Source organism: Pedobacter nanyangensis, assembly GCF_003313505.1.
GTDB lineage: Bacteria > Bacteroidota > Bacteroidia > Sphingobacteriales > Sphingobacteriaceae > Pedobacter > Pedobacter nanyangensis.
The window spans coordinates 187647-245317 of sequence record NZ_QMHO01000002.1; the positions used below are offsets into that span (position 1 = coordinate 187647).

General features: G+C 40.5%; 49 protein-coding genes (2 of these 49 cut by a window edge). 24 read left to right on the forward strand and 25 right to left on the reverse strand.

All coding sequences use genetic code 11. The annotated features are described in order from the left end of the window. Nucleotides 1–1729, reverse strand: partial view of a T9SS type A sorting domain-containing protein gene (locus tag DUT71_RS03925; RefSeq protein ID WP_113661232.1) — the 5' portion only. The gene continues 509 nt to the left of window position 1, outside the view; the window shows 1729 of its 2238 coding nt (coding positions 1–1729); it begins with the start codon at nt 1727–1729; its stop codon lies off the left edge, out of view. A gap of 364 nt (nt 1730–2093) precedes the next feature. Continuing rightward, nucleotides 2094–5345 (reverse strand): amidohydrolase family protein, encoded by a 3252-nt coding sequence (locus DUT71_RS03930; protein WP_113661233.1) that lies wholly within the window; start codon nt 5343–5345, stop codon nt 2094–2096. Between the two features lie 292 nt (nt 5346–5637). Between DUT71_RS03930 and DUT71_RS03935 the strand changes: the two genes are divergently transcribed. The 10 genes from DUT71_RS03935 (at nt 5638) to trxA (ending at nt 15508) form a co-directional block, all read left to right on the forward strand. After that, nucleotides 5638–7530, forward strand: a complete 1893-nt coding sequence (locus tag DUT71_RS03935; protein WP_113661234.1) for a RecQ family ATP-dependent DNA helicase — start codon at nt 5638–5640, stop codon at nt 7528–7530. A 150-nt stretch (nt 7531–7680) separates the two neighbouring features. After that, nucleotides 7681–8310 carry a putative polyvalent protein kinase domain-containing protein gene (locus tag DUT71_RS03940; RefSeq protein ID WP_113661235.1) on the forward strand — a complete coding sequence of 210 codons (630 nt, stop codon included), beginning with the start codon at nt 7681–7683 and terminating at the stop codon, nt 8308–8310. A gap of 50 nt (nt 8311–8360) precedes the next feature. Then, nucleotides 8361–9695 carry an MFS transporter gene (locus DUT71_RS03945; protein WP_113661236.1) on the forward strand — a complete coding sequence of 445 codons (1335 nt, stop codon included), beginning with the start codon at nt 8361–8363 and terminating at the stop codon, nt 9693–9695. Between the two features lie 21 nt (nt 9696–9716). Next, entirely contained in the window at nt 9717–10454 is a 738-nt protein-coding gene (locus DUT71_RS03950) for a (Fe-S)-binding protein (protein WP_113661237.1), read from the forward strand. A gap of 117 nt (nt 10455–10571) precedes the next feature. Further along, nucleotides 10572–11453: a hypothetical protein gene (locus tag DUT71_RS03955; RefSeq protein ID WP_113661238.1), complete on the forward strand. Its 882-nt coding sequence runs from the start codon at nt 10572–10574 to the stop codon at nt 11451–11453. 325 nt (nt 11454–11778) lie between these two features. Beyond that, complete coding sequence (thrS, locus tag DUT71_RS03960) at nt 11779–13704, forward strand: threonine--tRNA ligase (protein WP_113661239.1); 1926 nt, start codon at nt 11779–11781, stop codon at nt 13702–13704. A 12-nt stretch (nt 13705–13716) separates the two neighbouring features. Beyond that, the gene (infC, locus tag DUT71_RS03965; protein ID WP_113661240.1) at nt 13717–14289 is read left to right on the forward strand and encodes a translation initiation factor IF-3; all 573 of its coding nucleotides are present in this window, start codon (nt 13717–13719) and stop codon (nt 14287–14289) included. A gap of 25 nt (nt 14290–14314) precedes the next feature. Beyond that, nucleotides 14315–14515 carry a 50S ribosomal protein L35 gene (rpmI, locus tag DUT71_RS03970; RefSeq protein WP_113645868.1) on the forward strand — a complete coding sequence of 67 codons (201 nt, stop codon included), beginning with the start codon at nt 14315–14317 and terminating at the stop codon, nt 14513–14515. A gap of 74 nt (nt 14516–14589) precedes the next feature. Further along, nucleotides 14590–14934: a 50S ribosomal protein L20 gene (gene rplT, locus DUT71_RS03975; RefSeq protein ID WP_113661241.1), complete on the forward strand. Its 345-nt coding sequence runs from the start codon at nt 14590–14592 to the stop codon at nt 14932–14934. A gap of 277 nt (nt 14935–15211) precedes the next feature. Next, nucleotides 15212–15508: a thioredoxin gene (gene trxA / locus DUT71_RS03980; protein ID WP_113661242.1), complete on the forward strand. Its 297-nt coding sequence runs from the start codon at nt 15212–15214 to the stop codon at nt 15506–15508. A 2-nt stretch (nt 15509–15510) separates the two neighbouring features. On the opposite strand, the gene pdeM is transcribed toward trxA, so the two are convergent. The 4 genes from pdeM to DUT71_RS04000 form a co-directional block, all read right to left on the reverse strand. Beyond that, nucleotides 15511–16146 (reverse strand): ligase-associated DNA damage response endonuclease PdeM, encoded by a 636-nt coding sequence (gene pdeM / locus DUT71_RS03985; RefSeq protein ID WP_113661243.1) that lies wholly within the window; start codon nt 16144–16146, stop codon nt 15511–15513. A 78-nt stretch (nt 16147–16224) separates the two neighbouring features. Then, a complete protein-coding gene (locus DUT71_RS03990) occupies nt 16225–18675 on the reverse strand; it encodes a ligase-associated DNA damage response DEXH box helicase (RefSeq protein ID WP_113661244.1) in 2451 nt (816 codons plus the stop codon). A gap of 98 nt (nt 18676–18773) precedes the next feature. Next, on the reverse strand, nt 18774–20366 hold the full coding sequence (locus DUT71_RS03995; protein WP_113661245.1) for an ATP-dependent DNA ligase: 1593 nt from the start codon (nt 20364–20366) through the stop codon (nt 18774–18776). Further along, complete coding sequence (locus DUT71_RS04000; protein WP_317048846.1) at nt 20363–21403, reverse strand: ligase-associated DNA damage response exonuclease; 1041 nt, start codon at nt 21401–21403, stop codon at nt 20363–20365. Before DUT71_RS04000 ends, DUT71_RS03995 begins: the two co-directional genes overlap by 4 nt. A 153-nt stretch (nt 21404–21556) precedes the next feature. Between DUT71_RS04000 and DUT71_RS04005 the strand changes: the two genes are divergently transcribed. The 3 genes from DUT71_RS04005 to mgtE are packed head-to-tail and all read left to right on the forward strand — an operon-like array spanning nt 21557 to nt 24252. After that, nucleotides 21557–22174: a transcriptional regulator gene (locus tag DUT71_RS04005; RefSeq protein ID WP_113661246.1), complete on the forward strand. Its 618-nt coding sequence runs from the start codon at nt 21557–21559 to the stop codon at nt 22172–22174. Beyond that, the gene (locus DUT71_RS04010; protein WP_113661247.1) at nt 22165–22869 is read left to right on the forward strand and encodes a DUF3307 domain-containing protein; all 705 of its coding nucleotides are present in this window, start codon (nt 22165–22167) and stop codon (nt 22867–22869) included. Before DUT71_RS04005 ends, DUT71_RS04010 begins: the two co-directional genes overlap by 10 nt. Nucleotides 22870–22902: 33 nt before the next feature. Further along, nucleotides 22903–24252, forward strand: a complete 1350-nt coding sequence (gene mgtE / locus DUT71_RS04015) for a magnesium transporter (protein ID WP_113661248.1) — start codon at nt 22903–22905, stop codon at nt 24250–24252. A 126-nt stretch (nt 24253–24378) separates the two neighbouring features. Here the strand turns inward: mgtE and DUT71_RS04020 are convergent, their stop codons facing one another. Further along, nucleotides 24379–24792 carry an organic hydroperoxide resistance protein gene (locus DUT71_RS04020; protein ID WP_317048847.1) on the reverse strand — a complete coding sequence of 138 codons (414 nt, stop codon included), beginning with the start codon at nt 24790–24792 and terminating at the stop codon, nt 24379–24381. 60 nt (nt 24793–24852) lie between these two features. Continuing rightward, a complete protein-coding gene (locus DUT71_RS04025) occupies nt 24853–27075 on the reverse strand; it encodes an FUSC family protein (RefSeq protein WP_240186846.1) in 2223 nt (740 codons plus the stop codon). A 58-nt stretch (nt 27076–27133) separates the two neighbouring features. On the opposite strand from DUT71_RS04025, the gene DUT71_RS04030 reads away from it, so the two are divergent. Together DUT71_RS04030 and DUT71_RS04035 are read left to right on the forward strand one after the other, a co-directional pair. Beyond that, nucleotides 27134–28306, forward strand: coding sequence for a DmpA family aminopeptidase (locus tag DUT71_RS04030; RefSeq protein ID WP_113661249.1), 1173 nt, complete (start codon nt 27134–27136; stop codon nt 28304–28306). A gap of 679 nt (nt 28307–28985) precedes the next feature. Further along, nucleotides 28986–30332, forward strand: a complete 1347-nt coding sequence (locus DUT71_RS04035; protein ID WP_113661250.1) for a PhoH family protein — start codon at nt 28986–28988, stop codon at nt 30330–30332. Between the two features lie 387 nt (nt 30333–30719). Here DUT71_RS04035 and DUT71_RS04040 read toward each other — a convergent pair whose 3' ends face one another. The 3 genes from DUT71_RS04040 to DUT71_RS04050 form a co-directional block, all read right to left on the reverse strand. After that, complete coding sequence (locus tag DUT71_RS04040) at nt 30720–31931, reverse strand: TCR/Tet family MFS transporter (protein WP_113661251.1); 1212 nt, start codon at nt 31929–31931, stop codon at nt 30720–30722. 328 nt (nt 31932–32259) lie between these two features. Further along, nucleotides 32260–32508 carry a hypothetical protein gene (locus tag DUT71_RS04045; protein ID WP_113661252.1) on the reverse strand — a complete coding sequence of 83 codons (249 nt, stop codon included), beginning with the start codon at nt 32506–32508 and terminating at the stop codon, nt 32260–32262. 102 nt (nt 32509–32610) lie between these two features. Beyond that, nucleotides 32611–34779 (reverse strand): S46 family peptidase, encoded by a 2169-nt coding sequence (locus DUT71_RS04050; RefSeq protein ID WP_113661253.1) that lies wholly within the window; start codon nt 34777–34779, stop codon nt 32611–32613. Between the two features lie 107 nt (nt 34780–34886). Between DUT71_RS04050 and DUT71_RS04055 the strand changes: the two genes are divergently transcribed. The 3 genes from DUT71_RS04055 to DUT71_RS04065 all read left to right on the forward strand — a co-directional run bounded on the left by DUT71_RS04055 (nt 34887) and on the right by DUT71_RS04065 (nt 36228). Then, the gene (locus DUT71_RS04055; protein WP_113661254.1) at nt 34887–35087 is read left to right on the forward strand and encodes a PLDc N-terminal domain-containing protein; all 201 of its coding nucleotides are present in this window, start codon (nt 34887–34889) and stop codon (nt 35085–35087) included. A gap of 66 nt (nt 35088–35153) precedes the next feature. Next, entirely contained in the window at nt 35154–35630 is a 477-nt protein-coding gene (locus tag DUT71_RS04060) for a GAF domain-containing protein (RefSeq protein WP_113661255.1), read from the forward strand. Next, nucleotides 35623–36228, forward strand: a complete 606-nt coding sequence (locus DUT71_RS04065) for a DNA-3-methyladenine glycosylase (RefSeq protein WP_113661256.1) — start codon at nt 35623–35625, stop codon at nt 36226–36228. Before DUT71_RS04060 ends, DUT71_RS04065 begins: the two co-directional genes overlap by 8 nt. Before the next feature lie 16 nt (nt 36229–36244). Here the strand turns inward: DUT71_RS04065 and DUT71_RS04070 are convergent, their stop codons facing one another. Together DUT71_RS04070 and queG are read right to left on the reverse strand one after the other, a co-directional pair. Beyond that, on the reverse strand, nt 36245–37081 hold the full coding sequence (locus DUT71_RS04070) for a hypothetical protein (RefSeq protein WP_113661257.1): 837 nt from the start codon (nt 37079–37081) through the stop codon (nt 36245–36247). Beyond that, nucleotides 37078–38013 carry a tRNA epoxyqueuosine(34) reductase QueG gene (gene queG / locus DUT71_RS04075; protein ID WP_113661258.1) on the reverse strand — a complete coding sequence of 312 codons (936 nt, stop codon included), beginning with the start codon at nt 38011–38013 and terminating at the stop codon, nt 37078–37080. The genes DUT71_RS04070 and queG overlap by 4 nt, the downstream gene beginning before the upstream one ends. Before the next feature lie 110 nt (nt 38014–38123). Between queG and DUT71_RS04080 the strand changes: the two genes are divergently transcribed. After that, on the forward strand, nt 38124–38345 hold the full coding sequence (locus DUT71_RS04080; protein ID WP_113661614.1) for a hypothetical protein: 222 nt from the start codon (nt 38124–38126) through the stop codon (nt 38343–38345). A 35-nt stretch (nt 38346–38380) separates the two neighbouring features. Here the strand turns inward: DUT71_RS04080 and DUT71_RS04085 are convergent, their stop codons facing one another. From DUT71_RS04085 to gyrA, 6 genes are all read right to left on the reverse strand, one after another. Further along, nucleotides 38381–39886, reverse strand: a complete 1506-nt coding sequence (locus DUT71_RS04085) for a carbon-nitrogen hydrolase family protein (RefSeq protein ID WP_113661259.1) — start codon at nt 39884–39886, stop codon at nt 38381–38383. A 280-nt stretch (nt 39887–40166) separates the two neighbouring features. After that, nucleotides 40167–41189 (reverse strand): Holliday junction branch migration DNA helicase RuvB, encoded by a 1023-nt coding sequence (ruvB, locus tag DUT71_RS04090; RefSeq protein ID WP_113661260.1) that lies wholly within the window; start codon nt 41187–41189, stop codon nt 40167–40169. Nucleotides 41190–41364: 175 nt separating this feature from the next. Continuing rightward, nucleotides 41365–42252: a 3-hydroxyacyl-CoA dehydrogenase family protein gene (locus tag DUT71_RS04095; protein WP_113661261.1), complete on the reverse strand. Its 888-nt coding sequence runs from the start codon at nt 42250–42252 to the stop codon at nt 41365–41367. Nucleotides 42253–42410: 158 nt separating this feature from the next. Then, nucleotides 42411–43547 carry a tetratricopeptide repeat protein gene (locus DUT71_RS04100; protein ID WP_113661262.1) on the reverse strand — a complete coding sequence of 379 codons (1137 nt, stop codon included), beginning with the start codon at nt 43545–43547 and terminating at the stop codon, nt 42411–42413. A gap of 90 nt (nt 43548–43637) precedes the next feature. Next, a complete protein-coding gene (locus DUT71_RS04105; RefSeq protein WP_113661263.1) occupies nt 43638–44720 on the reverse strand; it encodes a tetratricopeptide repeat protein in 1083 nt (360 codons plus the stop codon). Nucleotides 44721–44817: 97 nt separating this feature from the next. Then, nucleotides 44818–47376 (reverse strand): DNA gyrase subunit A, encoded by a 2559-nt coding sequence (gyrA, locus tag DUT71_RS04110; protein ID WP_113661264.1) that lies wholly within the window; start codon nt 47374–47376, stop codon nt 44818–44820. Between the two features lie 339 nt (nt 47377–47715). Between gyrA and DUT71_RS04115 the strand changes: the two genes are divergently transcribed. The 4 genes from DUT71_RS04115 to DUT71_RS04130 all read left to right on the forward strand — a co-directional run bounded on the left by DUT71_RS04115 (nt 47716) and on the right by DUT71_RS04130 (nt 51564). Beyond that, a complete protein-coding gene (locus DUT71_RS04115; RefSeq protein ID WP_113661265.1) occupies nt 47716–48201 on the forward strand; it encodes a DUF4442 domain-containing protein in 486 nt (161 codons plus the stop codon). Between the two features lie 70 nt (nt 48202–48271). Further along, on the forward strand, nt 48272–48922 hold the full coding sequence (locus DUT71_RS04120) for an AlbA family DNA-binding domain-containing protein (protein WP_113661266.1): 651 nt from the start codon (nt 48272–48274) through the stop codon (nt 48920–48922). An 82-nt stretch (nt 48923–49004) separates the two neighbouring features. Then, entirely contained in the window at nt 49005–50393 is a 1389-nt protein-coding gene (locus DUT71_RS04125) for an MATE family efflux transporter (protein WP_113661267.1), read from the forward strand. A 31-nt stretch (nt 50394–50424) separates the two neighbouring features. After that, nucleotides 50425–51564 carry a cytochrome-c peroxidase gene (locus tag DUT71_RS04130; RefSeq protein ID WP_113661268.1) on the forward strand — a complete coding sequence of 380 codons (1140 nt, stop codon included), beginning with the start codon at nt 50425–50427 and terminating at the stop codon, nt 51562–51564. 1 nt (nt 51565) lies between these two features. Here DUT71_RS04130 and DUT71_RS20165 read toward each other — a convergent pair whose 3' ends face one another. The 5 genes from DUT71_RS20165 to DUT71_RS04150 form a co-directional block, all read right to left on the reverse strand. Then, nucleotides 51566–51724, reverse strand: a complete 159-nt coding sequence (locus DUT71_RS20165) for a hypothetical protein (protein WP_162795934.1) — start codon at nt 51722–51724, stop codon at nt 51566–51568. A gap of 160 nt (nt 51725–51884) precedes the next feature. Further along, entirely contained in the window at nt 51885–52976 is a 1092-nt protein-coding gene (gene dinB / locus DUT71_RS04135; protein ID WP_240186847.1) for a DNA polymerase IV, read from the reverse strand. Further along, a complete protein-coding gene (locus DUT71_RS04140; RefSeq protein WP_113661269.1) occupies nt 52976–53917 on the reverse strand; it encodes a hypothetical protein in 942 nt (313 codons plus the stop codon). Before DUT71_RS04140 ends, dinB begins: the two co-directional genes overlap by 1 nt. Nucleotides 53918–53933: 16 nt before the next feature. Next, the gene (locus tag DUT71_RS04145; RefSeq protein ID WP_240186848.1) at nt 53934–54587 is read right to left on the reverse strand and encodes a hypothetical protein; all 654 of its coding nucleotides are present in this window, start codon (nt 54585–54587) and stop codon (nt 53934–53936) included. Between the two features lie 134 nt (nt 54588–54721). Continuing rightward, nucleotides 54722–55405 carry a pseudouridine synthase gene (locus DUT71_RS04150; RefSeq protein WP_113661271.1) on the reverse strand — a complete coding sequence of 228 codons (684 nt, stop codon included), beginning with the start codon at nt 55403–55405 and terminating at the stop codon, nt 54722–54724. Between the two features lie 133 nt (nt 55406–55538). Here DUT71_RS04150 and DUT71_RS04155 point away from each other — a divergent pair, with 133 nt between their 5' ends. Further along, nucleotides 55539–57092, forward strand: a complete 1554-nt coding sequence (locus tag DUT71_RS04155) for a Na+/H+ antiporter (protein ID WP_240186849.1) — start codon at nt 55539–55541, stop codon at nt 57090–57092. Nucleotides 57093–57104: 12 nt separating this feature from the next. Here DUT71_RS04155 and DUT71_RS04160 read toward each other — a convergent pair whose 3' ends face one another. Further along, nucleotides 57105–57671, reverse strand: the 3' portion of a protein-coding gene (locus DUT71_RS04160; RefSeq protein WP_113661273.1) for a histone deacetylase family protein. It continues 342 nt past the right edge of the window; only the last 567 of its 909 coding nucleotides appear in the window; its start codon lies off the right edge, out of view; it ends in the stop codon at nt 57105–57107.

Consider the following 57671-nt stretch of genomic DNA (forward strand, 5'->3'; position numbering starts at 1 on the left):
TACCAGTTAGTTTTCCTTCAAAAGAAATCAAAGTGATAGGCAGCGTACATGTGGTAGTTACGTTGAAGGTAGCTGTCCTAGTAATGTTAGCGGCATCTTTTACGGTTAGTATGTGTGTTTGAGTGCCAGTGGTAGTTGGGGTAATTGTTTTGGTTGCACTGCTACCACCTGTGTTCCATGAATAGGTAAAAGGCGCCACGCCATATTTAATAAGTGGGTCCATGGTATAATTACTGCCACAAGGTACCGTTACGTTTAAAGTGCCATTTCCTGTGGTAGTTTCATTTAAAGTTTCCAAATTTCTGCCTGTTAAGGTAACTGACCAGTTATCTAATGTTTGACAATAGCTCCTGCTTACCGGGCTACAGCCATCGTAATTGCTGTAAGGGCTGCATGCTGTACGGCTGAAATTGATATTAAAAGAAATAGTTTGGTCAGTGGCCGAAGGCACAAAACATTGTATCAATGAAGACATTCCACTTGAATTACTCGGAATAGAGGCGTTCCAGTTCCCTGTTGAATTACAGCCATTGCAATTCCAAAAGGTGGTGCCTGCTGGTGAACGACCACTTCCACAAGAACTGCTGAGCCATATTTGCGCTTCTGATTGCCAACAATCATCTCCTAGTGCCCCATGGCCTGTATAATATCCAAAGCACCAATTGCTATGAATAGACCAGTTGGCAGAAACATCAGTAGGGGTAGTTCCCGCTGGAACGGTTAAAGTGATCGAATGGATGCATGATGAAGGTGCCAGGGCGCTTCCACTTAGATAAGTTGCTCCTGCTTTTATGGGCCCTACAGTTACTAGCGGGTCTACAATTACTGGGTAAACCGTGTTTTTATCATTAAGTATTGTAGAATCACAAATTATGGTTAGCTCGTTTTGGGATAAGCCATAAGGGTTTATCCATGATTGTTTGGAATTGGAACTGTCGTGGATCCTTGCGGGATTTATTTCTAATGCTGTTTCTTCTGTGCTTTTGTCGTAAACAATCAAGCGGCCTTTGTTTTTATCTTTCAAGATACTTTCTTCCAGTTTTATGGCGTATGAGGGACTTACATTTAGCTCATCAATAAAATAAAGGTGTTTTACATTTAGGTTTTTCTTGATGATAAAATCAGATTTTACAGAAGCTTCCAAGTACTTCATTTCCATATCTATTCCAGGGAAAATATCTGTAATGTAGCATTTCCCGTCGGCAACGGATATCTTATCCCAATTGGCTTTAAGAACTTCAGTTTTGTTGTTGTTACTTACCACTTTTAGCTTAAAATGGTTGAATTTTAAAAATTTAGATCCTACGTAAATGACAGACCGTTTCTCTGCTAAATTCAGTTCTGTTGGAAATGGCTGGTTTTTGGCTTGATAAAGTTTTGGGTCTATTTGATTTAACTTAGCATTGATGGCCACCAAATTACCGTCTTTTAGGTAATTGATTGGCACTGCGGATTTCTGTAAATAAAAAATCTGTGGATTGTCAAGGTCGATGAATTGTCTTTGGTCAACTTTTCGTTGACTAAGGTCCTCTACTAAATTTTTGCCCTTTGGTGCGCTTTCTGGTAATGAACCAAAATCAGGGTGATTGTAAAAACGCGAATGGTTGTATTTGGCACCTATTTCTTTGGAATAAGATCTTTTTTGCGAGAGATTAAGTGGTTCGGGTGTTTTTTCTTGGGCTGATACTGAAAAATACAGGAAACTGGCGAGAACTAAAAGCTTTTTCATTAAATGCGCTAAATTATAGAATGATTTTTGTGTAATTATATGAATAAAAATGTTTTATGTGAAATTTATACTCCTTAATTGTTTTAATTAAAAGATGGTTTGAAGAGAAGCAGGATTGAATGTCCTTTCAAAAAGAATCCATCATTTCTACGGCACTCGGATCATTCGAAGAAGAATGGCAAGAACCGAAACTCTACGAAGTAGGTTGAAAATCAGTGAAGTAAAATCTGTATTAACTTCCGCTTGGTTCGCCAGCCTCTTTCATCATTCGTCATTGCGAGGTGCGAAGCAATCTCACAAATTGCCCTAAGATTGCTTCGAACCTCGCAACGACGTTTTTAGTAGCTGCTTGTGTTAGCTATTTCTAATCACAATTTGGAACCGTAAATGTCCACGTTTCAGCGGTTTTATAAGGTAAGGAAAAAGCTACCCCTTTATCCATTTCAAACCACAATTTTGGGCGCATTTTTTCTCGGCTAATGGTTTCGTTCATGGTCATGCTGTCATAAATACGGCCATTAATCATCACATATTTAATCTTTTCTGAATTTTTAATTTCATCCAAAGGATTATCTTCCATGATAATTAAATCAGCAAGTTTGCCAGGTTCCAGAGAACCTAATTCTTTGCCCATCCCTAAATATTCGGCGCCGTTAAGTGTAGCACATCTGATGGCTTTTAATGGATCCATTCCCCCTTGTACCAACATCCAAAGTTCCCAATGCGCACCTAATCCTTGGATTTGTCCGTGAGCACCTAAATTCACTTTGGTGCCGCCATCGGCAATTTGCCTGGTTGCATTAGCCACTTCAATATGTCCATAATCTCCATATTCGGAAGTAGTTCTGCGTCGGGCACGAGAATCGATAATCGCTCTTGGTGTAAAATTCAACAAACGTTCATTTTCCCAAACATTGGTACGGTCATACCAATAGTTTTCGCCCCACTGGCCACCGTAGGCCACAATTAAAGTTGGCGTATAGGCCACATTGGTGTTGTTCCAAAAGCTCACTACATCCTTATAGGCAGGGGCTACTGGAATACTGTGTTCAATGCCCGTATGTCCGTCGGCCACCTGTGTCATGTTATGGAAAAAGGTTGAACCGCCTTCGGGCACCACTTCCATTTTTAACTGACGGGCCGCTTCTAAAATCTGCTGACGTTGGTCCCTGCGTGGTTGGTTGTACGATTTTACTGAAAATGCACCTACGGCTTTCAATCTGCGTAAGTGCGATAAAGCATCGTCCAAGCTGTTGATGGTTACTTTAAAATCACCATCCGCACCGTAAAGGATAGAACCTGTGGAATACACCCTTGGCCCAACCATTCTCCCTGCTTTCAGCATCTCGCTTTGGCTAAACACCATTTCGGTATTGCTCGAAGGATCGTGGGAGGTGGTTACTCCAAAACTCAAATTGGCTAAATAAGACCAGTCCTGTTGCGGACTAATGCCATCTGGGCTTGTTCTCAAGTGAGCGTGAACATCTACAATGCCAGGCATAATGGTTTTACCCGTTACATCAAGCACTTTAATGTCTGCGGGAATAGGTACTTCTTCTACTTTACCAATGGCTTTAATTTTATTGTTTTCTACCAAAATAGTGCCTTCCTCAATTACTTGGTCGCCTTTCATAGAGATGATCCTGGCGCCTTTTAAGGCCACTAATCCAGTTGGGGCGTCAGCTTTTAATTTCAAGCCAATAGAAAGGCCAACGGTATCTGGTTCTGGTAGTACTTGTGGAGCACCTTCAATAAATGAAAAGGTGTTTTTAATTTCTCTGTTGTAGTATTTTTCACCCAAAGTCCAAAGTAGCTTTTTGCTATCGGCACTCCAATGCAAATAGGTTCCAGCATCTTTGGTTACCCTAGCCAAAGGAATGGATTTGTTGCCCGCAGAAAGGTCCAAAGCAGTTCCCGCAGTAACCATTGGCGTAATGTAGGCATTAAACAGCTCGGTAAAAGCCATCCATTTACCATCTGGGCTTGGGCAAAATTGCGTAGCGTATTGAGAGGTGTAATGGGTGCGTTCGTTACCGCCATTTAAATCCACACTTTTAAAAGCTTTCTTGCCAGCTTCGTAACCTTGATAAAAAATACGGCTATCATCGGCGTTAAATTGTGGTTTAATACCATTGTCCAGTACTAAAGTTTTGGCACCGCCGTTAGCAGGCATTACAAAAATACCGGTGTTTTTGCCATAGGTTAAACCCAAAACTTCATTGCCAACACCTTTTCTGAAAACAATTTTATCCCCCTTATTGGAATAGCTGGGAGAGTAGTAGTAGCCTTTCTCATCAGTTAAGCTAACGGTTTTTCCGGTTTTTAAATCGGTGCGTTTAACGGCTCCTTTAAACTCGTCGCTCCAAGTCGTATAAACTACAAATTTCCCATCAGGGCTAAATTTAGGCTCAAACTCAAAGTCTAAGCCGTTGGTTAGTCTTTCTGGTGCTCCGTTGGGTAATTCCTTTTTATATAAGTAACCAGCGGCATTAAATACAACCGTTTTGCCATCGGGCGAAGTGGCCAGTTGCCTAATCATTTTAGCGGTAAACTCATCAGTATACACTTTTTGGTCAAAATGTAAAGCCTCCTGCACCGTTTGGTTAGTGGTTACCTCAAACGGAATATCGCTTACGTACAAATTGCTAAGCTCCACTTGTCTTATTTTCCCTTTAGCATAGAAAATGATTTTCCTGGCATCTGGAGTCCAGGCGAAATTTGGATACACGCCAAAAATGGCCCAGGTTTCCTGTTGGTCCTTCGTAAGGTCGTCGTAAATCGGATATTCTTCCCCTGTTTTCAGGTTTTGGATGTAAAGCACTGATTTTAACCTCACTCGTTTTACAAAGGCCATGAACTTGCCATCAGGTGATATTTGCGGGCGTACTGAACCACCCTGATCGGCAATGAGATTGCTTAGTTTTCCAGTGGTTAAATCTAATTGACGGATGGCGTAAATCAAGCCATTTGGGTCTTTGCTGTATTGAAAAAATGGGCCTGGCGAAACATCCTCGCTAAAATACAGGTATTTACCATCTGGCGACACATTAGGTTCGCCCGCATCTTGTTGGTCGTTTTTGCGTTTGGTCAGCTGTACACCATCGCCACCATAAATGCTGTACATCCACATTTCGCCCGCACCTAATGAACGCGAGCCAGTAAAATGCTTTCGAGCAATGATGTAATCGCTATTTGGCATCCAGGTGGCATTGTTCAACAACCTAAAAGATTCTTTGGTGATTTGTTTTTTATTGACTCCCTGTCTATCCATGATCCAAATGTTGTCGGCGCCGTTTCTATCGCTCGTAAACGAAATATATTTGCCATTTGGACTAAAGCGGGGTTGCACTTCATAAGCAATGCCACCGCTTAAAAGTTTGGCGGTGCCACCGGTAATAGGCATTACATAAATATCACCCAATAGGTCGAAAACAATTTCCTTACCATCGGGGCTCACGTCAAGGTTCATCCAAGTACCTTCGTTAGTGGTAATGCTGAAATTTTTGGTAGGGCCTTTATATTTTTCAACGTCCCATTTCGGTGTTTCTTTTTTCTCTTGGGCATGCGTTGAACCCAAGGCGCATAATAATGCAGCTGCTAATAAATACTTCCTCATTCTTACTTAGTACTAACAAATATTTAACCCTCGCAATTTAGCTATTTCTTGCCACAGATACACAGATTTCATCGCTTTGATTTGTTGATGATGATTTTAAAGTATTGATAATGATTTGTTTAGATGAACTGTTGAAGCTTGGTGTGACGAGGTGTTGAAGCATATCTTTAAATGTTCCAAAATGTAGTATGAAATCTGTTAAGATAACTAGCGAATTGACATTTGTGCATCTACGGCCAAATCTCTTTTTTGAAAAGCGATGATGGTTTCATAGTTTTGAATTTGCCAATCTATGACTGCAACTGAAATTTTAAAGAAATATTGGGGCTTTGATGTTTTTCGTCCATTGCAGGAAGAAATTATCCAATCAGTCATTAAAAAGCAAGATACTTTAGCCCTACTACCCACAGGAGGAGGAAAGTCAATTTGTTTTCAGGTGCCCGCAATGATGATGGAGGGCATTTGCATTGTGGTATCGCCTTTGGTAGCTTTAATGAAAGACCAAGTAGAAAACTTGAAGGCCAAGGGAATTGAAGCTATTGCCATTTATGCCGGAATGGGCAAACGGGAAATCGATATTTTGCTGGATAACTGCATTTATGGGAACATCAAGTTTTTGTATCTCTCTCCAGAACGTTTGCTATCGGAACTGGTGCGTGTACGTATCTCCTACATGAATGTAAACCTGATCGCCATTGACGAAGCACACTGTATTTCGCAATGGGGTTATGATTTTCGCCCGCCTTATTTGAAAGTTAAGGAACTGCGGGAAATATTACCTGATACCCCTGTTTTGGCACTTACAGCTACTGCTACGCCAGAAGTAAAGACAGATATCATTGAAAAATTGGAGATGAAGGATGCACAGGTTTTTGTGAAGAGCTTCTCTCGTAAAAACCTCAGTTACGTAGTATTTAATTTAGATGATAAGCATAAGAAGCTGATAGAGATTTGCAAAAATGTTAAAGGTTGTGGCTTAATCTATGTGAGAAATAGACGAGAAACCGCCGAAGTGGCAAATTTCCTTCAACGAAATCATATCTCCGCCGATTTTTACCATGCTGGTTTGGAAAAGGATGCGAGATTTCAGAAGCAGGAAGATTGGAAGAAGGATAAAATTAGGGTGATGGTAGCTACCAATGCTTTTGGCATGGGAATCGATAAACCGAATGTGCGTTTTGTTATCCATTTGGATTTGCCGGAAAGCTTGGAAGCCTATTATCAGGAAGCCGGTAGGGCAGGAAGGGACGAAAAAAGAGCTTTTGCGGTGCTGTTAACCAACAAGGCTGACCAAATGATACTGGAAGCTAAATACACGGATAGCTTTCCCTCTGTGGATGAAATTAAAAAGGTGTACCATTACCTTGGTAATTACTATCAATTGGCCTATGGCGCAGGGCAGGGGCTATATTTTGATTTTGACTTAGCTGCTTTTTGTAAGCGCTTTGGCATTGGCGTGATTAAAACCATGGCCGCATTGAAGTTTTTAGAAAGAGATGGTTACCTGGTTTTATCGGAAAATATCTTTATCCCATCAAGATTGATGTTTGTGGCAGGGCACGAAGATGTTTATCGATTCCAAATTGAAAACGCTGCTTTTGATCCCATTGTTAAAACCATACAGCGCTCGTACGGAGGGGCATTTGATGGTTATGTAAAGATTAGTGAAAGCGATTTATCCAATAGGCTGAGGATTTCCTATAACGACGTAGTTGCATATTTGAAGAAACTGCAAGAGTATCAGGTGATTTCCTATTTGCCACAAACCGACCAGCCGCAATTACAGTTTGTAACCCCACGTTTGGATATGCTGCACTTAGACGTAGATGCTAAATTCATCCAGCTGCGCAAGCAAATACAGAGCACGCAAATTGAAGCGGTGTTGGCGTATGCCTCTAACAACATTTGTAGAAGCGTACAGTTGCTGACTTATTTTGGAGAAAGCGGTGCCGAAAAATGTGGTGTTTGTGATGTTTGTTTGGCTGAAAAAAAACAGGAAGACCTCTCTGCCTATAATGATACCATTGACTTTGAGATTTGTACCGTATTGCAAGGCCAGCATCTCGATTTGGATGAATTGGTAAAAAGCATTCAAACGGGTACAGATAATGACAAAATAGAACGAATTAGAGAACTTTTGGACGCAGGTAAAATTAAAACCGATGGAAAGAAGTATTATTTGTAGATTTTCAATAACCAATTAGCCAATTTTCCTATCTTAGTTGTAAATCAACACGTAAATCTAAATAAGCTTTTTCTAAGCTTTATTTACTAAGGATTAACAAATTAGGAATTACCAACTTTTAGTTATCTTTGTATTTGTTAGTAAAATCAAGTGAAAGATGAGTTACGCAATGTCCTTTCAGGAAAGAGCAAAGTTAGGTTTGGAGAAATTATCCAAACAATATCCAGTTACCTTAGAGAAAGCACGCAAACAAGCACAACGCCTAAAGACTCAAAGCTCTTCAAAAAACAAGAGACAGAGGTTTTAGAAAAATTCATTACTGAGAAAAATCTTTGGATAGATGATATAGATTTCTCTAAGTATGTGAGTGAGGGAGCGGAACAAAAAGTTTATCTCAAAGACGATAAGCACGTTATTAAACTTAATGACACTATCTATTACTTATCTTGGGTAGATTATTTTCACAATCCTCTACTGCATAATTACTTTTTTTCCGATACCGCATACGAATTACTAGGGTTTACAAAAGACCACAACAATGTGTTGTACGCTGTGGTTCAACAAACTTTTGTGACACTTACAACCATGACAGACTTAAAAGAAGTAAAAGACTTTTTAACGAGAAATGGTTTTTCTAATACTAGGAATCACGATTATTTCAACGCTGAATTAGGGATTATTTTGGAAGATTTACATGATGAAAATGTACTTACCAATAACGGTATTCCTTTCTTTATAGATACTGTTTTTTATCTAACAGATGAATTTTGGAAAGATTGATAATTGCAATTAACCAATTTTCCTATCTTAGCCGCTACCATTCAAACTACATGCAAACTAAAAACGACAAAAAAACAATCCGCTCTTGGGCCTTTTTCGATTGGGCCAATTCAGCTTATAATCTTGTAATTACTTCTACCATATTTCCAGCCTATTACACTGCAATTACATCAGATAAGGATGATAGTACCATTGACTATGTTTATTTCTTTGGGTATAAAATCGTCAATTCGGCCCTGTATAGCTACGCCATGGCTTTTGCCTTTTTAGTGATTGCTTTGCTGTCGCCCATATTGTCGTCCATAGCCGATACACGTGGCAATAAAAAGATCTTCATGAAGATGTTCACCTATATTGGCGCCATTGCCTGTAGTGCACTTTTCTTCTTCGAAATCAATGCAGAAAAAGGGGTAGACACCTTGAATTTTAGCATCATCATGTTTGTTTTGGCTGCTATTGGTTTTTGGGGCAGCTTGGTATTCTATAATTCTTATCTGCCAGAAATCGCTACGGTAGAAAAACAAGATGATGTAAGCGCCAAAGGCTATATGTATGGTTATATTGGCAGTATCATTTTACAGATCATCTGCTTTGTATTTGTATTTAAACCTGAATGGTTTGGTATTGTTGATGCGTCCATTCCGGCACGTTTGTCATTTTTATTAGTGGGCATTTGGTGGATAGGTTTTGCTCAAATTCCATTTAAAAACTTGCCTAAGGGAAGCCCTGATTATAAAACCGAGAAGAAAAACATCATGACCAGCGGCTTTCAAGAGCTCAACAAAGTTTGGAAACAGGTAAAACAAATGAAATACTTAAAAAGGTTTCTGTTTGCGTTCTTTTTCTATTCCATGGGCGTACAAACCGTAATGTTGGTGGCAGCACTTTTTGGAGAGAAGATATTGCATCTGCCTACCTCAAAACTCATTGCAACCATCCTGATTTTGCAGTTGGTGGCCATTCCAGGAGCCATGTTGATGTCGTACCTTTCTTCCAAAAAATTTGGTAACGTAAATGTATTAATAGGAGTAGTTACCATTTGGATTGGATGCTGTATTGCAGCTTACTATATTCATACCGAGTTCCAATTTTATGCGCTAGCAGCAGTAATTGGTCTGATCATGGGTGGTATTCAATCTTTATCACGTTCTACGTATTCTAAATTTCTACCGCAGCATAGTCCAGATCATACTTCATTTTTTAGCTTTTACGATGTAACAGAGAAAGTTGCGTTGGTTTTCGGAATGTTCAGCTTCGGTTATATCGAAGTATTGAGTGGAAGTATGCGTAATTCTGTGATCGCATTGGCCCTGTTTTTTGTTTTAGGTTTAGTATTTTTGCTGCTGCTCAAAAAAGTACAGCCCAAAGCAGTGGTTGTTGATTAAAAGTGGAGACCGAAGAATAGCATGAAGATAGAACTGTTTATCCCTTGTTTTGTAGACCAATTATATCCAGAGACGGCATTTAATACGATTAAAATCCTTGAAAAAGCTGGATGCGAAATAGTTTATAATCCAAAACAGACTTGCTGCGGACAGCCCGCGTACAACGCAGGGTACTGGGAACAAGCCAAGGAGATAGGTACAAAATTTCTAGCCGATTTTTCGGAAACGCAATACATCGTAGCCCCATCGGCTTCTTGTGTAGGTATGGTTAAAACAGGTTATAACGATTTGTTTACCAATACTATGGTACATAATAAATGCAGAAGCTTACAGGCTAATATTTTCGAATTGTCCGATTTTTTAATCAACGTACTTAAGAAAGATTACTTTGGTGCCGAGCTGGAAGGAAAGGCCGTTTATCATGATTCGTGCAGTGGGTTGCGGGAGTGTAAAATAAAGGCAGAACCACGTCAGCTCTTGTCGCGGGTAATTGGCTTGGAAATGCTGGAGATGAAAGATACCGACATGTGCTGTGGCTTTGGCGGTACCTTTGCCGTAAAATTTGATGCTATATCTTCGGCCATGGCTGAGCAAAAGGTAAATAACGCCTTGGAAATGGATGCCGATTATATCATTTCCACGGACCTTTCCTGTTTAATGCATTTGGATGGCTATATCCAAAAAAACAACCTTTCTATCAAAACCATGCACCTGGCCGATGTATTGGCAAATGGCTGGTTAGAAAGCACTGAATACTAATTGTTTCCATGTTTTGTAAAACTCTGGTTATAATCTAAAGAAATTAACCTTTTTTAACATTGCTTTACTTCAAAGTGCTTTATTTTTGTTTTGCTGATTTAATATCGACAACCAATCATGAAAAAAATATTTATTGCCTTTTTAGGCCTTTTAGCATTTACCATAAATGCCCAAGCACAAAAGAAATCTGGTGCAATCCAGTTTGAAAGTGTGATTGATCCTGTTGCTGTAGCGGAAGCTAGCGGCAGACAAATTCCAGAGGAGATGAAAGCTCGTATGCCAAAATCTATCAAAGCCAATTACGAATTGCTTTATAATGCTACAAACGCCAGTTTTATGCCTGTAACAGAAACAGAAGATAGCAACAGCGGAGGCGGGGGCAGACCAGGTGGCGGCTTTAGGTTTGGTGGTTTTGGTGGCGGAGCCAATAGAGAATATTATTACACTTTCGCTGATCAAAAGGTAGTAGAGGTTTTTGACATGATGGACACTACTTACATCATGCCAACCAAACTTGCCGTAACTGCAAACAACCCAATGAATAACATGGGAGGAAGAAACAACAACCAAAATAACAGTGCAGTACAGTTTTTAAATGTTCCTCCAACAGTAGAAGTGATTAAAACTGAGGAAACGAAGAAAATCGTAAATCTTGATTGCAAGAAAGTAATCATTAGAACTACCCGTAAGGCCAAAGTGTTGGATATGGAGAAAGATGTGGTTGAAGAGACTGTTTTATGGTACACTAACGATTTAGGCTTTAACTTTTCTCCAATGCCAAATTTGTGGACAGAAGGAGCTGTTTTGGCTATCGAAATTAAAGGCGGTGGTACCACTGCAAAAAGTATCGAATACAGAGGTGTAAGTACTAAAGATGTAACCGCTCCCAAAAAGGCTGTTGCCATTACACCTGAACAATACCAAGCCAAAATGGAAGCCATGATGGCCAGGTTCAGAAATAACAACAACCGCCAAGGCGCTACTGGAAGGGTAAACTAAGAAATTCCATTTTATATTTTTTCTGAATGTCTCGGCTATCGTCGGGACATTTTTTGTTTGTATGTACACCACGTCATTGCGAGGCACGAAGCAATCTCAGTGGCCGACCCTGAAATAAATTCAGGGTGACGTATAATTGGCGCTCCGTCATGCTGACCACGAAGTAGCTGCGAAGCAAATTTATTTCAGCATCAGTTTTGTAAGTGCTAATAAATGCAACTTGGGCATGAAATACAATCTAAAAACCCTATCTTTGCAGAAAATAAATCACACACGTAGGTGATTTGCAAAACAATTTATTTTAAACTTTAAATCATAGTTGTAGATGATTAACATTACTTTACCTGATGGTTCTGTCCGTCAGTATGAAAAGGGTACAAATGCCCATCAAATTGCCCTCTCAATCTCAGAAGGTTTAGCACGAAATGTTTTAGCGGCAGAAGTGAACGGAGAAGTTTGGGATAGTTCACGCCCAATTGAAGCAGATTCTGCGGTAAAATTGCTGACCTGGAATGATAGTGAAGGAAAATCGACTTTCTGGCACTCCTCAGCGCACTTAATGGCCGAAGCTTTAGAAGCACTTTATCCTGGCACAAAATTCGGCATTGGTCCAGCCATCGAAACGGGCTTTTACTACGATGTAGATTTTGGCGATAGAGAGTTTTCTTCTGATGACTTCAAGGCAATTGAGGATAAAATGCTGGAATTGGCCAAGCAAAAGGAAGTTTTCGAACGTAAAAGTGTAAGCAAAGCTGATGCTATCGAGTATTTCACTGAAAAAGGTGATGAATACAAATTAGATTTGATTGATGGCCTGGAAGACGGAAAAATTACTTTCTATACCCAAGGCAACTTTACCGATTTGTGCCGTGGACCTCATATTCCAAATACCAGCTTTATCAAAGCAATTAAGTTGATGAACGTGGCTGGTGCTTATTGGAGAGGTGATGAAACCAAAAAACAGTTAACCCGTATTTACGGAGTTACGTTTCCTAAAGCAAGTGAATTGACCGAATATCTTCACATGATTGAAGAGGCCAAAAAACGTGATCACCGTAAATTGGGTAAGGAATTGGAATTGTTCACTTTCTCAGAAAAAGTGGGGATGGGCCTGCCAATGTGGTTGCCAAAAGGTACTGCTTTGCGTGAACGTTTAGTTCAGTTTTTAACTAAAGCACAACAAAAATCAGGTTACGAACAGGTAATTACGCCTCATATTGGCCATAAGAATTTGTATATCACTTCTGGTCACTATGAAAAATACGGAAAAGATAGTTTCCAGCCGATTAAAACACCACAAGAAGGAGAGGAGTTTTTCTTAAAACCAATGAACTGCCCTCACCACTGTGAGTTGTATAAATTCAAACCTCGTTCTTACAAGGATTTGCCAGTTCGTTTTGCCGAATTTGGTACCGTATATCGTTACGAGCAAAGTGGAGAGTTACATGGTTTAACCCGTGTACGTGGCTTTACGCAGGATGATGCGCACTTGTTCTGTCGCCCAGACCAAGTGAAAGAAGAATTTAAAAAAGTAATTGACCTCGTACTTTATGTATTTAAATCTTTAGGTTTTGATAACTATGTGGCTCAGGTTTCGTTACGTGACCCAGAGAACAAAGCTAAATACATTGGTTCTGATGAGAATTGGAAACTAGCCGAATCTGCGATTATTGAAGCAGCAGAAGAGAAAGGCTTGCCTACCGTGGTAGAATATGGTGAAGCCGCTTTTTACGGGCCTAAGCTGGATTTTATGGTTCGTGATGCGCTGGGCAGGAAATGGCAATTGGGTACCATTCAGGTTGATTATAACCTTCCAGAGCGTTTTGAGCTAGAATATACAGGAAGCGATAATCAAAAACATCGTCCTGTAATGATCCACCGAGCGCCATTTGGTTCAATGGAACGTTTCGTGGCGGTATTGATTGAGCACTGCGGAGGGAACTTCCCATTGTGGCTTTCGCCAGAGCAATACATCATTCTTCCTATCTCAGAAAAGTATGAAGAATATGCAAAAAAAGTTTCAGAAGAATTAAATAATTCCGATATTCGCGGTCTGATTGACTTTCGTGATGAAAAGATTGGAAGAAAAATCAGAGACGCTGAGGTTAAAAAACTGCCTTATATGCTCATTATAGGCGAAAAAGAGATGGAAGAAGGTAGGGTTTCGGTTCGCAAGCACGGTGAGGGAGATTTAGGAAGCATGACCTTAGCAGAATTTAGTGCATTAATTAACAAAGAAATAACAGTTTAACAAGGAAAGCATTTGGCATTAGGAAGACCAGGATTTAACAGGGGACCACGTCCACCTTTTAAGAAAAAAGAAGCAGAACATAATATTAACGAGCATATTCGCGCTCAAGAGGTTAGGCTGGCTGGGGATAATGTAGAGCAGGGGATTTATCCTTTGTCAAAAGCATTGGCAATTGCCGATGAGCTAGAGCTTGACTTGGTAGAGATTTCTCCAAACGCAAACCCTCCTGTTTGCCGCATTATGGACTACAGCAAGTTCATGTATGAGCAAAAGAAGAAGCAAAAGGAAATCAAAGCCAATGCTAAGCAAACCGTTATCAAGGAAATCCGTTTCGGACCTAACACTTCTGACCACGATTTCCAGTTCAAGTTAAAACATGCGATCAGCTTTTTAGAAGCCGGCGAAAAAGTTAGGGCTTACGTACACTTCAAAGGAAGAGCAATTGTTTACAAAGAGCAGGGAGAAATCTTGTTGCTTAAGTTTGCACAAGCGCTAGAAGAAGTAGGTAAAGTTGAATTATTGCCAAAATTGGAGGGTAAACGTATGTTTTTAACCGTAGCTCCAAAAGCAACAGCAAAGAAGTAATAAATTATATAAACAAAATCAGGTTATGCCAAAAATGAAAACCAATTCCAGTGCCAAAAAGCGTTTCTCGCTTACTGGAACAGGTAAAATTGCAAGAAAGAACGCCTACAAAAGTCACATCTTGACTAAAAAGAGTACTAAACGTAAGCGTAACTTAACCAACACTAGTTTGGTAAACGATGCAGATATGGGCAACGTTAAACGTATGCTTTGCATCGGTAAGTAATTAATTTTTAACCAGGTGAACGGTAGTAAGCTTGTTGAAATACACAGCGCCGCTTATCAAAAACACAACACATTATGCCTCGTTCGGTAAACGTAGTAGCTGCAAGACGCAGAAGAAAAAAAGTCCTAAACATGGCCAAAGGCTATTGGGGCTCAAGAAGCAAGGTTTTTACCATTGCTAAAAACACGGTAGAAAAAGGTTTGCAATATGCATACCGCGACCGTAAAGCTAAGAAAAGAGAATTCCGTGCATTATGGATTCAACGTATCAATGCCGGTGCTCGTGAGCACGGTATTTCTTACTCGCAATTGATTGGTAAATTAGCTGCAAAAAACATCGGTTTAAACCGTAAAGTTTTAGCTGATTTGGCCATGAACAATAAAGAAGCTTTTAAAGCGGTTATTGATGCAGTAAAATAAGATACTAAGATATCAAGAAAAGGGAGCGATGAAAATTGCTCCCTTTTTTTATATACGTTCTCGTCATTGCGAGGAGGAACAACGAAGTAATCTATTATTAGATTACAGAATAATCACATTCGTCATGCTTAATTTATTTCAGCATCTGTTAGCATATTTTCTAAATTACCGGCATGTAAGATTGCTTGGTAAACTCGCAATGGCGAAAAATCTAATAATGTTAAAGTTTCAAAACCATTCTTTTTTACTCTTGTTCATCTTGTAAAGAAATAATATTATGTCTAAGTTTTCTGAATTAATTAATGGCGATAAGCCTGTGTTGGTAGATTTTTTTGCAGAATGGTGTGCGCCATGCAAAGCAATGGGGCCCATATTGACGGAGTTGAAAAGCCAAATAGGAGATAAAGCCACCATTATAAAAGTTGATGTAGATAAAAACCAGGCTGCTGCAAGTGCATTTAATGTACAGGGCGTGCCAACTTTTATTCTATTCAAAAAAGGAAAAGCTATTTGGCGACAAAGTGGTGCCGTTCCTGCTCCTGAATTGAAACGATTGATTGAAATGCATGGGTAAGTTTACACTTTCACGATTTTAGTTGGTGTAATCGCAAACACCATATCGGTTTCTTTAGCTTTTACCAATTGCAAACCTGTGAAATTACTAAATGCCGGAAGAACCGCATGATCTTCTCCAAAATAAAAGCAAGGAAACTTTAATCGCTGTTTTGCTTTGTTGTAGATGCTAATTCCGGGGTGAATGTGCCCACTAATGGCGTATAAATTGGATCTGCAATGTGCCACATCATGAATAAAGCAGAATTGATCAGTTTGGTAATTGGGTTCATAAACTTCAACAGCCAAGTTTTTATATACTTCTTCTGCCTGCTGATCGTGATTTCCCTTCACCAATATAAAATTGATTTCATTGAAGTTCTCTTTCCATTTCGCGAATTCATCAATTTCAGTGTTGTAGTCGCTATGGAACATGTCTCCGTTAATGAGTAGTTGCTTAGGAAGGTATTTCTCTAATAATTCCGACAGTCTGTCAAGGTCGTTTTTGGATACAATGTTGGGCACGGCTAAACCAGCTTTACGGAAATGGGCTGCCTTGCCTAAATGTAAATCGCTAATGGCTAATAATTGCTCTTTAGGCAGATAGATGGCTCTTTCTTTATCTAATATGATTTCTTCTTCTCTAACCGAAATTTTCACCTAGCAAAATTAAGTAATTCTCTAAACTTAGATAACCAACAAGAAGTTAAGTGCATTAAATTCTTACCATGCAGTTTATTATTTAAATACTTCTTTCTTCATTCTTTCAATACGCTGCTCCAATTCCTCAGAACTCATATTTGCCCTTAGGCTATCTACTTTGATTGGGAACGACAGTGGTGTAAATCTTTTGGGATAGGTTATCACGATGTTGCTATTTTGAATACGATTTAATGCTGCTGCTAATCGAGGTTCCTCTAGTTGCTGGTAAAATACTTCTTCGTAAGCCTGCCGCAATAGCAGATTATGTTTGTCAAAATCATTAAAAACGTTGAAAAATAATCCCGCACTGCTTTGCAGATGTTTATTGGTGATATATTTACCAGGATAGCCTTGAAAAACTAGGCCGGCAATGCAGGCGATATCTCGAAACTTTCTTCTTGCCATTTCAGTAGAATTAATGCTCAAAGTGATATCTTCCGCAAGATTTTTTGGCGAAAAAACTTCGTAGGCAATACCATCGTCCATCGGTATTTCGATATCGCTCAGTAATTCAAAACCGTAATCGTTCATCGCTATTGAGAAGGTAATGGGTATTAATTTGCTCAATCGATAGGCCACAAGTGCACCTAAAATTTCGTGTACCAATCTGCCTTCGAAAGGATAAGCAAACAGGTGGAATCCTTCACGGTTATTAATCATCTCGATCAGCAGTTCATCACTTTTAGGTACATGAGACCTCTCTTCCTGGATTTTAAAAAGTGGCTGTACAATATCCAACTCCTCGTCCTGATGCGCCTGATCCAACACCTCGTTGTATTTTTTACGAAGTACGGCGCCTAAATTAGAAGAAAGGGGCAAGCGCCCACCCAACCAGCTTGGCGAAATGGCTTTCTTTTGTTTACTGCGACGAACCATAACGGTCATTTCCTTAATTTGTACAAATTCCAAGATTCGCCCAGCCAGTACAAAGCTGTCACCTGCTTTAAGCTTTGAAACAAAATATTCTTCCACCATCCCAATATAACCACCACTGAGGAATTTAACTTTTAACATGGCATCGCTAACGATAGTGCCAATATGCAGTCGATGTCGCATGGCAATCTGCCTACTTTTAACTTTCCACAGGCCATCCTCGTCTTTTACTACTTTTTTGAATTCGTTGTAAGCTGTGAGACTTTCGCCTCCAGAAGTTATAAATTGCATCACCCAGGCCCATTCGTTAGGTAAGAGTTCTTTAAAGGCATTAGTTTGTTTAATTTCCTTATAAGTCTGCTTATCGTCAAAACCATCACCCACGGCCAGAGTAACCAAATATTGGATGAGGGTGTCAAAAATCATCACAAAAGGTTCTCTACTTTCGATATTGTTTTCCCTGGCTGCTTCTTTGATTGCGGCTGCTTCCACCAGTTCAAGGGCATGGGTAGGCAGGAAATATATTTTAGAAGTCTCAAATGGTGAATGCCCCGAACGTCCGGCACGTTGTAAAAACCTAGCCACTCCCTTTGGAGAACCGATTTGGACCACGGTATCCACGGGTTTAAAATCTACCCCTAAATCTAAGGAAGAAGTAGCAATCACGGCTTTCAGTAGGCCGCTGTGCAAACTCTCTTCAATCCAGTTTCTTAACTCAAAATCAATGGAGCCGTGGTGGATGGCTATTCTGCCTGCTAAGTCGGGTTCAATATCTAACAGGTGTTGATACCAAATTTCGGACTGTCCACGGGTATTGATGAAAATAAGAGTGGTTTTGCTTTTATAGATGATTGGAATGAGCTTATGGGCCAATTTTAGCCCTAGATGCCCAGCCCAAGGCAAGGTTTCTATCTTGTCGGGTAGGATGGATTTGATTTGTATCTTCTTTTCTAATTGTGCCCTAACGATTATTTTTTTGGCAGATTCCTCGGGAACTATTACATCTAGCGCTTCTTGTATATTGCCTATCGTTGCTGAAATGCCCCACACACGTAACATCTCGTTCCCCTGAGTTTTTTGGATGCCTTTTATTCGGGAAACAGCTAATTCCACCAATACGCCACGTTTACTGCCCAATAATTCATGCCATTCATCGGCCACAATACATTTTAGGTTTTTAAATAGGCTGGAGGAACCTTTTTGGGCCAATAACAAATGCAAACTTTCTGGAGTGATCAGCAATATCTCGGGCATTGTTTTTTTCTGTTGAAGTTTCTCTGCCTGTGAAGTATCTCCATTACGAACACCTACTACCCAATCAAGTCCTATAGCTAAAAGTACTTCCCTCATTGCCCTGGCGATATCTTTGGCTAACGACCTTAAGGGGGTAATCCAAACGAGTTGTACACCTTTCGCTGGCCGATCTTGGTTTAAGGCTTCTATCACTACGCCTAAAAAAACGGAGAAGGTTTTCCCAAATCCTGTTGGCGCATTAACTAAGCCGCTATAGCCTTCTAAATAATATTGCCAGGTATCCTTTTGGAAATCAAAAGGTTTCCTTTTATCGGTTTTAAGCCAAGAAATAATTTGTTGATAGCCTTTGGTTTTTTGCATGTCTTAGGTTTTTCCGTCATTGCGAGGTACAAAGCAATCTCACTAAGTTTTATATAATCGCCTTAGCATTGCTTCGTACCTCGCGATGAAGATGGTGTTCAGTCTTTAGTCATCAACAACTGTCTCAAATCATCCAAGGTGTTGATTTCACTAGCATTTTTGTCTTTTCGCCAACGTGCGATCCGGGGAAAGCGTAAGGCTAAACCTGCTTTGTGGCGTTTGCTTTCGGCAATGCCTTCAAAAGCAATTTCAAATACCAGCTCTGGTTTAACGGTACGTACAGGTCCAAATTTTTCAATGGCATTTTTATTGACAAAGCTGTTTACTTCCTTAATTTCTTTGTCGGTTAAGCCTGAATAAGCTTTGGCAATGGTAATGAGCTTTTCGCCATCACGTACTGCAAACGTGTAGTCGGTATAGAAATTTGCCCGGCGACCACTACCTTTTTGTGCGTAAATCATCACGGTATCAACGGTATAGGGGTTGATTTTCCATTTCCACCAGTCGCCACGTTTTCTGCCTGAGTGAAAAATGGAATGAAGATTCTTCAACATAATTCCTTCACTGTTGATTTCACGGGCGGTCTCCCTTATTTCGGCCAATTGTTGCCAGCTGCTGAAATTAATGATGGGCGATAGTAATACCTGGTTTTTTTGGCTGAGTTGATTGATGATTTTTTCCAACCAATTCCTTCGTTGCGATAAGGTTGAGGTTCTAATATCTTTTGCTTCATGTTCCAGTAAATCATAGGTGAAAAACCCTATAGGGGCGTTTTCTAGTTGGCTTTTATTGATGGTTTTACGATTTAGGCGCTGTTGTAAGGTGCTAAAGGGCAAAACCTTTCCATCTTTCACGGCAAGGATTTCTCCATCTAGCACGCTTCCATCTGGCAGCTCATCTTTAAGGAAATGTAGTTCAGGAAACTGCTCGGTGACCAATTCTTCACCGCGGCTCCAGATAAACAATTCACCGTTTCGTTTTACGATTTGTCCACGTATGCCATCCCATTTCCATTCGGCCTGCCAAGCTGTAGGATCGCCCAGGTTTTCAGGTTCGGTATCTAAAGCATAGGCAAGGCAAAAGGGGTAGGGCCATGAATTATCGGTGTTTACGTGGCTGCCAGAAGTTAGTTCTATATAGCTAATGCTTTTGGGTTGCCATTTGCCCATAATGCTGTGCATTATTTTGTTGGGATCTTGTTGACTTTGTTTGGCAATGGCATTGACCAGCATTTTATTGGAAACGCCAATTCTGAAATTGCCAGAAATGAGTTTATTAAAAATAAACCTTTCTGCCGTAGTTAGGCTGTTCCAGGCAGTAAGCACATAGTTTTTCTTTTCGTCATCGGTTTTAGCTTGGAGTTCGGCCAGTTCGGCAATCCATTGATGTAGCGGTTTCTCGATGGTATGTTCAGCAGTTGGTAATACTAAAGCTACGGTTTCACTAAGATCGCCCACATTGTGGTAGCTTTCGGTAAACAGCCATTCGGGAATATCGCTAAGGGCTATTGCCCATTGTTTAATCAAATTGGTGGCTACTGGTCGTTTAGGCTTTTTGCCCGTAAATAGCGCTATCACATAAGGTTTATCACGCTCATCGGCTTGGCTAAAATAATTTACCAAGGCCTCTAATTTGTCATTGGTTTTATTGCTTAGTTCCAGTTCCTGTATCAGTTGGGCAAAGCGTTTCATATTTTGGTGCCTTCCTCTTTAATTTCATTTTCATCCGCCTTTTCTTCTGCCTCTTCTTCGTCGCCGTATTGCGTTTTAACCTCTTGGGCACTAATGCCAATTTCATTTAAATACCGACTGAAAATAGCGGTGCTTCCGTGGGTCACCATCACTTTTTCGGCTTCGGTGGCTTTAATTGCCGCTAACAAGCCAGGCCAATCCGCATGGTCGCTAAGTGCAAAACCAGCATCGGCACTGCGCCATCTTCGACCAGCTCTTACGGCCATCCATCCACTGCAGATACCAATGGCAGGATTGATAAGGCTTTTGATCCATCTGCTATCAGCTAATGCAGGAGGCACAATCACTATTCCTTTTTGCAGTTCGTCTTTTTTGATTTCTGGAGAAATTTTGATGGTTGATGGGATGGTTACGCCTGCATCAACAAATGCTTGGTTAAGGTTGGCGATGGTTTGATGTACGTAAATGGGATGATGACCGGCCAGGTGCTTAACTAATCTTTGCGCTTTCCCTAAACTATAAGCAATTAATACGCTGGTTTTGCCTTTTTGATGGTTGCCTGCTACCCAGGCTTTAATGCGGTCAAAAATTTGTTGCTGTGGCTGCCATTTATAGATGGGCAGGCCAAAAGTACTTTCGGTAACGAAGGTATGGCATTTCACAGGCTCAAAAGCGGTACTAATGCCATCATGTTCTGTTTTGTAATCGCCAGAAACCACCACAATTTCCCCTTTGTATTCGAGTTTAACTTGGGCAGAGCCAATCACATGGCCTGCAGGAAACAAGGTGAGCTTTACACCATGAATGTCAATGGTATTTTGGTAGGCTAAGGTTGCTACATTATCCGATAAACCATATCTTTCGGTTAGGATGGGTTTGGTTAAAGTGTGACATAAGTAGCTTTTGTTTCCCCATTTTGCGTGGTCGGCGTGACCGTGTGTAAGCACCGCCTGATCTACGGGCTGCCAAGGGTCAATATAAAAATTACCCTGTTTGCAGTAAATGCCTTTATTGGTGAATTCTATCAATGCCATCATCGTGTATAACGGATATTTTAAACGATAGTTTTGAAAAATTTTATCGGCAAAAATTCCGATAAATTCGATTATCGGCTTTTTTGCCGATATTTTAAATTATCGGTTAATTGCCCGATATTTTGTTTTATCGGCTTTTTTGCCGATATTAGTGTTATGGTTGCAGTAATCACAGGGGATATCATCAATTCGAGGGAATTGCCCGCACAATGGATGGCTACTTTAAAAGATGCTTTATCGGCATTGCCCGAAAAAAACGCTAAATGGGAAATCTTTAGGGGCGATAGTTTTCAGGTCGAGCTGCCTATGGCCGAAGCTCTGCTAAATGCCTTATATATCAAGGCCTGTATCAAAACCATTAAAGGTGCTGATGTAAGAATGAGCATAGGCTTGGGTAAAGTTACCATTGCTTCAGAAAAAGTGACCGAATCTAATGGAGAAGCCTATATCAATTCGGGAGAGGGCTTTGATATGCTTAAAGGCAACAAGGTAAACCTGCTGGTTAAAAGCCCGCTACCAAAGTTTGATGAAGATATGAACCTATATCTCAAACTGGCCTTAATTACCATGGATGGATGGAGCCCAACGGCTTCGGAAGTGGTAAAGCACATGCTCGAAAACTATAACGAAAAGCAGGATAAAATTGCCCAAATATCAGGAAGGAGCCAATCATCGATTAGTGAGGCATTAAAAAGGGCGCATTTTACCGAAATCATGGAATTGGAAAATAAATACAGGGCCTTGGCTACAGAAATCTTTAAAAAATGGAAATAGCATTAATTAAATTCTTGTTGGCCCATGTGCTTGGCGATTTTTTTTTACAGCCCGATAAATGGGTGGCAGAGAAGGAGAAGCTCAAACTAAAATCAAACAAACTGTATTGGCACGTGGCCGTTCATGTGTTGTTGGTTATGGTGATGTTCTTTTCTTTTGATATTTGGCCACAAGCATTAATTATAGGCATAAGCCACTACGCTATAGATGCTTGTAAGCTCATTTTTCAAAAGCCCAGAAATAAAAGGATATGGTTTTTTATAGACCAAGCATTACATATTATCGTAATTATTGCCTGTTGGTTAAGCATGTCAAAATCGGCAAGTATCGATTTTGGTTTTTTACAGGAGCAGAAGTTTTGGGTTTATATTTTTGGGGCATTGTTGCTCAGTTCGCCAACTGCGGTGGTCATTAAGGTAGTTATTGCTAAGTTTATCCCCGACAAAAGCCCTGTTTCTTTACAAAATGCAGGTAAATTTATTGGGATTTTGGAACGTTTGCTAATCTATGTTTTTATACTGACAGGTCATTTTGAGGCGGTGGGTTTTTTACTGGCAGCAAAATCTATTTTTAGGTTTGGTGATTTAAAAGAAGCAAATGAACTTAAATTGACCGAATATGTTTTAATAGGCACTTTATTAAGCTTTGGCATTGCCTTGGCTGTGGCTTTAGTGGTAGCCCATTTAAATTTATAGAGGAAATAACGTTACATTTTTAATCTCGCAGGAATGCAGCCGTTCGAATTAAATAAGACAGACCTTTCTAAATTAAGAAAGGCGATAGAGGGCGATGACCAAGAGCTTAGCGGTATTTTGGCCGAATATCACGCATCGGAAATTGCCATTCTTTTCGATAACATTAAGGCAGAGGACAGGCAGCGCATCATTAACCTGCTGGAGGTAGAAAAAGCATCAGAAGTTATTTCGGAGATGAGTGAGGAAGCTCATCCTGAGGAGCTTTTAATTCAACTGCATCCTGAAAAACGTACCGAAATTGTAGAGGAATTAGATTATGATGATGCAACAGACATCATCTCGCAGCTAGAGGAACACGAACAGCATGAGATTTTAGGAGATTTAAGTAAGGATGATGCTGAAAGTATCCGGAATTTGTTGAGCTACCACGAGGAAACTGCGGGCGGCTTAATGAATACACAGATGATTCAGGTGAACATTAACCTCACCAAAAAGGATGCGATTGACCAGATTATTAAGCAAAGCGAAGAAATTGAGGAGTTTTATACGGTATTTGTGGTAGATGATGAGCATATTTTTAAAGGCATTGTATCCTTAAAAGATATCATTAAAGCCAAAGGGAACGTGAAAATAACGGATATGGTGAAACCTGATGCTGTTTATGTGAATGCTGATACCGACCAGGAGGAAGTGGCGAAACTTTTGTCTCAATATAATTTAACCAGTATTCCTGTGGTTGATAATCATTTGAGATTGTTGGGACGGGTAACTTTTGACGACGTCATTGATGTTCTTGAAGACGAGAACACGGAAGATATCCTTAAAATATCGGGAGTTTCGGAAGATGAGGAACTTGCCGGTAACTGGATAGATGCCGTAAAATCTAGGCTGCCTTGGCTGATCATCAACCTCGGCACCGCTTTTTTAGCTTCGGCAGTAGTGAGGTATTATGAAGATACCTTGGCGCATTTGGCTATCTTATCAGCCTACATGACCATTATTGCCGGTATGGGCGGAAATGCCGCCACACAGGCATTGGCTGTTACGGTAAGGCGTATTTCTTTGTACGACCTAACGGATAAACAGGCGTATAGGGCAGTTTTGAAGGAATTTACGGTAGGAATGATCAATGGCGCCGTAACAGGAGCCATTGTATTGGTTTTTGCTTATTTCTTTGATGCTAATTTAATGCTTGGTGTGGTAATATTTTTGGCCATGACCGGGAATTTAATTATTGCAGGTTTTACAGGTGCCGGTATTCCATTGTTATTGAAAAGGGTAGGTATTGACCCTGCAATTGCATCTTCTATCATCATCACCACTTTTACAGACGTATTTGGGTTTTTGTTGTTGTTGGGCTTGGCGAGTAAGTTATTGTTGTAAATCTTAGCAAAGCTTATGTAGTACGTCATTTCCTCCAAAGTAGGCCCCCTTTGAAGCGTGATTTAAATTTTGCCGCATGAAGATTCCCAATCAGGTTGAAAATGACGTACTGTGAACATCAGATGATTAAACTGCGGTAACCCTTGTTTCTACGTTGCCTTTTGTGGCTTTGGAATAAGGGCAAACAGCATGTGCTTTATCAGCCAGAGCCTGCGCTTCATCTATGCTGATATCTGGAATATGTACGTCCAAATCAGCAGAGAGTGCAAAACCATTGCCGTTTTTGTTAAAAGATATATGCACATTTATACTAGCATTGCTAGCATCCACACCTTGGGGATCTGCTACCGATTGTAGAGCCCCCAAATAACATGCACCCCATGCCGTGGCAAATAACTGCTCGGGATTTGGCGCACCGCCCTGTCCGCCCATTTCCTTAGGCTTTCTTAAATCTGTTTCAAATATGCCGTCACTTGACTTTGCGTGGCCATCTCTACCGCCTATTACGGTAACCGAGGCCGTATATACTTTTTCCATCATGGTCTTTCTTTTTCTGTAAGCAACAAATGAAAGACTTTTTAGTTTGGCAAAGTAACCAGGCTATATCTTGATTTTCTCGGTAAGCTTGAAAATATCGTAGGATACTTTCTGGATCAAATCGAACTGTTCCTCAATTACGATAGCCGTGTTGGAAAGCTGAGGTTCGGGAGGGTTCTTTAACCTGATCAATGGGACGTTGCTTGCTTCAACAACTTCCTTATGGAGGTTTTCACTGGCATTTTCCAACAAGTAGGTGGTATTTTCAGCAATGGGCCTAATTTCCTGATAATTGGTGCAAATGAAATGATGCTCCTTGATGTACAACGATAAACTCGCTACATAAGAAGAAAGCAAGTGGTTGAGTACCGTAAACTGATGTAGCTCTTGCATGTGCACCTGTTTGCTCTTCGGTTCCGAAAACATCCGCTGAAACAATGAAGCCAAATTGGAGCTCTTTACAAAAACCTCTTTTCGGGCCAACTTGTAGCTCGTTAAATCTGAACTATTTTCGAAATGCAATTTGATTACTTCCGCAAAATAATACTTGTTGGCATTAATTATGTCAACCATTGCTTCTTTCACCTTCTCATGCTCCCAATTAGGGAAAAGGGAATAACTGGCCAGTAGGGCAATCCCCGAACCGATTAAGGTATCATAAATTCTTTCTCTGGCAATTGACATGGTACCCATGCCCAAAAATTCGAAGATAATGAGAATATATGGCGTCATGAACAATACACTCACGACGTAGTTTTTGCGCTGGAAACTATAGCCGGCAATCATGAACAAAATGAGGATCACAAATAACGTGTTCTTATCGTGTACGTAATGTAAAATGGCCATTCCTATAAACGCACCGGCAATAGTCCCAATAATACGGTGGTAATTTCGTTCCTTGGTTAAGCTAAATCCAGGTTTCGAGATCACGAGTATGGTCAATAAAATCCAGTAGCTATGGGCAAAATCCAAGCTTCGGGCCACCACAAACCCAATAAACATTACAATGGCCACCCTTACCGAATGTCTGAAAGTGGAAGACTTAAAAGTAAGGTTGTCTAATAATAGTTTAATGTTGATTTCCTGCGAAGTCACAAACTTGGCAACGTCAACATCTCCCTTCTTGATTTTACGTTTTTCCTTCTTGTTAAAATATTGGTTGATGGTTTTGATCCGGCCTACAATGTTCTCGATATTCACCTCAATGTTGCGCAGAGCGATAATGCCCAAAGTGTTGTAAGTCTCACCTTTCTGTTGCTCTAAGTCGCTAATTTCCTGTCTTAGTTTTAACAGGTCGTTTTCTAGATTTTCGGCTAACGTCGGAATACCGCCACTCTTTAAGGCAAAAGCAATATCATCTAATGAATCGGCAATTTTATTGATGGCTTCCTCGTAATGAGATAAAATGCCTATCGAGTCAAATTGCTGGTGTAGTTGTTTATAGTTGTAATAGGTAGACATTACCTGCTCAAACAAATCTACCGTATCGGTAAAAACAATCAGTAAAAACCTGCCCTGTGGGGTCGATTCCCTTACAATTTCCCTTGTTTTAAAAAGCACTTCTCTAACCTCGTCCTGCTTTTGGTGTACGTCTACCTGTAATTGAAGCAAGTCGGCGTAGTTTTTCTCGTAGTTGGTGTTATGGGAGTAAAATTTCGCTTTGGCCCTCAAAAAGTCTGCAATTTCATGTATCGAGTCGCTTAAGGTTTGTTGCGCAAGGCGATACGGGCGCAGCCGATAAATAATGTAGCTCAAAGAGGTGTACCAAATGCTGCCAATAAATACCAATACACTGTAAAAAATCACTTCCTGCCACGGCCTCACGTCATCAATGCTCAAAATCATGATCAGTAAAACCGAAGTGCCGATAGAAGCGGCCCGGTTTCCATATAGGAATAACATGGAAAATACAAAGCTGAAAACTACCACCATAATACCCGTGAAAACATCACTTTTATTGGTTAAGCCTACCACGATACTCACCAAAAATAGTAGAGCAGTAGTAACCAACATGGCGTTTCTACGATGATGGATTGGGCCTGGTGAGTCCACTATGCTCACGCAAAGGGCACCTAGGGATAAAGTCATGCCGTATTGAAGCATCCCAAAGTGAGCCATGATTAGCGAAGGGCAAAGTACACCGAAACTAATTCGGAGACCCTCCGCAAAATAATTGCTCAATAAAAAATCTTGGGTATCTCTAATCGGGCGTTGAAGCATATACAAATCTAACACTATTTGCGCTGAAATGATTTTAAAATGGCGAGAAATAGTCGCTTTTGTCATTTGTAAACTTTTAAGCATATCCATAGCTTAGCGTGAATTTATTTTAGTGCCAAATGATATGAAGGTTGATAAAATTTTGATAATGGGATTGGCTGTTTTGATGTCAACAACCGTTAATGCGCAGGAAAAAAGAGCAAGAGCCCGTGATTTTGGAGTTTTTACAGGCATACTCCACACCGGTAAATATAATGCCATTACTGATGTGGCAGGGGTGAAAGTTGGACATGCAACTTTGATTGAAGGAGACTCTGTAAGAACTGGCGTAACGGCCATCATCCCACATGGGGGGAATGTATTTCAGGACAAACTTCCCGCAGCTATTTACGTAGGCAATGGTTTTGGCAAGTCTATGGGTTTATCTCAAATTAAGGAGTTAGGGAATTTAGAAACGCCAATTTTATTGACCAACACCTTAAATACCCCCTTGGTGGCCAATGCTTTAATTGATTACATGCTTTTGCAACCTGGTAACGAGCAGGTGAGGTCCGTAAATGCCATGGTTGGAGAAACCAATGATGGCGGATTAAATGATATTAGGGGACGCCATGTGCGTGCTGAACATGTTCTGAAAGCCATAAAAGAAGCTAAGGACGGCATGGTAGACGAAGGTTGTGTTGGTGCGGGTACCGGAACCGAAGCATTAGGTTATAAGGGCGGTATTGGAACGTCATCCAGGGTGCTGCCTGCATCAAGAGGCGGCTATACCGTTGGCGTACTGGTGCAATCTAATTTTGGTGGCGTATTACAAATCAACGGAGCGCCGGTAGGTAGGGAGCTAAACAATTTTTACCTAATGGATAAAAGCAAACCTTATAAGGCGGATGGTTCCTGTATGATTATTATTGCTACCGATGCGCCACTTTCCGATAGAAATTTGGAACGGTTAGCAAAGCGGTCTTACATTGCCTTTGGTAACGTGGGTGCTTTTTCTTCCAATGGTAGCGGTGACTATGCGGTAGCGTTTTCTACTTATGAGAAAAACAGAATTCCGTATCAATCCAAAAACAAAGTAAGGAATATAGATGATTTGAATAACGACGAATTATCACCTTTGTTCATGGCGGTTTGGGAGGCAACAGAAGAAGCCTTGTTAAATTCTTTGTTTATGGCTACAGACACCAAGGCGAATGGCCGCGAGGTGAAGGCCTTGCCTATCAAAAAAACATTGGAAATTTTAAAGAAATACAATGCGCTCCATCAAAATGCGCTGCCTAAAGCCATCGAAAAATAGGTGAAATGAATTTTTTTGTTAATAAGTTGCATGTGAATAACTTACAGTACATTTAGGGCAATATGCCGATTCCAGCAAAATAATTAAGTTTTTCAGTTTTTAATGATGTTGGTTAGTGGTAAATATTTGGTTCATAACTTGTTAATAAAATTCAGTTGATTTTCTTGCAAGAAGTGCTTGGCTGTAGTAACTTAGATACTATCAAAACGAAGTACTTTGATCGTCTAAAAAAATCCAAAACGAATGAAGAAGTTGAAAAGCTAAAATCTTCGGGATTAAAAATTGTTTCAGTCTACACATGTTTTTGATAACATGGTAGGTTCATAGAGGTTCAACACCGAAATGAATAAGACAGCAAAACTCAGGTCGTCCGCAAGGAAGGATGGAGAGAAGCAAACGGGTAGAAGTACCTTATGCTGAACAAAAAAATAGACAATGATGGAAAAACTGGAACTCTATGGAGCGAAAGTTAGCAACATCATCTCAAGGCAGAACAATCGAAAGAAAGGGAAGCTAAGAAGGTCAGGTAAAATTCGATTGATAGCTTACCATTGTTTACGAATGAAGGTAAGTTTAAACGGAGAACCAAATCGAAAGAGGAAGTTCTCCGTTTTTTTGTGGACACAAAGTTTGATCTCGTCATCCATCTTTGCTTGATAAGTGCTAAATTTAGATAATCATGGCAAAAAAGGAAAACCCGCAGCTTTTTAAAAAGATATTTGTACTTGATACTTCAGTGATTTTGTACGACCACAACGCAGTCAATAATTTTCAGGAGCATGATGTAGCCGTTCCGGCACTAGTGCTTGAAGAACTGGATAATTTCAAAAGCGGCAATGATACCCGTAATTTCGAAGCCCGTAATTTTATCCGTATCATTGACAGTGCCTCTAAAAATAATTTGCTCAATAAATGGTCGGTATTAAACAAGCAAAGTACCGGAAGGTTTAAAATCCAGATCAACGAACAACCCAGCCAACAAAATGCGGAAACCATGTTTAGCCATGGCAAGTTTGATAATCGGATCCTGAATGCTGCCCTGGTGCTTAAAGAAGAGCATCCCAATCAAAAAGTGGTATTGGTATCGAAAGATATTTGCCTGCGCTTAAAAGCCAAAGCACTGGCGCTGCATGCGGAGGATTACGAGACCGGAAAGGTGAAAAACGTGGAGGAGCTTTATAGCGGTAAAACAATACTGAAAATTTCGGATGCTGCAATGTTGGATGATTTGAAACGGAATAAAGTGATTGATGCCGCATCGTTAGATTTACCGTACACCGTCTCTAATCATTTTTATGTGCTCAAAAATAAACGCAAGGAACAAATTACGTTTTACAACGTAAACGATCATAGCTTGAAACTGGTAAAAGAGGAGCCTGTTTTTGGAGTATCACCACGTAATGCCGAGCAAAGTTTTGCCATAGAGGCCCTGCTAAATCCGGCCATTAAGCTAGTGACCATACAAGGCAACGCCGGAACAGGGAAAACATTACTTGCTTTGGCCAGCGCTTTGGAACAACGCAGAAACTACCGCCAAATTTATATCACTAGGCCAATTGTGCCTTTGAGCAATAAAGATATTGGCTTTTTGCCCGGCGATGTGAAGTCGAAAGTGGATCCGTACATGGCGCCCATTTGGGACAACCTGAAATTTATCCGCGAGCAGTTTGCCAACGATGAAAAAATGCAGCACAAGATAGATGAACTGGTGAGTACAGAAAAAATTGAAATCGCTCCTTTGGCCTTTATTCGCGGTAGAACTTTGAATAAGATTTTCTTTATGGTAGACGAAGCCCAAAATCTTACACCTCACGAAATTAAAACCATCATTAGCCGTGCAGGCGAGGATACCAAAATTGTATTTACAGGAGATGTATATCAGATAGACACGCCTTATCTGGATTCGGAAAGTAATGGTTTGTCTTATCTCATTGAAAACGCTAAAAATCATCCCTTGTACGCCCACATTACGCTACAAAAAGGCGAACGCAGTGAGCTGGCCAATTTAGCAACGGAACTGTTGTAATTAACTAATGAGATGATGTAATAATTTGTTGATTAGCTAATTGTCTAACGAACGAAGCAATACGGTGAAAATCTACAAATATCAAAGGAACAGTTCAAATATTATCAAATGACCTCACTAACCAATTAACTAATGAGATGATGTAATAATTTGTTGATTAGCTAATTGTCTAACGAACGAAGCAATACGGTGAAAATCTACAAATATCAAAGGAACAGTTCAAATATTATCAAATGACCTCACTAACCAATTAACTAATGAGATGATGTAATAATTTGTTGATTAGCTAATTGTCTAACGAACGAAGCAATAGGGTGAAAATCTAAAAATATCAAAGGAACAGTTCAGATATTATCAAATGACCTCATTAACCAATTAGCTAATTCCCTAATGATGTTTCTTTAAATTCTGATAGCAAATCACAATAGACACGCAAGTAAGTACGGCTCCCATCATAAACGGGGCTCCTGGAAAATAAATGCTGGTTTGCTTGCTGGTGAAATGTGCAAAAAGGTACGACATCAATAATGGACCGATGATACTTGCCAGGCTCATGAAACTGGTCATAATCCCCTGTAGTTCGCCTTGTTCATCTGGTTTTACCTGGGTAGAAATTATCCCCTGTATGGCTGGTCCGGTAATGCCTGCCAACGCATAAGGTACCATAAACGCAAACATCATCCATCCTTTACTGGCAAATGCAAATAAGACAAAGCCCAATACATATAAAGATAAGCCAAACATGATCGACTTTTTCTGGCCAAATTTTGGAATAATAATGCGGATTAATCCACCCTGTACAATGGCTACAGTTAACCCAACAAATCCTAGCGAATAACCAATCCAAGTTTCGTTCCAGTGAAACTTCTCTTGGGTGTAAAATGACCAAACGGTTTGGGTTGATTGTGCGGCAATGAACAAGATCAGTAGCGCTGCCAGTAATCCCAATAAAGAAGGATAACGTTTAATTTGCATTAAAGCACCAACCGGGTTAGCTCTTTTCCATTCAAATTTGCGCCTGTTTTCCTTTTTTAAAGACTCTGGAAGGATAAAATAGCCATACAGCCAATTGATCAGTGAAAGTCCTCCGGCAATCATGAAAGGTACCCTTGTACCAAATTGGCTGAATACTCCACCAATTACGGGACCTATGATAAAGCCTAATCCAAATGCCGCACCAATTAATCCGAAGTTTTGCGCCCTTTTTTCTGGGGTGCTTACGTCGGCTATGTAGGCCGAAGCAGTGGTGATACTTGCGCCACATATCCCTGCAATGATACGCCCAAGAAATAGCAGGGAGATGGTATGGGCAAATGCCAAAAAGAAATAATCTACAGCCATGCCAAATAAAGAGATCAGCAACACTGTTCGGCGGCCTGTTTTATCGCTCAAAGCACCAAGGATCGGAGAACAGGCAAACATCATTAACGAATATACGGTGAGTAAAAATCCGCCATACTCAGACGCTTCACTTAACGTTGCGCCGGTAAGTTCTTTGATGAGGGCCGGCATAATGGGAATAATGATGCCAAAACCTATACAGTCGAAGAGGATGGTTACCAGTATAAAGAATACACCAGCATTTCTGTTATTTGCCATGAAATTTTTTTTGAGGAAACAAAGTTAACCTAAAACAGCACTTTTAGTGCTGTAAAAAATAAATTTTTATGTGGGGCAACAAATAGGTAAAATAGCGGCTGGTTTTTGTCAAACTTCCCATTTATTTGGTGTTTTTAAGCTACAGAATTATATTTTGATGATTTATTTAATAATTTGTAAATCAATATATTTGAGCGGTTTTATTTAAAGTTTTTATTTTGATATTGCTTAATGACAGTGGTGCAAAACGCTCAAAAATGCAGAATAAAATTCTGTTTAAATGGTTAAGTTGCTTTTTTATAGATAGTTATGATATTTAAATAGAGGTTTACTGCTGTCTTTGGTAGGCGGCTATAAAATCGCCTCTCATCACTTTGAAACGCTCTACTACTGTTTCTATAAATTCTTCATCAATGATTTGGAATACTTCGTTTACGCCCCCTCCCGTAAGGTCTAGTTCCGAGATTTTGTAGCTCTGTTCATAAGGGCCCTGCTCAAACTTTACGATAAATTTTTGGTTCATGCTGAAAATGCTAATCTTGCATTGCGGATGTGGTAGTTCTGCTATAATTCTCATTGTTCTTTTTCGATTTTAGTTTTTTGTGAGGTTTTGGTATTGGCAATGCTCGAGCAAATCCACGGTCTGAAATCATCGAGCACTGCCAATGCCTAAATTGGGCTAAAGTTTTACGCCCATTTCTTTAAGTAGGAAATCTGCCTGGTCAATTTTGGATGCCGCCCAAAGCACATATCGGATGTCTACACCTATAGAGCGGCTGTAGCTTTCGTTCCAGGCATAGTCGTTGATGGTGGCTCCGTAGGCGCGGTCAAAGTTTACGCCAATCAATTCGCCATTAGCGTTCATGATCGGGGAGCCCGAATTTCCGCCCGTAGTGTCCATGTTGTAAAGGAAAGCAACGGGAACGTCGTTTAGCTCTTTCTTGGCAAATGGACCAAAGTCTTTTTTGTTCCATAGCGCTTTAATGATGTTCGGATAGTAGAAGTCGGGGTTGCCGGTAGCGCCCTTTTCCAATATTCCCTTAATGGTCGTGTATGGCGACATATAGGTCGCATCAACAGGGGAGTAGCCGCGTACATAGCCGTAGGTTAAACGCAAGGTGCTGTTTGCATCCGGAATGAAGCCCTTCTTTAAGAATTTTTCTTTTACATTCACATAATCGCCCATCAATTTGTTCAGTAATCCATCCCTGCGATCTTTTTCTGGCTTTAATTCGCTTATTTGACGGGCAATGTCACGTTCCAACAGCAGTAGTCCATCGTTGTATTCGGTTAGGGCTTTTGGAGATTTGAGAAGGCTGTTAAACACGTAATCCTGATCTTTTAGCTTTGTCAAACCAAAAGTGTCGTTGATGTAATCATTAGCCATTGTTTCGCTGTTGCTCCCACGGTTAATGATTTTATCGATTGCGGTAACTCTTTGGTTTGGCGTAAAAGCTACAGCATCCATCATCATTCGTTTGAAGATACGTCTGTCTGCATCAATATCGTATGCTTCGTAAATGGTATTTAGCGCTTGTTTAAGCTTGCCAATGTTGTTCTCGAAATAACTTTGTTTTTGAGCTGCAGGTTGCTGGTTGAGATTGCTTTTGAAGATGTTGATGTTCTTAGCAACGTTCAATAGGCTGGTAGAGGTGTAGATTTGGCCCAACCAAAGGTCTCTGTTGGCATCGCCATTAATGATTTTGTATAGCTGGTCAATGTTGGCCATCAAGTTTCCGTATTGTGCTTTTACATCGCTATTGTTGTTGATGAATTGCGCTAGAGCGGCATCTTCTTCTTGTTTTTTAGCTACAAGGTCAATTCCTTTTATTCCAGTCAATTTGCCTCGATAGTTTTTCATCACATTTGCATTGCGCTTAATGCGTGTGGCAAGCCTGATTTCGGTAGCCTTGTCTTTTTTGCCCACGTTTTCCATGGTGGTGTTTTGGAAATCGTATAGGTCTGACGTGTACGGCAGTACATATTTGGCTTGATAGTCAATAAATTGCGCAGGGCGATGACGGAAAGTTCTTCCGGGATAACCCAAAATGAAAACGAAATCTTCTTCGTTGGTGCCACTAGCATTTACCTTTAATGATTTTTTAGGTTTAAACGGTATGTTGTCCTTGCTGTACTTTGCTGGTTTGCCGTCTTTGCCTACATAAGCTCTCATAAACGAGTAGTCGCCAGTATGACGAGGCCATACCCAGTTGTCCGTTTCTCCACCAAATTCGCCAATCTGACGGTTGGGTACGTAAACCAGTCTTACGTCTTGGATGGTTTTGTATCTAAACAGCACGTAAGTCTTACCAATAAACATTTCCGATACCTCGGCCTTGATGCTTGGGTCTTTTTGTTCTGCTTCCGCTGCAATGTTCTTCATTTGGTTGTTGATCATTTGCAGGCGGGTAGCTGGATCTTCAATGTTTTTTACGGCTCCTAATATTCGATCAGAAACATCTTCATAGCTGTCTGTAATACGGCAAGTTAAGCCCTTTGCTTCAATTTCTTGTTCACGTGTTCTGGCTACAAACCCTTTGTTTAGGTAATCGTTTTCAGGAGTGCTTGCCAGTTGCACAGCACTAAATGCACAGTGGTGATTGGTGATGATCAGTCCTTCGTCTGATACAAACGATCCCGTACATCCACCAACGTTAACCAAGGCATCTACCAAGCTGATGCCATTGGGGTTATATACTTCATTTTGATCAATTTTTAAACCAGCTTTCTTTAAATCTAATTTGCTGATTTCGCTCAAAGGAAACATTCCTTCATCACGTAGTTTGTAGCCCAAATGGCTCAAACCACCAATGAGAAGTAAAGTAATTAATAAGCTTTTTTTGTTCATTGTGTTGTTAGTTAAGTCCTAATCCGTCAAAACTAAGGAAATTGTTTTACCCAAACCACAGATGTTGAATAGTTGTGTTTTGTGGAGTTTTTATTTAGATTTACAATATGGACGCTTTAAAATATATTTTGATCCTTGCTGTTCTGCTTTGGATAGGGTTATCTGCTTGGGCAGTAATGGATATCGCTAAACGTGCTACAGATGTTAAAAAGCGGCAGCATAAAACTGCTTGGACCAACATTGTGGTGATATTCCCTTTTCTTGGTCTATTGGCCTACGGGGTTTATGGAAGAAGGACCTTGCGCTAATCTCATTTCATTTCCATTTTATATTTCATTTACTGTATTCCTTTGTGTAATGATTAAATTTGTGCCATGGCAGAAGATTTAACCATTTTAAAAACAGCTTCGAAAGAAGAGAAGTATCAATCTATTATTCCGCAAATTAAAGCACTTGTTGAAGGTGAAGATGATTTGATTGCCAACTTGGCCAATGTTTGTGCGGCTTTAAAAGAACAGTTCGGTTGGTTTTGGGTAGGCTTTTATTTGGTAAAAAATGATGAACTGGTGCTGGGGCCTTTTCAGGGCCCGGTGGCCTGTACGCGCATCAAAAAAGGAAAGGGCGTTTGCGGTGCTTCGTGGGAAAGGGCGGAAGTGTTGGTTGTTCCAGATGTAGACGAATTTCCTGGCCATATTGCCTGTGCTTCTGCATCTAAATCAGAGATTGTGCTGCCTTTTTATCTCAACAATAAAATGGTAGGAGTACTAGATGTTGATAGTGAATATCTCGCTCATTTTGATGATATTGATGCTAAATATCTAAAGGAAATTTTAAGCTTGATTAATGGCTAAATTACCTGCTTCGTTTTACCGCAATGAAAATGTGGTTGAAGTAGCAAAGCAGTTGCTTGGTAAAATGCTGTTCACCTATATTGATGGAAAGCTTACTGGCGGGATAATTACCGAAACTGAAGCTTACGACGGGGTGGTAGACAAAGCCTGTCATGCCTATGGTGGGAGAAATACCGGCAGAACAGCCACCATGTATTTAGCTGGTGGTGTAACTTATGTGTACTTATGCTATGGCATTCATCATTTGTTGAATGTAGTGAGCGGTACGGTTGGAAATCCGCAAGCAGTGCTAATTAGGGCTATTGAACCTAAGGAAGGTATTGAGCTGATGTTAGGGCGCAGAAAGATGGAAAAATTGGCTTCCCGTATTACCGCAGGTCCAGGAGCGTTGTCCCAGGCCTTAGGAATAGATAAGCAGCTAAACGCTAAAGAGCTATCAGCCAACGAAATTTGGATTGAGGATATTGGTAGGCAATACACTGAAGACGAAATTATAGCCACCACTCGAATAGGTGTTGCTTATGCGCAGGAACACGCTTTGTGGCCTTTTAGATTTTATCTTAAGGGAAATAAATATGTGAGTAAGCCTAACAAGTAATCTTATTCATCATGGCCTAGTCTAACGGATATTTTGCTTCCCTAATCATGCCTTCATCACTTAGCAATTCGTGAAGAACAGGATCTTTTAACAGATCGGCAAGCTTCACCTTTTTTCCATTAAGATAACCTATTTTGCTCACCAAACGTACGCCGTGGCTATAATCTGCCCATGTGTTGGTGTGTTTGTTGTAAACGGGTTGTATCGCTTTGCCGCCAGGTTTATGCCAGCCGTAAATCACCACCCTTGGTGTTGGTTCACCATAGATTTTGTTAGAAATGATGATGTCTTTTTTGTTTCCAGCGGTTAAACTGCCTTGCTCATAGCTGTTGCCCAATAACTGCAATTGCTTTAATACCATTTCATGGTGTGCCCTGAAAACCGGGACAGTAGTCATTGCTTTGCTGGGAGGAATGGGTTGAGGTTCTAATTTTATTGTTGATTGCAGATAGATCTCATCGACCAGGCTTTTGGTGGGCAATAAGGTATGGGTTAAATTGGCTATGCGCTGAGCTAGCATAGGCGTAGTAGGGATATAGAGGTAATCGGTATCGATGCCAATGGAAAGATAATCTGGTATTATATAAATAATTAATTGATAGCTTTTTGTGTTGATTACCTTGTTTATTTCTATAGGTTTTGTTTTTCTTAAAAACATTGGAATATTTCCATTTTTCACTTCCTGCCAAATCATTTCCTCTCTTGCAGAAAGGTTTAAGTTGGTATCGGAAATTAGCTTTGAGAATTGACTTCCTGTAAGCGCATCAGGTTTGCGTTTTTTCAATTTCACTTCCTGGGCAAGCACGCCAAGTGTAATCGTTAGGCAAATGATGAGCAATGAAATTTTTTTCATGATTGTTTTAAAAAATCAATATTTCGTTTGAGGCCTGTAAACTTAGTTCGTTTAACGGGCGAGTTTTTGAAAACCCTCTTAAACACCTCATCTGTCATGTCAACCAATTCGTTTTTACTTAATCCCAGCAGTTCTTCTTTGGGTTTAAAATGCTCTTCGCTGTGAACGGTCGCAAATCTGTTCCAAGGGCAAACATCCTGGCAAACGTCGCAGCCAAACATCCAATTATCCATTTTTCCTTTAAACTCGCTAGGGATTTCATTTTTAAGTTCAATGGTTAGGTATGAAATACATTTGCTGCCATCCACCTGATAGGGAGCCACAATGGCATTGGTAGGGCATGCATCGATACAACGGGTGCAGGAACCGCAATGGTCTGCAGAAAAGGGATTATCGTATTCTAAATCCAAATCTATAATCAGCTCTGCTAGAAAGAAAAATGAACCAGCTTGTTTACTGATCAGATTCGAATTTTTGCCCCGCCAACCTAAACCGGCTTTTTGCGCCCAGGCTTTATCCATTACCGGGGCCGAGTCTACAAAGCAGCGTCCATCTACTTCGCCAATGTTAGCCCGGATGAAATGCATCAACTCCTGTAGTTTTTCTTTAATTACGGAATGATAATCCTTTCCGTAGGCATATTTGGAGATTTTAGGAGCATTTTGGTCGAGTTGTTTTTCTTCTGAATAGTAATTTAAAGTAAGTGATACAACTGATTTAGAACCTTCCACCAATAACCTAGGATCTAGGCGTTTATCGAAGTAATTTTCCATGTAGCCCATTTCGCCATGATGGTTACTCTTGAGCCAGCTTTCCAGCCTTGGCGCTTCTTCTTCTAAAAAGCTGGCCTTGGCAATACCACAAGACATAAAGCCTAAACGAAGGGCTTCCTGTTTGATCATGTGACTGTATTTGCTGGCCTGGGTGAACATTGGTTTGCAAAGATAGCTATTTGAGTAAAAAACCTTTTACCAAGGTTGATTGTTTACATAGGGACAATACAAGTTATAGATCAGATACTACTAAGTTTAAATCTCGAGTTATGGAAAATCAGCTAGAAAATACCGAAAATGAACATAAAAATTTGACGCACGACGTAGAAACCAATTACGATGCTCATAAAGAAAACCCAAAACCTGCGCCCACGGTAAACGAGCCTGATAATGAAGGTGCAGGCCAGGCGATGAAATGGATTATTCCCATTGTGGTAGTGGTTTTGTTGGTGGTGTGGTTTATCTTTTTTAGAAATAACGTAACAAAATAGGGTACCAATCATATCTATTTTGAGTGTAAAGCTGCTTATTTTAGCAGCTTTACTTCGTATAAATCGGTTCTTCTGTCTTTTAAAATCTTTACGGTACCAAAATGATGTAGTTCATCTAAAAGGTGTAAATCAACGTCTACCATTAGCATCATTTCTGTATTAGGTGTGGTTTCGGCCTTGATGGCATTGGTTGGAAATGCAAAATCTGATGGGGTAAATACTGCCGATTGCGCAAATTGGATATCCATATTGTTTACTTTTGGCAGGTTACCTACACAACCAGCGATAGCTACGTAGCATTCATTTTCAATGGCCCTAGCTTGGGCGCAGTGTCTAACACGGGTATAGCCATTTTGAGTATCCGTTAAAAAAGGAACAAACAAAATCTGCATGCCTTGATCAGCATAAATACGGCTTAGTTCCGGAAATTCTACATCGTAGCAAATCAAAATGCCCACTTTACCGCAATCCGTGTCAAATACGCCAATCTTGTCGCCGCCGCTCATGCCATAGTATTTTTTCTCGTTAGGCGTGATATGGATTTTACGATAATCTTCCGTAAGGCCGTTTCTGTGACATAAATAGGTGGCATTGTACAATTTGCCGTTTTCTTTTACGGGCATACTTCCCGCAATAATATTTACGTTGTAGGAAACGGCATATTCTTGTAATCTTTGTACTATTTCCTCCGTTTTGTCTGCCAGTTTTTTCATGGCTTCCTGCTCGGGCAAATGGTTATACGGCTGTAGGAGAGGGGTATTGAAAAATTCTGGGAACATGATAAAGTCCGACTGGTAGCCACTTACCGCATCCACAAAAAATTCTACCTGTTCATAAAACGCTTCTAAATCATTGAATAAGCGCATTTGCCATTGTACCAAACCCAATCTAATGGTTTTGGCTGATCGGGGAGAAACGTTATCGTGATAGTAAATATTGTTCCATTCGATAAGTGTGGCATATTCTTTTGATTCCACATCGCCGGGCAGGTAATTTTTCAGCACTTTACGTACGTGGAAATCATTGGAAATTTGGAAACTCAAGGTTGGGTCGTAAATTTCTTTGGCCTTTACCTTATCAATGTACTGGCGGGGTGTTAGCCGATCTGCATATTCATGATAGCCAGGCAACCTGCCGCCTGCAATAATGCTTTCCAAATTGAGCAGTTCGCAAAGTTCCTTTCTGGCTTCGTACAAACGCCTAGCTAACCGTAAACCTCTATACTCTGGATGTACAAAAACTTCTATCCCGTATAGGACGTTGCCCTGCGGCGTGTGTGTAGAGAAGGTGTACTTCCCGGTAATTTTCTCGTAAGTATGATTGTCGCCAAAAATGTCGTAATCTACAATAATAGAAAGTGAGCAGGCCACTACCTTTCCATCAACGGCAATACACAGCTGTCCTTCAGGGAAAATTTTCAGTAAATCGTTTATTTTGGCTCTGCTCCATACACCATTGCCGCTGTCTAAATAGGCCTGCTGCATGGATTCTTTGAGGTCGTTGTAATCTTCAATCGTGAGCTTACGTAATTCTATATTCATATGTGTATTGAACAAAAAAGCAAACGGATTGTTTACTAGCCTTTAATTTACCATTCATAAATTGAACTATTCAAAAGATGTACTAGATTAACAGCAAAGCGTTAAAAGTGGGTGTTAGAAAATTAATTTTAGTGCTTTTTGGCCACTTTAGGCCCGCTATCCGTCAATCTTTTGTTTTAGATTTTGCTGTTATACTGAGTCGCCATAATCTATCTCGTTAGCGCTTAAAGCTACAGGCCTCAGTACCAGTAAAGTGAATTGTTTTGGTTGTTACACCAATTTAAAACAATTTCCCCGTTTGCCCTAATTTAACACGATTTAAATGCTTGTAAGCCGCTTCGGTTACTTCACGACCACGAGCGGTACGCATTAAATATCCTTCTTGAATTAAGAACGGCTCATATACCTCTTCAATGGTTCCATCATCTTCGCCCACGGCGGTAGCAATGGTTTTTAAGCCCACGGGACCGCCTTTGAACTTGTCGATAATGGCTAGCAGAATTTTATTGTCCATTTCATCCAAACCATGTTCATCAACGTTAAGTGCCGATAAAGCGTAACGGGCAATTTCGGTATCGATTTTGCCATTGCCTTTAATTTGGGCAAAATCACGGGTACGGCGCAGTAGGGCATTGGCAATACGAGGGGTACCTCGGCTACGACGGGCAATTTCATAAGCACCTTCTTCGCTAATGGGGGTGTTTAATATGGCTGATGAGCGCAGTACAATGGTAGTTAGTAGTTTGGCGTCATAGTAGGCCAATCTGGAATTGATCCCAAAGCGGGCTCTTAGGGGCGCCGTAAGTAAACCAGAACGGGTAGTGGCACCCACTAAAGTAAACGGATTAAGACCTATTTGTACCGAACGGGCATTTGGGCCACTTTCCAGCATAATGTCAATCTTGAAATCCTCCATGGCCGAATAAAGATATTCTTCTACCAAAGGAGAAAGGCGATGGATTTCGTCGATGAAAAGAATGTCGCCACTGTCTAAATTAGTTAGAAGACCGGCCAAATCTCCAGGTTTATCCAGTACTGGGCCAGAGGTTACCTTGATATTTACGCCCATTTCGTTGGCGATGATGTGCGACAAAGTGGTTTTTCCTAGTCCTGGAGGGCCGTGCAGCAATACATGGTCTAATGCTTCGCCGCGTAATTTGGCGGCCTTTACGAAAATCCTGAGGTTTTCCAGGATTTTGTCCTGCCCCGTAAAGTCTTCAAACTCCTGTGGGCGCAATACTTTTTCAATATCACGTTCAGTTGGGCTTAAATTCTCTGAAGATGGATCAAGATTTTCGTTCATGAAGCAAATATAGCTTTTTTGTAGGTTTTTATTGGGGTACGATGTTAGGTGGACTTAAATTAAATAGCCCTGACAGCAGCGAACACGAAGCCTTGAGGTTACGAAAGGCGAAGTAAAGCGAATGGCAGGACTATCAGTGCTTTGGTGCAGTGTTTTTGTGCTCCCATTGATTGGCTTAGCTAAATTTACCCGCAACTTTGGCTTCTTTAATGCCGTTGCTGTAGTTGTAGAAACCTTCGCCGCTTTTAACGCCTTTTTTTCCTGCGGTAACCATGTTTACCAAAAGAGGGCAGGGGGCATATTTTGGATTTCCAAAGCCTTGATGCAATACGTTTAAGATGGCCAAACAGACATCTAAGCCGATAAAATCTGCCAGTTGTAGGGGGCCCATGGGGTGCGCCATTCCCAATTTCATTACCGTATCGATTTCGTACACGCCGGCAACGCCTTCGTAAAGTGAATAAATGGCCTCGTTAATCATCGGCATTAAAATACGGTTAGCCACAAAACCGGGATAATCATTCACCTCAACAGGAACTTTATCTAGTTTTTGGGATAATTCCATAACTATGTTTGTAGTTATATTGCTGGTGGCGTAACCGCGAATTACCTCTACCAGTTTCATTATGGGCACTGGGTTCATGAAGTGCATGCCAATTACCTTGTCGCCACGGTTGGTTGCGGCGGCAATTTGTGTAATGGAAATGGAAGATGTGTTGGTTGCCAAAATGGCTTCTGGTTTTGCAAACGCATCTAAATCTTTAAATATCTTCAGTTTTAAATCGATATTTTCCGTAGCGGCTTCAACCACTAAATCTACATTAGCCACTGCAGATTTTAGGTCTGTATGTGTGCTCAGATTCCTGAGCGTATTTTCTTTTTCAGTTTCAGTGAGTGTGCCTTTGGAAACTTGGCGGTCAAGGTTTTTGCCAATGGTTTCTATGGCTTTTTTTAAAGCATCAGCGTTAATGTCGATTAGGTTTACGGCATAGCCAAATTGAGCAAAGGTATGTGCAATACCGTTTCCCATAGTGCCTGAGCCAATTACAGCAATATTTTTCATCTGTATGTATTTTGTTAATTGGTTAGAAATTGCTGCTAATTTAGGAAATAGATTGGATATATTGATTTGTTATATAATTTACGTTATGTTAAGTTGTATTTTCAAACCTTCTCTCCATGCCCTATTTTTTGTATTGTTTAGTTAAGATACGGGATTAATTAAAACTCGTTAAGTTTACGTTTAAGCTCTTGTACTTTGTCGAGCCTGTTTTTACGGGTGTAGATATCGATAAGTAGTTTGATAGTGTTTTTATGGTTGATGTTGATGTCATGAGCTCTTAGTAAAGAATATTCTGCACGGTTAATGTTGGCGGTAAATTTTTTGGCATCTTTTTGAGCTAAGGCTTGGTTAGCATCTTGAATATATGCCAAGGCCAATTGATAAAGTGCATCGAAATAATTGTAGTCTAGTTCCAGTGCTTTTTTAAATGACAGTTCGGCCGTAGCGGTGTTTTTGGCCTGATTTTGTTGTAAGTAACCGTATAGGAAAAGCAGCAACTTACTTCGTTTATCAGTTTTTAGTGAGTTTTCTACGGCTTTAGTAGCCTTTTCGTATTGTTCGGTATCTAATAATAGGTTGATATAATCGTTGGTGAGTAAAGGATGGTAAGCATTTAGTGCTAGGCCTTCCTCTAAGGTTTTAATGGCCTGTTCTGTTTCAAATTTTGAGGCATAGATATTCGCAATATTTTGAAACAAGGTGGGGTTTTTTGCGCCATTTTCTTTGGCTTTCAGATAATACGAAAGCGCATCGTTGTATAATTGTAGATTTTGAGCGCAAATGGCTACATTGGTAGCTAACAAGGTATCTGCCGGCATGAAATCACTCACATTTCTTAGCAGGTCGTAGGCTGTTACAAAATCATTTTGTTGGAAGGCTTCTGTTCCTTTCTTTAACTTTTTAACATGGATATTGTGGTCGGCAGCTTTGATTAATTCGGTATTGGATTGGAATTTGTCAAGTTTGATTGCCTGTACGAGTGCGTCTTGTGCTAGCTGAAAATATTTATCGGCATTAGCTTCGTTTTCATCAATTATCGCAATGTATGAACTTAGATATGTTTTGATGGCCCATGTTTCTGGCCAGTTTTTAGTTTTTTTATCCTTTTCGGCCTGATCAATAGCCTTAATCCCCTCTCCTATGATGGTTAACTGTTTTTTGGTATCGGCATTTTCGGCGATGCTATTCTGTAACCTGGCTAAGCTGTTATTGGCTATTTTAATTTGTGAACCTTGTGAGAAAGCTGAATGACTAAATAGCAGTAGGGCAAATATGTTGAATAGTAATTTACGCATCGGTTAATAAAGCTTTATACAAAGTAACTAAAAAAGGGAGATAAAGTTTAATTATCTCCCTTTTTTTAACCAATTGAACATACAGTTGGTTTATTGTTTTTGAAGTGCATCTAAAAGTTTTTTAGCTTCTTCGTAGCTTTTCGTGTCGTTTTTGAAAGCATAGATCTGCTTCAAGGCCTCTAAAGTGTGGGTTGCTTTTGGATCTAGATCATAAGCTTTTTTGTAGAAAGGCAACGATTTGTCAATCAAAGCAGTCATTTTGGCGGTTAAGGCATTATACTCTTTTACTTTTTTGGGATCAAGCTTTTGTCTTTCGTTCTGAACGCTAAGTGCTTGCTTGTAATAGGTTTCGCCCAAAAGAAAATGGTAGATTGCTTTGTTCGGATCTTTGGCAATTAGTTTCCCCAAAGATTCCTGAGACTTTTCGATCTCTCCCCTAACAATATAGATGTCAGTTTGTGTTCCTACAAAATCTGGATCATCTGGAAATTTCTTTAGTGCTTGTTCAATAGTTGCCAAGCCTGCAGTGGTATCTTTTAAGTTAACCAGTTCAATATTAATAGCCTCTAGTAATAGGTTTTTAGCGTCTGGTCCATTCAGTTCAACCACTTTTTTAAAGTTTTTAACCGCACCGGCATAGTTTTGCGCTTGTTTTGCCGCTACGCCTGCATTTAGGTACATTGAGGTATCGGTTGGGTTTTTCTCCGTAATTTCAGTGAAGATCTTAAATGCGGTAGCATAGTCTTTTTTATTGTAGGCTCTGATACCTCTTGCTTGAATAGCATTGGCAATATTGATTTTTGCGTTAGCCATGGCATCTTTATGCTCGCCTTTTTTATCTAATTCTTCTGTTTTTAGGATAGCTTCTTCGGCAATTTTCTGTTTAGCAATTGAATTTGCTTCGCTGGTAGTGTCCAATAACGCAATTGCTGAAGCCATTGAAGCTCTGTAGGACCATGGTTCTACAGCGTTTTTTGTTTTTTCGTGGGCTATGGCGGCATCGGTATGGGTTAAGCCTTTATTTAAACCAGCTAAATTCTTTTGGAGGTCTTGTGCCTGATTCATCGCCTGGAATAAGTCCCATGATTTTTTTGCTTCGGCAACCTCTGATTTTTGGGCATAGGCGAATATGGATAAACTCATCACACCTACACTTAAAATTAATTTTTTCATGTATTTATAAATTATTGTTCTTTAACGGGAAACCCACCACGATATTACTGAATTTTTAACAATCGTGATGGATTTCGGTTTAAATTTATTCAATTATTTAATTTTCTGGAGTGTTATTTTCGGCTTCACTGCCCGCTTCATCACCTCCATTTGGGTTTTCGCCATTTGCTGCCAGTTCTTCGTTTACCTCTTCTTCTTCCTCGTGGTCGATTCTAGCTACAGAAGCAATTTCATCACTGCCTTTTAAGGTAATTAAACGAACTCCCTGGGTAGCTCTGCCCATTACCCTTAGCTCACTTACCGCAATCCTGATTACAATACCCGATTTGTTGATGATCATCAGGTCATCAGCATCGGTTACGTTTTTAATCGCTACCAAATCACCGGTTTTATCGGTAATGCTAATGGTTTTAACCCCTTTACCACCACGGTTGGTTACCCTATAGTCTTCAATGTCGGTACGTTTTCCGTATCCTTTTTCCGAAACCACCAATACGGTTGCATCAGGACTGTCGATGGCGATCATTCCCACGACTTCGTCTTTCTCGTGGGCCAGCGTTACCCCGCGTACACCGGTTGCTGTTCTGCCCATTGGTCTAACCGTACTTTCGTTAAAGCGGATTGCCCTGCCTGAACGTAGGGCCATCACGATTTCGCTACTGCCTGTAGTTAAACTTGCTTCTAATAATTGGTCGCCCTCGTTGATATTGATGGCATTGATACCATTTACACGTGGACGGGAGTATGCCTCTAAAGAAGTTTTCTTGATGGTACCTTTTTTGGTACACATGATGATGTAGTTGTTTTCCAGATATTCCTGATCTTTCAAGTTCTTCACCTTGATGTAGGCTTTTACTTTTTCTTCTTTAGGAATATTGATGATGTTTTGCAGTGCACGGCCTTTGCTTTGGCGTGTACCTTCTGGAATTTCGTAAACTCTTAGCCAGAAACACCTTCCTGCCTCGGTAAAGAACAACATATAGTTGTGGTTGGTGGCAATCAACAGATGTTCAATAAAGTCTTCGTTTCTTGAATCACTTCCTTTTGAACCCTTGCCTCCCCTGCTTTGCGTACGGTATTCGGTGGCTGGCGTACGTTTGATGTAGCCTTCGTGAGAGATGGTGATTACCACTTCCTCGTCTTCGATGAAGTCTTCCATGCTCATATCTTCGGCTGAATGAACAATCGTTGTTCTGCGCTCATCACCATATTTATCACGCATTTCAACCAATTCATCTTTGATGATCTGCATACGGAGACTTTCATCTGCCAATACAGATTTCAAGTATTCGATGGTTTTCATCAGCTCGGCATATTCTTCTTTGATCTTATCACGCTCAAGTCCTGTCAGCCTACGTAGGGTCATGTCAAGGATGGCACGAGCTTGGATATCGGTTAAACCAAAGGTTTCCATCAAGCCTGTTCTGGCTTCGTCAGGCGTACTTGAGGCACGGATCAATTTGATCACCTCATCGATGTGGTCTAATGCAATCAATAAACCTTCCAAGATATGCGCACGCTTTTCGGCTTCTGCCAATTCAAAACGTGTTCTGCGGATAATCACATCATGTCTGTGTTCAACAAAATGGTGGATAAGATCCTTTAGGTTCAATAGTTGTGGCCTGCCATTTACCAGCGCAATGTTATTTACACTAAATGAGCTTTGTAGCGCAGTTTGTTTAAACAAATTGTTTAGTACGATATTGGCATTGGCATCTCTCTTGATTTCGTAAACGATACGGATACCGTCCTTGTTGGATTCGTCTTTGATGTTGGAAATACCTTCGATCTTTTTCTCGCCAATTAACTCAGCGGTACGCTCAATCATTTGAGCTTTGTTTACCAGATAAGGTATTTCGGTAACAATAATGCTTTCACGGTCTTTATTGCTTTCAATTTCGGCCTTGGCACGCATCACGATACGGCCCCTACCTGTTTCAAAAGCTTCCTGCACGCCTGAATAGCCGTAGATAATGGCTCCGGTAGGGAAATCAGGCGCTTTGATGAATTTCATCAGTTCGGCAATGGTAATTTCTCTATTGTCGATGTACGAAATTGTGGCATTAATGGTTTCGGTAAGGTTATGTGGGGCCATGTTGGTGGCCATACCTACCGCAATACCCGAAGAACCATTGATCAGCAAGTTTGGCACCTTTGACGGTAATACGGTTGGTTCTTCCAAAGAGTCGTCGAAGTTGTTTTGGAAATCTACCGTATCTTTATTGATGTCGGCCAACATCTCTTCGGCAATTTTTTGGAAGCGGGCTTCGGTATAACGCATTGCCGCCGGCGAGTCGCCATCTACCGAACCATAGTTACCTTGTCCGTCAACCATCATGTAGCGCAGGCTCCAAGGCTGAGCCATACGTACCATGGTCATGTAAACGGAGGAGTCGCCGTGTGGGTGGTACTTACCCAGTACCTCACCCACAATACGTGCTGATTTTTTATAAGGCTTACCGGCACCTACACCTAGGTCCAACATCCCATAAAGTACCCTACGGTGCACAGGTTTTAAACCGTCACGCACATCGGGTAGCGCCCTACTTACAATTACCGACATCGAATAATCGATGTAGGCAGTTCGCATCTGCTCATCTATATTGATGGGGATAATCTTATTGTCGTTCTCTTGATTTTCTAAATCTTCTGCCATAAATTTCTATGTTTTGCATTTTTGCGTAATCCGTTGGGTGTTTTTTATGCCAATTGCTTATCGCTAAACACAAGATTATACGTTTTATTATAACCTTGCGAATTTAGTAAAATAAGCCACACTTTAAGTGCCATTGTGGAAAAGTTTTAAGCACTTTAAAAATGTTACAAGATATTATACCAACTCTCCAAATTACATCCATAGATAGATTTTGGCCAGTAACGAGTAAACCAGATTTTTTGCTGGCAGATCATCATGTTGTAAGGGCGAAAATTATGTTCAGGTTAAGTTTTGCACAAAGTTTTTTTACTTCAATGCAAATGATGATATTTAGCTGTCATGATTGTTTCCGAGAGAACCCTGAAATGGGCATTAAGCTTATATCCACCCCTGTTGTTTCAGCGCATTTGGGTAAAAAAGTTCCACAAGGGATTTAGAGGCGTTGAAGTGAAAATCAGCAATAGCTTTTTAAATAGAAATTATAACGGTTCTATTTTTGGTGGAACTATTTATGCCGCCACAGACCCCTTTTATGCCATTTTGTTTGATCAATTGATGCAACGTAAAGGCTATAAATGCCGCGTTTGGCTTAAAAGTGCTTCTATTCAGTACATCAAACCTGGGCTTACCAGTCTTTATTTTAGGCTGGAAATTACGGATGAAATGATGGCCGAGGCTGAAAAGGCGTTGAATGAAAATGGAAAATTTGTAAAGGCCTATCCAATGGAGCTCTATAATAAAGCGGGAGAGCTTTGCGCTACCGTAATGAACGAGGTTTATTTAAGGATTAAATTTCCAGGGGAGAAACAGCGTGTAGCTATTTAGTTGAAATGTCAAATGGAAAGTTAAGGTTAAGAGCATAGTTCTGATCTGTACACGATTTAATTGGTCTGAAATGAATATTAAAAGATTGATCCTTGAAGGCGAAAATGTTAGCTTAGATTTTAAAAAGACCATTAGTAATGCCGAGAAGATTGCCAAAACATTGGTGGCTTTTGCCAATAACCAGGGCGGAAGGTTGCTAATTGGCATAGCCGATGATGGTTCTGTTAAGGGAGTGAAAGCTGAAGAGGAAGAAAAATACATGATCACCAAGGCGGCACACCAGCTCTGCAGGCCTGCTATTGAACCTCGCTTTGAGGAATATTTGGTAGACGATAAATTGGTTTTGGTAGCCGAAATTTTAAAAAGCGATACGAAGCCTCACTACGCTTTAGATGAACAGGGTAAATGGTGGGTTTATTTTCGGGTGCAGGATAAAACGGTGTTGGCCAGCAAAATTTTAATAGATGTACTTAAAAAAGGTAACCATGAAGAAGGTACGTTCATCAGCTACTCTGATCAGGAAAAGATTTTATTGGAATACCTTGACGCCAACGGGCGCATTACACTTAAAGAGTTTAGTAAACTGACCAGAAGCGCCTACCGTAAGGCGCAAAAAATCATTGTGAACCTTATTTTATCGGGCGTTATATTGCCACATATTACCGAAAAAGAGGAATACTACGTGATGGCAGACCAAAAAGTAGAAAGTCATAAGTTTTAAATGGCAGCCCTACCCTTGCTGAAATTTTAGTATGACGTTTGTCAGAGAATAATTCCATTTAAAATTCCGAATTTTGCGGCGTATGTTCACTTACTCATTCGCCAGATACAAATCGTACTATAAAGATAACTTAGCGCTAGCCTTGCCTATCGTACTTTCGCAATTGGGCCATACCTTGGTACATATGGCTGATGGGATGATTGTGGGACACTTTGCGGGAACTGTACAATTGGCAGCGGTGTCTTTAGTGAATAGCCTTTTTATGCTGATTTTGGTGTTGGGTTTGGGTATTTCATACGGTTTAACGCCCTTAATTGCTCAAGCTAACGGCGGCAATAATAAGATTGAATGTGGTAAGTTGATCTCCAACAGCTTGCTGATCAATTTTATAGCCAGTATTATCCTGTACAGTTTGGTGCTTGTGGTGTATCACTTTGTGATTGATCGCCTTAAGCAATCGCCGGATGTGGTAGTGCACGCCAAGCCCTATCTGATGTTTATGGGCGTATCGATATTCCCGTTAATGATTTTTCAGGTATTTAAGCAATTTACCGAGGGTTTGGGCTTTACCAAACAGGCCATGTTAATTTCTATCTGGGGAAACGTAATCAATGTGATTTTGGGAATCATCTTTGTGAAGGGGATGTTTGGCATTACGCCAATGGGGGTTAGCGGTGTGGGCTTAAGCACTTTAATTGACCGTATCTTGATGGCTATAGCCATGGGCGCTTACGTTTTTAACTCCAAAAACTTTAAAGCTTACCTTACGGAGTTCAAGTTGTTGTCTTTTGATTTTGGAAGGATTAGAAAAATTGTAAAACTTGGTGCCCCAGTGGCGTTGCAATATTCCTTTGAAATCAGCGCCTTTAGTGGCGCAGGAATTTTAATAGGCAGTATCGGTAAGATAGAGCAAGCCGCTCATTTTACCGCACTATCTTTGGCAGCACTTACTTATATGCTCGCTACGGGAATTGCCAACGCGGCCACCATTAAAACTGGGAATAACTTTGGAAGCAAGAACTTTACTTCATTAAGGTTTTCGGCTATTGCCAGTTATCACATTGTGATTGTATTTATGTCGGTAATGGCCCTGATATTTATGTTGGCCAATAATTACTTGCCCTATATTTACACCGGCGATCAAACGGTGATCAGTATTGCGGCCCAGTTGCTCATTATTGCTGGTTTTTTCCAATTGTTTGACGGTACGCAAGTAGTTGGATTAGGTGTTTTGAGAGGTTTGGGCGATGTAAATGTACCTACATTTATCACTTTTTTATCCTATTGGGTAATAGGTATTCCGGTAGGTTATGTGTTGGGGATAGAACTTAAAATGGGTGTAGAAGGTATTTGGTACGGCTTAACTTTTGGCCTGTTAACGGCCTCAGTCCTACTTTTTGTAAGATTTCAAAATAGAACCAAGAAACTGGCCGCTAATGTAAAGCCTGAGCTTCGTCAGGTGGAGTTATAGGTATCTGGGAATTTCTTATTTTAGCGGCCAAATGAATAAGGTTTTACTTGGTTTAACTTTTCTTTTAAGCGGCTTAATGCTGATTTCCTTTAAATCAAATGATTGGTTGGGCAGCGATGGGATTACCATTGATTCGCTGAGGAAAGTGTATGCCAAGCCCAAACAGTTTTGGCCTAAAGCTACGGTTGATCAAGGTGTTAGCTTTGAAGAACTGGACACTTTAGATCTCCCTCCTTTACATTTGGCTAACGACTCGATAAGGAACGTAGTTGAGTTGGGGAAGCTACTTTTTTTTGATACCCGGCTTTCTGGTTCCAATCAGATTTCATGTGCCTCCTGTCATGATCCTGCTTTGCAATGGGCTGATGGAAAAGAAGTTTCTGTGGGGCATGATCAGTTACCTAATATCCGCAATGCTCCATCTTTAGAAAATGTATGGGTGTATAAGAGTTTTTTTTGGGATGGCAGAGCAAGTAGTCTGGTGAAACAAGCCGAAGGGCCTATTTCTGCACATAATGAAATGAACCAGGACCTTAAATCCTTGGCCAAAAAACTAAATCGGATTAAAGCTTATCATACCTATTTTAAAGCGGCATTTGGTACAACTGCCATTACCAATCAAAGGATTTTTGAGAGTTTGGCCACTTTTCAGCAAAGCATTGTGAGCCAGGATACAAAGTTTGACCGCTTTTTAAAAGGCAATGCGTATGCACTTGATGATCAGGAGCTCATGGGCCTGCATTTATTTAGAACTAAAGCCAGGTGTATGAACTGCCATTATGGAGCCTATTTTACCGACAAGGAGTTTCACAACATTGGTTTAACAGAATATGGCAATAAAAATCAGGATTTGGGTTTGTACAACGTTACCCGAAAACCGGAAGATGTAGGCAAATTTAAAACCCCAGGACTAAGGAATGTGATGAAAACAGGCCCTTGGTTCCACCATGGTTTGGTGAAGAGTATGGATAGCTTGATGGTTTTGTACAATATGGGAATGCCTGAACACGTGATTTTACCAGGACAGGAGAAAGACCCGCTTCTGCCTAAAAATGATAAATTGTTGAGAGGAATTATGCTTAATGCAAGGGAAAGAAAGGCCATCATTGCCTTTTTGGAAGCATTGTCATCTCCACCGCTATTGATACAGGCAGAGCGCTTACCGGAGTAAGCTAAGTTTTGTCGCCACTGTGCTTATCTGGTTTCAACTCTTTTTGATTGAGTTCCTTTTCCAAATCCTTTTGGTCCTTATGGTTTCTTTTAATGACGAAATAGATAAAGCCCAAAACTGCTACAATGGCTACAGCAATAAGAATAAAATTAATCTTCATCACTTTTGATTTGGTAACAAATTTAAAGCCAACAGATTAAATGTTTGTTAAGTAATCGTTAAATGTTTAGAGGTTGCCTATAATCTTTATAGGCCTAAATGAACCACATAGATTCATAAAAAAACAATAGCATTTTGAAAAAGTAGTGGCTTATCCGTTTTTAAAAAAGCGATTTCTGTTCTTCTATTCTATTTCTTTGCTTAGGCTTTGGTTCGTGAAAATTAGAAAAGCCAACACCAAGTAAACGAACCAATTTTCCTTCAAAATCTGTTTGCTCTACAAGGTTTTTCGCCGCTTGGTAGGCATCGCTTTCGTCGTTAACGGGATGTTCGAATGAAATGCTTCGGGTAATCTGTTTAAAATCAGCGAATTTTACTTTTACAGTCAGGGTTCGGCCAAATAACTGGTATTGGTTAATGCGCTTAAAAACCGCTTGGGTAATTTGAAGCAAACGTTCATACATTTCGCTACCCTTGTCCAAATCGCTTCCAAAAGTATCTTCTGAGCTAACAGATTTGATTTCCCGGTCAGGTTTAACGGCCCGGTGATCAATTCCTCGTACAATGTTATAAAAGAACTTGCCGGATTTGCCAAAAAGAATTGTTAAACGCTCTTCGCTTAATTTCTTAAGGTCGCTACCTTTACGTATGCCCTGCATTTTCATCCGCTCTGCGGTAACTTTACCTACACCGTGAAATTTTTCAACGGGCAGTTTCTCCATGAACTTTTCAACTTTGGAAGGTCCTATGAAGGTAAGTCCATCGGGCTTGTTCATATCGGAGGCAATTTTTGCCACAAATTTGTTGATGGAAACTCCGGCTGAAGCCGTTAAGCCAAGTTCGTCTTTGATGGCTTTTTTGATTTCCTGGGCAATGGTAATGGCAGAGCCGATGTTTAACTTATCTTCGGTGACGTCCAAATATGCCTCATCCAAGGAAAGTGGCTCAATCAAATCGGTATAACGACTAAAGATTTCACGTATCTGTTTGGAAACTTCTTTATAAACGCTAAACCTGGGGTACACAAAAATGGCATATGGACAAAGCTGCTGTGCTTTTTTGGAAGACATGGCCGACCGAACGCCATAAGCTCTGGCTTCGTAACTGGCCGTGGCCACCACTCCCCTCCCATCTGGCGTGCCACCAACCACCAAAGGTTTTCCCCTGAGCTCAGGAAAATCACGTTGCTCTACGGAGGCGTAAAAGGCGTCCATATCAATGTGGATGATTTTTCTGAGTTTTGGCATTTCCATTACTCTAAGATAAAATTTTGATAGACGCTTCCATCCCAAAACTGATAGTTTTTGGAATCCAAGTTGGTCCCTTTAAAAAGTAAATGGATAAAGCCGTTTCGTTCTACCAAAACGGTATGGAATATTTTCGCTTCGGGATTTTTAATTAAGCTAAAAGAAATATTTCCCGATTTGTTTTGCCAGGCCAATTGTGCAATAGTTTCCCGAAATTTTAGTTTACCTATATCCTGCGCCATAATTTTGCTACGGTACCACGTTCCGCCAGTTGGCGATACCAAGGGCTTGTTGTTATAAACCACAACGCTATCGTTATAGGCAATTACCTGCAGAAATTTGTGCTTTTGTTTAAGCCACATCACTAATTTTTGTTGATGTTTTTCTGTTTCGTAGGCATAGGTAGCGTCAATTAATCCAATTCGTTCAATATAGTTTGGCAACGAGGTTGCTTGCGCATTCAGGTATCCAAAAATGAAAGAACCGCCACCGCTATGGCCGCTCAGCGTAATGTTAGGCCTCAAGTTTTGGTATCGATGATAAAGGCTATCTACTATTTTGTGAATGAATTGATCCGCATTAGCCGTTTGACGACGCCATTGTGGCCAGCTTTTCAAGCTATTTTCTACATAAATAATGATGTAGTTGTGCTTAGGGTCTGTGTTTCTTATAAATTGGGTTTGTGCACCAATATGCTGGATATTGAAATGCCAGTCATCGCCTTTGGCCAATTTTTTACCAAAAGTTTGTGCGGTAGTATTGCCATTAGGCAAAGCGTACAGCACTACTTTGCTAGGTTTTTGGATATTTATGCTAGGTTCGTCAATAGTTAGCGTTATACCGTTAGCCATTTGGATTACCGGCATGGCCTTCATTTTTTGTTCAAATGAGATTTGTGCCACGCTAATGAGGGGCAGCAGGCAAAATAAGATGAAGTATTTTCGCATACTTCAAATTTAGCATTTATTTGGTTTTTGGTTTGCGCCCAACGTTGATTACCGCACCTATGGTAAAAACAGAATGACCCGCATTTAAAAACTTGCGGCTTTTTAAGCCAATGTTGCTGCCACTGGTGTATTGAAGCTGTATTTGCTCGTTAAGCACCATTCTGGTAAAGAAAACAGGCTCTAAAAATACATTGTCTTCGTTGGGCTGCATCATGCCGTTAAGATAAAAGTCATCCGTTTCTACAAAGCTTAAACGCCAGGCAGTGCCATAGTTCAGTCCAAACTTAAACCCAAAAATGTTCACGTCGTTTACTTTCTTGGAGCTGTAGTTTACTTGCACAAATTTCTTGCTATAGGCTGCATCATAAAAGTTGCTGCTCACCACTATATCGTTTTCGTATTCCCTAAAGGTACGTTTGCTACGGCCAGTTGCCAGGCCACCATAAATTTCAAGAATGCGGTTATTCTCAGGCCCGAAAGTTTTAAAGTAACCTCCGCCAAATTCAAATACTTTGTGCTCGATGTCCTTCCTACGGCCTTCGTTGTTCATGAAGCCCGCATTGGCCATTACGGCAAAATGATCGGTTACGGCATAGGCGGTATTGAAACTGGCATTGCCCTTTAATGAGATGTGTGCCCCACCCGCAAACTCTCCTTTGGTAGTAAGCATTGGCGTATTTGGTACGCTTGGCATGTAGATAGATGAACAGCTGCTAAATAATAAGGCAGCAAATACGAGGGTAACTAGCTGAGGTTTTATTGGCATATTCCTACTATAACACCATTTGAGGTAGAAAATTGTTTTTAGCGTGAAAAATTCATGAGTTCCATCATTCTTTTAAATTCGGATTGTACCTGTGCAGTAATGGTGATTTTTTCGGAAGTTACTGGATGATTGAAGGTTAAACTTGAAGCATGTAGCATCATGGTGTTCATCTCCAAATGTAGTTTAAAATAGCGATTTTGTTTATTACATCCATGTGGCCGATCGCCAATAATGGGATGGAAAATATGGGCAAAATGTTTGCGTAGCTGGTGCATTCGGCCTGTTTTGGGGTTGGCGTCCACCAAACTATATCTTGAAGTTGGATGTTTGCCGATAGCCAATGGAATTTCGGCTTGTTGTAAAGTCACAAAACTGGTTTGGGCCTCTTGTAGTGTGCCATTTTCTTTTGCCAAGGGATAGTCAATTTCCATTTCTGGGGGCGTATATCCTCTCACAATAGCTAAATAATGTTTATCTACCAAGCCATCTTGAAACTGTTTCTGCATTGCAATTTCCACTTCTTTATCGAAGGCAAAGAGCAGTACCCCTCCGGTTTTCCTATCCAAGCGGTGTACGGGGTTTACGTGCTGGCCAATTTGGTCGCGGAGCATTTGTAGGGCAAACTCTTTGGCATCATCTGCAATTTTAGAGCGGTGCACTAATAAGCCATGAGGTTTATTAATGGCAATAAGCGAATCGTCTTGATAAATAATTTCTAACACGAAGCGAAGATAGAGATAATAAATTCTTAAAATCGCCCCTTTTTTTTAACTTAATGATATATTATTTTCGCACGATATGCACCATGATTTACTTTTAGTTTTAGCGCTACTTTTTGTTGTTTTTCTGCTAGTGATGCTGGCACATAGAATTAAAGTGGCCTACCCTATTTTCCTGGTATTGGCCGGACTGGGGATTGGCTTAATTCCGGGGATGCCGGTTATGCACCTTGATCCCGACCTAATTTTCCTGATCTTTTTACCTCCTTTACTGTACGAGGCAGCCTGGTATACTTCGTGGAATGATTTCTGGAAATGGAAACGCCCTATTGCGCTATTGGCTTTTGGCCTGGTATTTTTTACTTCTACAGTTATTGCCTACACATCAGTTTCTATAATCCCTGGTTTTACTTTGGCGCTTGGCTTTTTGTTGGGCGGTATTGTTTCCCCTCCAGATGCGGTAGCGGCCGCCACGGTATTGAAGGGCATGAGCGTGCCTAAACGCATACTTACTATTTTAGAAGGTGAAAGTTTGGTGAACGATGCCTCATCACTAATTGTGTTCAAGTTTGCCTTGGCTGCTGTATTAACGGGCGCTTTCTCCATGCACCAGGCAGTTGGGCAGTTTTTCTTGGTTGCCGGTATGGGAATAGTCGTTGGTTTGGCCGGCGCCCATATCATGTACGTTATTCATCGCTTTTTACCTACTACTCCAGCTATTGATGCCGCCCTAACGGTAATGACGCCCTACATCCTCTTTTTGGCAGCCGAGCAATTCCATTATTCAGGTGTAATGGCCGTAGTAAGCGGCGGCCTGTTCATTTCATGGCGTTCCCACGAAATCTTTAAAACCGGTAGTACGAGGTTAAATATGCTGGGTGTATGGACCACCATGATTTTTGTAATGAATGCCCTAGTGTTTGTATTGATTGGTTTGGAGCTTCCCGAAATTGTGCATGGTTTGGGTAATTATTCCATTGCTGATGGCATTAGGTATGGCCTGATCATTAGTGCTATTGCCATTGTTTTACGCTTTTTATGGATATATCCGGCAGCCTTTGTGCCTCGTTGGTTGAGTGCCTCTATACGGAAAGACCCCTCGCCTGGTTGGAAAGGACCACTCATTATTGGCTGGGCCGGTATGCGTGGTGTGGTTTCTCTGGCTACCGCATTATCTATTCCATTATTAATGACTGATGGAACGGCTTTTCCACAACGTAACCTGATTATATTCATCACTTTTGTGGTCATTTTTGTGACTTTGGTGGTGCAGGGCCTAACACTTCCATTCGTAATCAAACTAATTAAGTTGAAGGAAATAGACAACATTTCGCGAAGCGAAGAACAGCAGGCAGGCATACGTTTAAAATTGGATGAATTGGCTTTGAATCTCATCGATAATCATCATTTGGAAAAAGTAGTGGAGAATGAGCTGATCGGCTTTTATCGCGATGGACTAAATACGAGTATTACCGACGGCAGGAAACACCTTGAATCATTAGAATGTGATGAAACCGAACTGGCCGAGATTCATGCCTATCACCATGTGTTATTGGAGATTTATGCTGCTCAACGAAAGGAACTGTTTAAGTTACGTAAGCAGAAATTTTTTAGTGACGAGGAAATCCGTAAAGCTGAATTGCAACTCGACTTAAACGAATTGAAAATTACCGGTAACGGCCATGGATAAAGCAAATTTCAGTTAGAAACAAGTAAAAAGATGAAACGCGGTTCTAAAAGTGTTGCAATGGGCATCCACAATGATTTTGATATCCGCTGAATAACCTCCGCCCATGCTTACCTGCAGTGGGATATTGTTCTTCAAACAGTGCTCAAAAACCAGCTGGTCTCGTTGTTTGCAGGCCTGCTTAGTTAAGGATAGTTTGCCCAGCTTATCGCTTTCCAGTACATCAACCCCAGAAAGGTAAAAAACAAAATCAGGTTGATGCTTTTTGATGAGCTTTGGTAGCGTATCGTTTAAAATCGAAAGAAATTCTTCATCCTGGGTATCATCTGCCAAAGGAATATCTAGGTCAGATTGTTCTTTCCTAAACGGAAAATTCTTTTCGCCATGCATGGAAAAGGTGAACACGCGATCGTTGTTGGTGAAGATCTCGGCGGTGCCATTACCTTGATGAACATCTAAATCTACGATAAGGATCCGTTTGGCCAGCTGATGGTTGAGCAGGTAATTGGCGGCAATGGCTTGGTCGTTCAATAAGCAAAAGCCCTCTCCCCAATTGCTTCCCGCATGGTGAGTGCCACCGGC

Coding starts and splice junctions, on each gene's coding strand:
- DUT71_RS03955 (WP_113661238.1), top strand. CDS start 10,572: ATGAAAAAAATATTTATTGCCTTTTTAGGCCTTTTAGCATTTACCATA.
- DUT71_RS04045 (WP_113661252.1), bottom strand. CDS start 32,508: ATGAGAATTATAGCAGAACTACCACATCCGCAATGCAAGATTAGCATT.
- DUT71_RS04005 (WP_113661246.1), top strand. CDS start 21,557: ATGGTTGCAGTAATCACAGGGGATATCATCAATTCGAGGGAATTGCCC.
- DUT71_RS04060 (WP_113661255.1), top strand. CDS start 35,154: ATGGCAGAAGATTTAACCATTTTAAAAACAGCTTCGAAAGAAGAGAAG.
- DUT71_RS04120 (WP_113661266.1), top strand. CDS start 48,272: ATGAATATTAAAAGATTGATCCTTGAAGGCGAAAATGTTAGCTTAGAT.
- DUT71_RS04130 (WP_113661268.1), top strand. CDS start 50,425: ATGAATAAGGTTTTACTTGGTTTAACTTTTCTTTTAAGCGGCTTAATG.
- queG (WP_113661258.1), bottom strand. CDS start 38,013: ATGTTCACCCAGGCCAGCAAATACAGTCACATGATCAAACAGGAAGCC.
- trxA (WP_113661242.1), top strand. CDS start 15,212: ATGTCTAAGTTTTCTGAATTAATTAATGGCGATAAGCCTGTGTTGGTA.
- DUT71_RS04020 (WP_317048847.1), bottom strand. CDS start 24,792: ATGATGGAAAAAGTATATACGGCCTCGGTTACCGTAATAGGCGGTAGA.
- mgtE (WP_113661248.1), top strand. CDS start 22,903: ATGCAGCCGTTCGAATTAAATAAGACAGACCTTTCTAAATTAAGAAAG.
- DUT71_RS04140 (WP_113661269.1), bottom strand. CDS start 53,917: ATGCGAAAATACTTCATCTTATTTTGCCTGCTGCCCCTCATTAGCGTG.
- DUT71_RS04125 (WP_113661267.1), top strand. CDS start 49,005: ATGTTCACTTACTCATTCGCCAGATACAAATCGTACTATAAAGATAAC.
- DUT71_RS04070 (WP_113661257.1), bottom strand. CDS start 37,081: ATGAAAAAAATTTCATTGCTCATCATTTGCCTAACGATTACACTTGGC.
- DUT71_RS04085 (WP_113661259.1), bottom strand. CDS start 39,886: ATGAATATAGAATTACGTAAGCTCACGATTGAAGATTACAACGACCTC.
- DUT71_RS04080 (WP_113661614.1), top strand. CDS start 38,124: ATGGAAAATCAGCTAGAAAATACCGAAAATGAACATAAAAATTTGACG.
- DUT71_RS04050 (WP_113661253.1), bottom strand. CDS start 34,779: ATGAACAAAAAAAGCTTATTAATTACTTTACTTCTCATTGGTGGTTTG.
- DUT71_RS04065 (WP_113661256.1), top strand. CDS start 35,623: ATGGCTAAATTACCTGCTTCGTTTTACCGCAATGAAAATGTGGTTGAA.
- rpmI (WP_113645868.1), top strand. CDS start 14,315: ATGCCAAAAATGAAAACCAATTCCAGTGCCAAAAAGCGTTTCTCGCTT.
- gyrA (WP_113661264.1), bottom strand. CDS start 47,376: ATGGCAGAAGATTTAGAAAATCAAGAGAACGACAATAAGATTATCCCC.
- DUT71_RS04105 (WP_113661263.1), bottom strand. CDS start 44,720: ATGAAAAAATTAATTTTAAGTGTAGGTGTGATGAGTTTATCCATATTC.
- DUT71_RS04095 (WP_113661261.1), bottom strand. CDS start 42,252: ATGAAAAATATTGCTGTAATTGGCTCAGGCACTATGGGAAACGGTATT.
- DUT71_RS04100 (WP_113661262.1), bottom strand. CDS start 43,547: ATGCGTAAATTACTATTCAACATATTTGCCCTACTGCTATTTAGTCAT.
- DUT71_RS04040 (WP_113661251.1), bottom strand. CDS start 31,931: ATGGCAAATAACAGAAATGCTGGTGTATTCTTTATACTGGTAACCATC.
- DUT71_RS04010 (WP_113661247.1), top strand. CDS start 22,165: ATGGAAATAGCATTAATTAAATTCTTGTTGGCCCATGTGCTTGGCGAT.
- DUT71_RS03945 (WP_113661236.1), top strand. CDS start 8,361: ATGCAAACTAAAAACGACAAAAAAACAATCCGCTCTTGGGCCTTTTTC.
- DUT71_RS03990 (WP_113661244.1), bottom strand. CDS start 18,675: ATGCAAAAAACCAAAGGCTATCAACAAATTATTTCTTGGCTTAAAACC.
- DUT71_RS03930 (WP_113661233.1), bottom strand. CDS start 5,345: ATGAGGAAGTATTTATTAGCAGCTGCATTATTATGCGCCTTGGGTTCA.
- DUT71_RS04000 (WP_317048846.1), bottom strand. CDS start 21,403: ATGATGGCATTGATAGAATTCACCAATAAAGGCATTTACTGCAAACAG.
- dinB (WP_240186847.1), bottom strand. CDS start 52,976: ATGGAAATGCCAAAACTCAGAAAAATCATCCACATTGATATGGACGCC.
- DUT71_RS04035 (WP_113661250.1), top strand. CDS start 28,986: ATGGCAAAAAAGGAAAACCCGCAGCTTTTTAAAAAGATATTTGTACTT.
- DUT71_RS04145 (WP_240186848.1), bottom strand. CDS start 54,587: ATGCTTACTACCAAAGGAGAGTTTGCGGGTGGGGCACACATCTCATTA.
- DUT71_RS20165 (WP_162795934.1), bottom strand. CDS start 51,724: ATGAAGATTAATTTTATTCTTATTGCTGTAGCCATTGTAGCAGTTTTG.
- DUT71_RS04030 (WP_113661249.1), top strand. CDS start 27,134: ATGAAGGTTGATAAAATTTTGATAATGGGATTGGCTGTTTTGATGTCA.
- DUT71_RS04025 (WP_240186846.1), bottom strand. CDS start 27,075: ATGACAAAAGCGACTATTTCTCGCCATTTTAAAATCATTTCAGCGCAA.
- thrS (WP_113661239.1), top strand. CDS start 11,779: ATGATTAACATTACTTTACCTGATGGTTCTGTCCGTCAGTATGAAAAG.
- DUT71_RS04115 (WP_113661265.1), top strand. CDS start 47,716: ATGATTGTTTCCGAGAGAACCCTGAAATGGGCATTAAGCTTATATCCA.
- DUT71_RS04155 (WP_240186849.1), top strand. CDS start 55,539: ATGCTGGCACATAGAATTAAAGTGGCCTACCCTATTTTCCTGGTATTG.
- ruvB (WP_113661260.1), bottom strand. CDS start 41,189: ATGAACGAAAATCTTGATCCATCTTCAGAGAATTTAAGCCCAACTGAA.
- DUT71_RS03935 (WP_113661234.1), top strand. CDS start 5,638: ATGACTGCAACTGAAATTTTAAAGAAATATTGGGGCTTTGATGTTTTT.
- DUT71_RS04055 (WP_113661254.1), top strand. CDS start 34,887: ATGGACGCTTTAAAATATATTTTGATCCTTGCTGTTCTGCTTTGGATA.
- rplT (WP_113661241.1), top strand. CDS start 14,590: ATGCCTCGTTCGGTAAACGTAGTAGCTGCAAGACGCAGAAGAAAAAAA.
- DUT71_RS03995 (WP_113661245.1), bottom strand. CDS start 20,366: ATGAAACGCTTTGCCCAACTGATACAGGAACTGGAACTAAGCAATAAA.
- DUT71_RS03950 (WP_113661237.1), top strand. CDS start 9,717: ATGAAGATAGAACTGTTTATCCCTTGTTTTGTAGACCAATTATATCCA.